Raw genomic sequence first — 48251 nt, forward strand, 5'->3', positions numbered from 1 at the left:
CCGGTGGTGCGCAAAGCCGTGGCGCATCCGCGCACGGTGCTGGCCGGTGCGGTGATGATGGTGGTGGTGGGCATCGGCTCATTCTCGCTGCTGGGCCGCGAGTTCATGCCGACGCTGGACGAAGGCAATGTGGCGATGCAGGCCCTGCGCGTGCCATCGACCTCGCTGGAGCAGTCGCTGGCGATGCAGCTGGCACTGGAAAAGGCGATTGCCAAACAGCCGGAAGTGGAGACCGTGTTCTCGCGCACCGGTACCGCCGAGGCGGCCATCGACCCGATGCCGACCAACATCTCCGACAGCGTGATCGTGCTCAAGCCACGCAAGGACTGGCCGGATCCGAAGCTGGGCAAAGACACGCTGGTGGCACGCTTCGAAAAGCTGGCCGGGCAGCAGCTGGGCAACAGCTTCGAGTTCAGCCAGCCGATCGAGCTGCGCTTCAACGAACTGATTTCCGGCGTGCGTACCGACCTGGCGGTGATGATCTTCGGCGATGACTTCAACCAATTGCAGAAGGTGGCCGACCAGGTGGCACTGAAACTGCGTGCGGTGAACGGCGCGGCCGACGTGCGGGTGGAACAGATCTCTGGCCTGCCCACGCTCAACGTGGCCATCGACCACGTGGCGGCGGCGCAGTACGGGCTGACCGCGGCGGACGTGAGTGATGCGCTGTCCACCGGCATCGGTGGTACCGCGGCCGGCAAGATCTTCGAAGGCGACCGTCGCTTCAACGTGGTGGTACGCCTGGACGATGCCTCGCGCAACGATCCGGACCAGCTGGCCTCGCTGCCGATCGCCACGCCCTCGGGGTTGGTGATTCCGCTGTCGTCGGTGGCGCGCATCACGGTCAGCGAAGGACCGAACCAGATCAGCCGCAACAACGGCAGCCGCCGCGTGGTGGTGCAGGCCAACGTGCGTGGCCGCGATCTGGGCGGCTTCGTCGGCGAGGCACAGGCAGCGGTGGCTGACGTGGCACTGCCGCCGGGCGCCTACCTGACCTGGGGGGGCCAGTTCGAGAACCTGCAGCGCGCCGAGAAGCGGCTGGCAACGGTGGTGCCGGTGGTGTTCCTGCTGATCGGCAGCCTGCTGTTCATGGCCCTGCGCAGCGGCAAGGAAGCCATTCTGGTGTTCAGCTGCGTGCCGTTGGCGCTGGTCGGCGGCATCCTCGCGCTGCTGCTGCGTGGCATGCCGTTCTCGGTGTCGGCGGCGGTCGGCTTCATCGCCGTCTCCGGCGTGGCCACCTTGAACGGTCTGGTGCTGATGCAGGCGATCCGCGAGCGCCTGGATGCCGGCGACCTGCCGCTGCAGGCGGCGATCAACGGTGCATCGAGCCGTATCCGTGCGGTGCTGACCACGGCGCTGGTGGCGATCGTCGGTTTCATTCCGATGGCGATCGCCAGCGGTTCCGGTGCCGAGGTGCAGAAGCCGCTGGCGACGGTGGTGATCGGTGGCCTGATCACCGCCACCGTGCTGACCCTGCTGGTGCTGCCGACTTTCGCTGCGCGGGTGGCCAAGCCGCGGGCGGTGGGGTGAAAGACCACGGGGTCGGATCCTGTGATCCGACCCCGTTTCCCAGTCCGAGGTAGTGCCGGCCGCTGGCCGGCAATGTCGAACGATCGCGGTGCGTGCAGGTTTGCGGCCCGCGGCCCGCCCGACCCCGAACGGTCAGGCCTTCTTGCGTTCGGCGATGTACGCCTGGATCTGCTGTTCCAGCACCGGCAGCGGCACCGAGCCCTGCTTGAGCAGGGTGTCGTGGAAGCCCTTGATGTCGAACTTGTCGCCCAGCTCCTTCTCGGCCTGCGCACGCAGGCGCACGATGGCGATCTCGCCCAGCTTGTAGCTCAGCGCCTGGCCCGGCCAGGAAATGTAGCGGTCCACTTCGGTGGTCACTTCATGCTCGCTCAGCGCGGTGTGGTCGCGCAGGTAGGCCAGCGCCTGCTCACGGGTCCAGCCCTTGCTGTGCACGCCGGTGTCGATCACCAGGCGCGCAGCGCGCCACATTTCGTAGGTCAGGCGGCCGAAATCCTCGTACGGGGTTTCGTAGATGCCCATCTCCACGCCCAGCTTCTCGCAGTACAGCGCCCAGCCTTCACCATAGGCGGAGATGTAGGCGTTGCGGCGGAACTCGGGCAGGTTCTTCTGCTCGGCGGCGATCGCGCCCTGCAGCGCGTGGCCCGGATCGGACTCATGCAGCGTCAGTGCCGGCAGGTTGTACAGCGGGCGCGACGGCAGGTTGTAGGTGTTGAGCCAGTAAGTGCCCATGCCACCGCGGCCGGCGGTCCAGAACGGTGCGATGTCCGGCGGTACCGGCACGATGGTGAAGCGCGCGCGCGGCAGGGTCATGTACTTGCCCAGCTGGCCATCGGCCCGCTTGGAGATCCATGCGGCGCGCGACAGCAGTTCTTCCGGCGTCTTGGCGTAGAACTGCGGATCGGTGCGCAGGAAGGTCAGGAATTCGGCGAAGCTGCCCTTGAACTTCACCTGCTTGATGATGTCGTTCATCTCGCCCTGGATGCGAGCGACTTCGTCCAGGCCGATGCGATGGATCTCGTCCGGCGACAGGTCCAGCGTGGTGTACTCGTGGATCTGCTGCTTGTAGTACGCCTTGCCGCCCGGCATCGCCTCGGCGGCCAGCGTGGTGCGCGCCTGCGGCACGTACTCGTTGACGAAGAAGGTGCGCAGCTGCTGGAACGCCGGCACCACCTTACCGCTGATCGCTTCACGCGCCTGCGCCTGCAGCCTGGCCTGCTCGGCGGCCGGAATGCTGTTGGGCAGCTTCTTGAACGGCGCGTACAGCGGCGACTCGGTGGGATCCATCAGCTCGGCGACGGTGGCGATGGAGACCTCACGGCCATCGAGCACGGCACGCGGCACGCTGAAGCCACGCTTCAGGCCGGCGCGCATGTTCTCGGTCTGCTGGCCGAAGTAGCGCGGCACATCATTCAGGCGGGCGATGTAGTTCTGGTAGTCCTGCACGGTCTTCATCTCGCGCCGGGCCATGAAGGACAGGTTCGACCAGAACGAGGAGTCGGCGTTGAACGGCATCTCGTAGCCGCGCAGGCGCGTCTCTTCGGCCAGGTTGAACACCTGGTCGCGGTAGATCGCGTAGTTGACCTGGTTGTCCGGCGACAGCGTCTTCGGGTCGATCTTCTTCAGCGCGGCGAGGGTCTCGTCCCACACCTTCAGGCGCGCCTGCTGCGCGGCCGGGCCGACGTCGGGCATACGGGTGGCATTGGCCGGGGCGTCCTCGTCCTCACTGGCCTCGCCGCCGCCATCCTGGCGCCACTTCCATTCCTTCTCGTACAGCGCGCGGAAGGCGGCGTCGGCGGGCGATTCGGTGGCCACGCTGGCCGGTGCGGCGGTGGCGGGCGGCGCGGCCAGGGCCACGGCAGGGGCGGACAGGGCGATCAGCAGGGCAACGGCAAGACGGGTTTTCACGAGCACAGGTTCCCGGGAAGGCAGACCCCGATCATGGCACCGCTCACCGTCCGTGGCATGGGACGAAGGTCCTGCCTGCAACGCAGGCAGGACCGGGAACCGGCCGCAGGCCGGGGGCCCAGCGCCGAAGGCGCGTGGTAGAGCCGACTGTTAGTCGGCTGCTCTTCCGCCAGATGTAGCAAACCCACGCTCCGCGCGAAAGTCGACTGACAGTCAACTCTACCCACGGCAGGCAGGGCCGGGAACCGGCCGCCGAACATGCATTAGATCCACGTCATGCATGGATGCGCCGCGGATCCGGACGGGGTGGTCCGGACGGGGTCAGAGCCCTTTCCTGCGGAAAGGGATCCGACCCCGCAGCCTCAGTGGCTGGCCTTGTCCCGCTTCCAGCCCCGGTGCTTGATGTCCAGCTGCAGGCTGTACAGCGCGGTGAACGCCGGGAACAGGTTCTGCAGCACACCCACCGAGTCCTGCTTGGCCGAGAACAGGAAGTAGCTCAGCGTCATCAGGCTGCCGACCACGCTCATGTACCAGAACAAGCGCGGGATGACCGGCTTGCCGGCGCGCTTGGAGGCGATGAACTGGACCAGCCAGCGGCCGCCGAACATCAGCGCGCCGGTGTAGCCGATCAGTTTCCAGCCGGTCACATGCAGGCCGGTCCAGTACAGCCAGGTCAGCGGCTGGTCGAGCCAGTGCAGTTCCAGGCCCATCACCGCTCTTCCACCGCAGTGCGCTTGCTGCGGGTGATCAGCCAGGCCACGCCGCGCAGGTCACGAATGCCGACCAGAGCACGGCCCAGGTTGTTGTACTTGGAGACGCCGGCGGTGCGGTGGCGGTGATTGACCGGCACGCTGGTGGTCTTCCAGCCGGCACGCTGCATCAGCGCCGGCAGGTAGCGGTGCATGTGGTCGAAGTACGGCAGATCGAGGAACGCACTGCGCTCGAACAGCTTGATACCGCAGCCGGTGTCGGGCGTGTCATCGCGCAGCATGCGCGCGCGGATCGCGTTGGCCCAGCGGCTGGCCCAGCGCTTGCTGCCGCTGTCCTGGCGGTTGACGCGCCAGCCAGCAAACAGCTTCACCTGCGCCTCGGCCGCATCGCGCGCGGCGAGCAGCTTGGGGATATCGGCCGGATCGTTCTGGCCATCGCCGTCCAGGGTGGCGATCCACGGCGCCCGCGCATGCTTGACGCCGGTACGCACGGCGGTGCTCTGCCCGCTCTGGTTCACATGGTGCAGCACCCGCAGTTCCGGTGTGGTCGCCTTCAGGCCCTGCAGCACCGCCAGGGTGTCATCGCGCGAGTGATCATCGATGTAGACGATCTCGAACGGCAGCCGGCCGCGCAGCGCAGCGGTGATTTCGGCGACCAGCGGGGCGACATTGTCGCGCTCGTTGAACACCGGGACGACAACGGAAAGCTCGGGTTGGCTCATAAGGCACTCGGCCAAGGGGGGACAAAGACCGCGCATTCTCCGAAACCGAGGTTATCCGAAGATGAATCCGGCCGCGTGAGGATTGCGGCTCAGGCGCGGTCGCCAAAATACTCGCGGCACCACTGCACGACGGGGGGCAATCCCTCTTCGATCGGGGTCACCGCGTCGAAGCCGAATGCGTCATGGGCACGCCGGGTATCGGCCATCGTGCGCACCATGTCGCCTGGCTGCATGGGCTTGTAGACCTTCTGCGCGGGGCGGCCTGCGGCCTGCTCGATCACGCTGATGAAGCGCTCCAGCTCGACCGGCGTATGGTTGCCGAGGTTGAACACCCGGTGCGGCACCGGACCATCGGCCGGATGCGCGAGGGCGCCGAGGATACCGGCCACGATGTCGGAAACATGTGTGAAATCGCGCTGCATGCGGCCTTCGTTGAACACGTCGATCGACCGCCCGGCCAGCACTGCGCGCGAGAACAGCAGCGGTGCCATGTCCGGCCGGCCCCACGGGCCATACACGGTGAAGAAGCGCAGGCCAGTGGCATGCAGGCCGTACAACTGCGCGTAGGTGTAGGCCATCAGCTCGTTGGCGGCCTTGGTCGCCGCGTACAGCGAGCGCGGCTGGTCCACGCGCTGGTCCTCGGAGAACGGCGGTGTGGCCGAATCACCGTAGACCGAGCTGCTCGACGCATACACCAGGTGCTGCACGCCACGGTGGCGACACAGTTCGAGCATGTTGACGAAGCCGACCAGATTGCTGTCGACGTAGGCGTGCGGATTTTCCAGCGAATAGCGCACACCGGCCTGCGCGGCCAGGTGGATCACCGCGGTCGGCTGCACTTCATCGAACAGCGCGGCAAGGCCCTCGCGGTCGGTCAGGTCCAGTGCGCGCAGGTCCAGGGTCGGGCACAGTGCGGCCACGCGGTCGCGCTTGATCTGCGGGTCGTAGTAGTCGTTGAAGTTGTCCAGGCCGACCACGGGCTGGCCGGCCTCCAGCAGCGCGCGCGCGGTGTAGGCACCGATGAAGCCGGCAGCGCCGGTGAGCAGGATGGTCATGGCAGTTGCCTGGAAATCAATGAGTACAGGTGCAGAGGATACGCTGCGGGCTCAGAACAGCCCAAAACGCTTCCTGGCCACATTGGTGCGGCCGGGTTCGATCACATCGTTGATCTGCTTCGCATCGAAGCGGTCGAGCAGGACGTCGTCGCCCTTCTTCAGCTTCAGGTCCATCTCTTCCGGATACAGCGGAACCAGGCTCATGAAGCTGATGATCTTGCCGTCGTCCAGTTCCAGCGTGGCGAAGTCCTCCGGGGTAGTCACCGGGGGCAGCACGATGGCGCCGTCGAAGCCCACGCCGGGCGCATAGGGCTCGCTAGGATGGCCGTTGGGAATGGTGTGGCCGAAGCCCAACCAGGTGTCGTACTCGTGCGGCAGCCGCGCCATGCCCTTCAGCAGGCGCACCGGCCAGTAGTTGCGTTCGTCCTCGAAGGCGTCCTGCGTGATCGGCCAGTCGGCCGGCAGGGTCACCATCAGCTCCATGTAGCGTGGCACGTCCGCATCCGCCTCGGCGGGCACGGTCATCGGCAGGTCGCTCATGCCGGAGGTGACCAGACGCAGGTAGGGGCAGCGGTCATTGGCCGGCACCACGTGCACGTCGATGTGCACCAGGTCGGAAATGAGTTCGTGCAGGACCGTGGCGATCGGTCCGAGATGGCGCGCGATGTGGTCGCTGATCGCCTCGATATGCTGTTCTTCGCCGATGGCGAGCACGAAGTCCTTTTCTCGCCGGTGCCTCAGTATCCGGGTACCGTCCGGGCTGACGTCCTCGTATTCGTTGCTCATGTCCTGCTCCCTGGATGAGGCCACGGACCGGAGAGCAGTGCATCCCCCGGCACGCGCGGCGGTGCGTTCCCTGTCATCGGCAGGACGCGGCGGGAACAGGCCGCGCCCCCTGTCACTGCGCCGGGCTCAGCCCTGGCGCGTGCGCAGCTTTTCCAGCACGCCGTCCAGGGTGTCCAGGTCGGTGTAATGGATGATCAGCTTGCCCTTGCCACCGCGGCCGTGGCTGATCGCCACCTTGGCCCCCAGCGCTTCGGACAGCTCGGTTTCCAGCGAGGCGATATCGGCCTGCTGCACCTTCGGCGTCGCCACCGGGCGGTTGCTCGGCACCTTGCCGGCGGCGAAGGCCTGCGCACGGCGCTCGACCTCGCGCACCGACCAGCCTTCATCGGCCGCTTCCTGCGCCAGCTTGCCGGCCAGCTCGGGAGCCAGGGTCAGCAGCGCGCGGGCGTGGCCCATTTCCAGGCGGCGGGTTTCCAGCAGCAGACGGATCGCCACCGGCAGCTCCAGCAGGCGCAGCAGGTTGGACACCGCCGCGCGCGAGCGGCCGACGGCCTCGGCGGCCTCGGCATGGGTCAGGGTGAACTCGCTGATCAGGCGCTGCAGCGCCTCGGCTTCTTCCAGCGGGTTGAGGTCTTCGCGCTGGATGTTCTCGATCAGCGCCATCGCGATGACGGTGCGGTCTTCCAGCTCGCGCACCACCACCGGCACTTCGTCCAGGCCGGCCAGCTGCGAGGCGCGCCAGCGGCGTTCACCGGCGACGATTTCGTAGTTGCCTGCCGGCAGCTGGCGCACCAGAATCGGCTGGATCACGCCCTGCGACTTGATCGAGTCGGCCAGCTCGGAGAGCTTGCCCTCGTCCATCTCGCGGCGCGGCTGGTACTTGCCCGGCTGCAGCTGGCCCACGGCCAGCTTGCGCAGCACTTCACCCGGCAGCGGCTCGATCACCGCGGTGGTGGCCTGCACCTGGCTGACCGCCCCCTTGGGACCCAGCAGCGCATCCAGGCCACGGCCGAGGCCTCGCTTCTTGGCTGCCGGCTTGCTGCTGGTCATCAGACGGTCTCCACGGCCTTGGCGGCCTTGTTGCGTTCGTTGTTGCGGCGGATGATCTCGCCGGCCAGGCCCAGGTAGGCCACGCCACCGCGCGAGGCGCGGTCGTAGCCGACGATGCTCTGGCCATGGCTGGGCGCCTCGGCCAGGCGCACGTTGCGCGGCACGATGGTGCGGAACACGCGGTCGCCGAAGTGCTCGGTGAGCTCGGCCGAGACCGCATTGGCCAGGTTGTTGCGCACATCGAACATGGTGCGCAGCACGCCTTCGATCTCCAGCGCTGGGTTGAGGTTGGCACGCAGCGCCTCGATGGTTTCCACCAGCGCGCTCAGGCCTTCCAGCGCGTAGTACTCGCACTGCATCGGCACGATCACCGAGTCGGCGGCGGCCAGCGCGTTGAGCGTCAGCAGCGACAGCGCCGGCGGGCAGTCAATCAGGATGTAGTCGTACTCGTCGCGGATCGGCGCCAGCGCGCGCTTCAGCCGCTGCTCGCGCTCGCTCTGCGCCATCAGCTGGATCTCGGCGGCGGTCAGGTCGATGTTGCCGGGCAGCAGGTCGTAGCCTTCGGCAGTCTGCACGCGCACATCGGCGGCGCTGGACTCGCCCAGCAGCAGATCGTAGGTGGAGGAGACCAGCTCGCGCTTGTCCACGCCGCTGCCCATGGTCGCGTTGCCCTGCGAATCCAGGTCGACCAAGAGCACGCGCTTGGGTGCGTTGGCCAGGGAAGCGGCCAGGTTGACGGCGGTCGTGGTCTTGCCGACGCCACCCTTCTGGTTGGCGATGGCGATGATGCGGGCCATGCGGGTGTGCCTCGTCGACGTGTGCTGGGACCGGTCATTATGCGTACAACCGGCCCCTTGCGGAAATCGTGGATCGCCAACCTCTTGTTCCACAAGGGGCTGGCGACGGGAATCAGGGGCCTGTAACAGTGACCAGGTGGCGTTCGCCGGCCAGGCCGGGCACGCTCAGCGGGGTCACCTCGCGCACCTGCCAGCCAGCCGGCAGCTCCGCGATCTCTTCATGCGGGTAGACGCCCTTCATGGCCAGCAGCACGCCGCCGGGGCGCAGCAGGTGGCCACCGACGCGGACGATGCCGGCCAGGGTGTCCATCGCGCGCGCGGTCAGCTGGTCGTAGCGGCCGGCCTCGTCCAGCGCCTCGGCGCGCGATTCGGCCACGCGGGCGTTGCCCAGGCCGAGCTGGCGCACGGCTTCGCGCATGAAGCGCGCCTTCTTGCCGTTGCTTTCCACCAGGGTGACCTGCAGGCCCGGGCAGGCGATCGCCAGCGGGATGCCGGGCAACCCGGGGCCGGTGCCGAGGTCGGCCAAGCTGCCATCGGCCACGAACGGCTGCATCGCCAGCGAGTCGAGCAGGTGGCGGGTGACCATCTCCTGCGGTTCGCGGATGGCGGTGAGGTTGTAGGTGCCGTTCCAGCGGTGCAGCAGGGCCAGGTAGCGCAGCAGCGGCGGCGCCAGCGCGGCGTCCAGGCCCATGCTGGCCAGGCCCTGTTCCAGCGTGGCAGACACGCTGGCGGGAAGTGGGTGTTCGCTCATGCCGCCATTATCGCCGGTTTTGCGCGCTGATTCCCCGATTCAGAGCGGATACCAGGCCAATGCCGCACGGAACTGGCCGGTGGCCTGCCATTCGTGCAGGTGCCAGCGCGCGGCCTCGCCCAGTTCCGGGTCGCACCAGCGCAGGTGCAGGGCGCCATCGGCCCCCGGCGCCAGCTGCAGGCGGTGCAGGCCGAACGAGATGCCCTGCCCGTGCGCCTTCAGCATCGCTTCCTTGGCGCACCACACGCGGAAGAACCAGTGCTCGCGCCCGGCCTCGTCCAGGCTTTCCAGCCAGGCCACTTCCTCGGGGTGGAAGAAACGCTGCACGATCTCCAGCAGACGGGCCCGCGGCCGCAGCAGCTCCAGGTCCACGCCCAGCCGCACGCCTTCGCCCAGCGCCACCAGCAGCACCTCGCCGCTGTGGCTCCAGCCGGTGCCGTAGTGGGCCAGCGCACCGCTCAGCTCCGGCCGGCCCTTGTCATCACGGACCAGTGGCAGCGTCTCCGGGTCGGCGCCCAGCGCCTGCGCCAGCACCTGCCGCGCCTGCGGTTCGCCACGCTGGCCCGGCACGTGCGGGCGCCGCCAGACCGTCACCGGACCGAAGCGCCACGGGCCATCGAGGGTGGCTGGCAGGCTCATCCGCACGCGCCCATCACGTAATTCCACGACGGGTTCACGGCCGTGCGCGTCAACTGGTCACAGTTCCCCACCGGAGGTTCGATCATGGGCATCATCATCTGGCTGATCGTCGGCGGCATCGTAGGCTGGCTGGCCAGCATAATCATGAAGCGCGATGCCCAGCAGGGCATCATCCTCAACATCGTGGTCGGCATCGTCGGCGCGCTGATTTCCGGCTGGCTGTTCGGCGGCGGCATCAACGAAGCGATCACCATCCGCACCTTCCTGTTCTCGCTGATCGGTGCGGTGATCCTGCTGGCGATCGTCAACCTGTTCACCCGCAAGAGCATACGCTGACGCGGCAGTCGTGCCGGCCGCTGGCCGGCAGACGCATCACAACGGGCCCGGCAATCGTCGGGCCCCGTTCGTTCAACCGATCTGCACCCACGCCGGCGCATGGTCGCTCGGGCGTTCCCAGGTGCGCGGCTCGCGGTCGATGCCCGAGGCCACCGCACTGCCCTTCAGCGCATCGGAGACCAGGGTCAGGTCGATGCGCAGGCCCAGGTTGCGGCGGAAGCCGGCCGCACGGTAATCCCACCAGCTGAAGGTGCCCGCCTCGTCGTTGTGCAGGCGGAAGCCATCGTGCAGGCCCAGTTGCAGCAACTTGTTGAGCGCGCCGCGCTCGGCGGTGGAGGTGAGGATATGGTTTTCGTTCCACACCTCCGGGTCGTGCACGTCGCGCGCGTCCGGGGCGATGTTGAAATCGCCCATCACGATCAGCTTCGGGTGCCGCTGCAGTTCTTCGGCGATCCAGGCATGCACCGCCTCCAGCCAGCGCAGCTTGTATTCGTACTTGTCGGTGCCGATGTCCTGGCCGTTGACCACGTACAGGTTGATCACCCGCAGGTCGCCGAAGGTACCGGCGATGACGCGCTTCTGCTCGTCCTCGAAACCGGGAATGCCGATCTGCACGTCCTGCGCCGGCTCACGCGACAGCAGGGCCACGCCGTTGTAGGTCTTCTGGCCGGCGAACACGCTGCGGTAGCCCGCAGCGATCAGCGCAGAATCGGGGAACTTGTGGTCCTCCAGCTTGGTTTCCTGGATACCGACGATGTCCGGGCCGAACTCCTTGAGCCACTGCTCCAGGTGCGGCAGGCGGACATTGAGCGAATTGACGTTCCACGAGGCGATCTTCATGCGGGCATTCTACCCGGGTAGACCTTGCTGGGCGCTCATGTACCCCGGTAGACGCCAACCTTGGTTGGCGCTGGGGCCCCCGCGTGCCAACCAAGGTTGGCACCTACCCGAGCAGATCCCGTCAGTAGAGCCACGCCATGCGTGGCTTCACCGCAGCAGCAGCTTCAACAACCCCGCAATCTTCGAATACGGCGGCCGCAGCCGGTCGCTGGCGGCCCAGCGCGACTGCCACAGCACCGGCAGCCGCTTGCTCATCGCATCGAACCCGGCCCGGCCGTGGTACGCGCCCATGCCGCTGGCGCCCACGCCGCCGAACGGCAGCCCGTCGGCAGCGAAGTGCAGCAGCGTGTCGTTGACCGTCACCCCACCGGCCACCACCTGGCCGAGGATGCGCTCGACCGTGGCCCGGTCATGGCTGAAGGGATACAGCGCCAGCGGCCGGTCGCGGGACAGTACGTCGGCCAGCGCAGCATCCAGATCCGGGTAAGCCCGCACCGGCAGGATCGGCCCGAAGATCTCCTCGCGCATCAGGTCCAGGTCGTCCGGCGGGTCCAGCACCACGGTCGGCACCAGCAGGCGCTCGCGGTCGGCGCGCGCCTCATCCACCTGCGCCAACGGAATCACCGGCACGCCACGTTCGCGCGCCTGCGCCAGATAGCCCTGCAGGCGCCGGTACTGGCCTTCGTTGATGATGCGCGTGTAATCGTCGGCATCGCTGAAGTCGCCGTAGCGCTCGCGTACCTGCTGCTGCAGGGCCTGCACGAACTCACGCTGGCGCGCGGTGTCGATCAGCACGTAATCCGGCGCGATGCAGGTCTGGCCCGCGTTGAACCACTTGCCGGTGGCCAGCCGCGTTGCGGCTTTGTCCAGTGGGAAATCGTGGCAGACGATGGCCGGCGACTTGCCGCCCAGCTCCAGCGTGACCGGCACCAGATGCTCGGCGGCGGCAGCCATCACCTTGCGGCCAACAGCCGTCGAGCCGGTGAACAGCAGATGGTCCAGCGGCAGCGAGGACACCGCCGCCGCCACATCCGCCCCACCCTGCACCACCGCCACCCGATCGGGCGGGAACACGCTGGCCAGGAGATCGGCCAGGAACGCGCTGGTGCACGGCGTGTGTTCGGAGGGCTTGAGCAACACGTGATTGCCGGCGGCAATGGCGGTGGCCAGCGGCACCAATGCCAGCGTGACCGGGTAGTTCCAGGGCGAGATCACCCCGACCACGCCCAACGGCGTCGGCCGCAGCTGCGCGCGCGCCGGCCACAATCGCCAACCGGCGCCCACCCGCTGCGGCTTCGACCAGCGGCGCAGGTGGCGGCGCAGGTGGTCGATGGCCGACAGCACGCTCATGCCATCGGCCAGCTTCGATTCGACGTGGGCGCGATGGCCGAAGTCCTCGGCGATGGCCTGGGCCATTTCGTCCAGACGCGGCTTCAACGCCTCGCGCAGGCGGCGCAGGTCGGCTTCGCGCTGGTCGAGCGAAGGGCGCTGCGACCGCCAGGCACTGCGCAGGGTGTGCAGGATGGCGGGCAGGTCGGTCGGCGTGGTGGTGGTCATGGGCCGATTGTAGAGTCGAGCCGTGCTCGACTCGCATGCCAACCTTCACGCCTTCGCACGGGGTCTCATTCGGGAACCTCGCCACCAACGTGCATGCGCTCACCCTCGCATGCAATCCCGTCCCTCACTACGCCTTCTGCTGCTCGGTACGCTCTGCCGGGCATGACGGCGGTTCTGGCAACTCAAGCGGAATCTTGATCGGATACTCAGGGCTGCCGTAGGCGTAACAGGAGGTGGTGACCTGAATCTCATCGCAGGGCAGGAAATGCACGGTGATGCCGCAGACTTTCTGGTTGGTGTAATCCGGGACGGGGACGACTTTGCTGTGCCTGCGCTTTTGTGCCTCGATTTGTTGCAGCCAAGCGTCGTACTTCGCCTCATCTGCAAACCCAGGGAATCCCGCTGTACTCCCTGTCCCGGTTTCCCAATCGACCCGTACCATCATCCCTGGCCGCCACTGATCTGGAGTCATGTAACAGCATCCTCCTCCGCCACCTTGATATGGACCAATAACGTCAATCGCCGAACGGCCATCGACACTGAATCGGTTGATCGCCCAGTGAGTGTGGTTGACGCCATAGATCGCACTGGCATCCACAGCGTCAGCAGATAAGAGCAGAGGTGGGCCAGCAAGAAATGCCAGTGCCACGCGCTTCAAAACAAACATCACTGAAACTCCAGAATGTATAGCCCTCGTACTTTGTCCGAGGGAACGAATGCGCTACTCAGCTGCAAACTTGCGCCTCCAGTCACGCAGCATCTCGACCTCCCGCGTGATCAGCGCCGATTCTGGTACGGGCGCGTCGGAGAACTGTTCGCCCGACATTGGAATCCTCCTCAGGGCGACATTCCGATCACCTACGAAGAAGTGGGGCATAAAGCAGTAAGGCTCATCGCCCGATTCCGTGGGCTGCTTCACCAACGTCGCAAACACGGCATTCGTCGGCATGCTCGGTTTGGCGCCTGAACACCACGGATGCGACGAGACGATGTCCTGAATCCGCACGCACGCCCGACGGAACTCCGTGGGACTGGAGACCTTTCCGAGAGAGACGCGATGTACCCGATAGGTGTCGTCTTCCGGTTGTGCCTCGACAAGCCATCCTGAGTTGTCATGCGATGTGCAACCGCAATCGCAGGTCACCAATGTTGCGTTTGGTACGGCGTTGTTCCAGGACAGCCAGACCTTCTCTGTCTTGCATAGTTGTTTGATCACGGGCGATCTTTCCTCGACTCGCAGGCTTCCCTGCGGTGCCGCACCGTCGGCAGCTACATGCGTTTCTGCGTCGGGCGATGACGCTGAGACAGTGATGATCGCTGCCAGAAGTACGCTGCGCATGCCCCGATCCGATTCGATGAATCACCCATGCTATGGGACGCACTGGCGTACAAAGGGAATTCGGGCCATTTGCGTCATAAGTTGGCAGTTCTTGCTAGAAGCCCCAGTGTTCCGTGTGGCTGGATACGTCACCTCGCACCGGTACGATTGAGTACTGGGCTGATATGTAGATTCGTACTTGTTTCATTGCTTCACGACGTCAGCGTGCTGAAGGTGGTGTCCCACCTCCAATAGCATGCGTAGATGCGACGCGTATTTGCATTTCTGACCGGATGTCTTCTCATGCCCGGAGTTTCCGATGCCAGCGAGCAGTCCATTGATGTCGCGGCAATCGACCTGAACGCCGAGCACGAACACATCCCATTGCTGGGCGACACCCTGGCCGCCGTCGTCGGCGAGCTCGAGGGCGATGCCACACTCGGTGGCAGTAGTGGCAGGTTGCTCGAGGCGCTTGCAGAGAGGCTCGAGCGTACGACCTGCCGTGTACAGACTCCCGTCAATGACAGCTCACGGTCGTCCGGCGTGATCTGCAGCGGACCCGATGTAGACAGCGTCTTCCCGTACTACACAGCATTGCGGCAGGCGAAGACACCTGCAGAGCACGATAGTCGGGGCCGTCGCTTTCTGGAAGCCTATGCCACCTTGCTCAGGGATGCACCGGATGTCGCTCTCACGCGACCGAGCGAAGACGAGGCTGCAGATGGGTTGTTACATGTGCTCTTTCCGTTCGCGGCCTGGGACGAGAAGCTGAACATTCCACGCCATGACGTGCACTTCCCATTTGTTCCTGTGTGCAACCTCGTTGTCGCCCGCGCTGCGCGTTGCCCGGGAGCCGACCAGTTGCGCAGGCAGATCCGCCAGGCAGGCGATGAGAGCGCGCAGCGTCGGTTCTGCATCGAAGCGTTTTCAAGGCGGCAGTTTGAGCAGAGCGATGGATGCCCGGAGTAGCACGTCCTGCGACCGGGGTCGGAGCCCATTCGCGCGCGAAAGGGATCCGACCCCAGTCGCCACCCCACAAACAAAAAGGCCGCGGTTTGCACCGCGGCCCCTGAAACCCGGTGGGTGCCGACCGTTGGTCGGCACGCCGTTTACTTGGTGATATCCACGTCCTTGGTCTCGCGCAGGAACAGGCCACCGATCACCACCGACATCAGCGCGATGATGATGGGGTACCACAGGCCGTAGTACAGGTTGCCGGTACCGGCCACCAGCGCGAACGAGATCGCCGGCAGGAAGCCACCGAACCAGCCGTTGCCGATGTGGTACGGCAGCGACATCGAGGTGTAGCGGATGCGGGTCGGGAACAATTCGACCAGGTAAGCGGCGATCGGGCCGTAGACCATGGTCACGTACAGCACCAGCAGCCACAACATGAAGATGGTGCCGGCGATGTTGATGCGGGCGCCATCGGCCTTGGCCGGATAACCGGCGGTGGTCAGGGCGGTCTTCAGTTCCGCACCGAACGCATCGGCCTTGGCCTTGCCGTCTTCCTTGGTCAGGCCGGCGGCCTCATACGAGGTGACGCTGGCGCTGCCCACGTTCACCATCGCCAGCGAACCGGCGGCGGCGGGCTGCACGTCGTACGGCACACCGGCCTTGGTCAGCGCGGCGGTGGCCACGTCGCAGGAGCTGGTGAACTTGCGCAGGCCGACCGGATCGAACTGGAACGAGCAGGTGGCCGGATCGGCCACGACCAGGGCCGGCGAGCTGCTGCGGGCTTCTTCGATGGCCGGGTTGGCGAAGTGGGTCAGGCCCTTGAAGATCGGGATGTAGGTGACGGCCGCCAGCAGGCAGCCGGCCAGGATGATCTTCTTGCGGCCGATGCGGTCGGACAGCCAGCCGAAGAAGATGAAGAACGGGACGCCCAGTGCCAGCGCGGCGGCGATCAGCAGGTAGGAGGTGGTGGCATCGACCTTCAGCATGCTGCTGAGGAAGAACAGCGCGTAGAACTGGCCGCCGTACCAGACCACGGCCTGGCCGGCTGCGGCACCCAGCAGAACCAGCAGCATCAGCTTCAGGTTGCCGCCCTTCAGGCTGTCACGGAACGGAGTCTTGGAACCCTTGCCCTCGGACTTCATCTGCTGGAACAGCGGCGATTCGCTCAGCTGCAGACGGATCCACACCGACACGCCCAGCAGCAGGATCGAGACCAGGAACGGAATGCGCCAGCCCCAGGCTTCGAAGGCTTCGTTGCCGAGGAAGTAGCGGCAGGCCAGGATGATCAGCAGCGACATGAACAGGCCGAGCGTGGCGGTGCACTGGATGAAGCTGGTGTACAGACCGCGCTTGTCGTCCGGCGCATGCTCGGCCACGTAGGTGGCGGCACCGCCGTACTCGCCGCCCATCGCCAGGCCCTGGGCCAGGCGCAGGATGATCAGGATCACCGGTGCGGCGAAGCCGATCGAGGCGTAGTTGGGCAGCACGCCGACCAGGAAGGTCGAGATGCCCATGATCAGGATGGTGACCAGGAAGGTGTACTTGCGGCCGATGCGGTCGCCGAGGCTGCCGAAGAAGGCCGCACCGAACGGACGCACGAAGAAGCCGGCGGCAAACGCCAGCAGGGCGAAGATCATGCCCGTGGTCTCATTGACGCCACTGAAGAACTGCTTGGCAATGATGGCGGCGAGCGAGCCGTACAGGAAGAAGTCATACCACTCGAAGACCGTGCCGAGGCTCGAGGCGAAGATGACTTTCTTGTGGCCCTTGGTCAGGGTGCCCGCCGCATTGTGCGGGCTTGATGCAGTGCTGGACATGGGACGTTTTCCCTCTGTAGATGCCGACCTGGATCGGTGGGTGCCGACCGTTGGTCGGCACACAATTCGGTAGGTGCCGACCGTGACCGGCACTCAATCTCGGTAGGTGCCGGCCGCTGGCCGGCACGCTCTTAGAAGCTGTACTTCGTGGTGAACTGCAACCGGGTGATGTCACCCTTGTTGCCGTTCTCCACTTCGCGACGGCCGTACATCAGCTCGGCACCGATATCGACCTTGGGCAGCGGCGAATAGAAGATGTTGCCGCGGATGCTCTGCACGCTCTTGGTCACCAGCGGGCCGAGGATGCTGTCGTTGTCGTAGTCGCTGCGCGCGTAGATCAGGTTGGTGCGCAGCTTCGGCGAGAACGCATGCCGCCAGCCCACGTAGCCGGCAAGCACGCCGGTCGGGTTGAGCTCGTCGCGGGCCACGTCGTAGGCGCTGTCGGCGGTGATGCCCAGGCCGATGTAGCGGGCGATGCCTTCGCCGCCGGTCAGCTGGTAGTGCAGCGAATCGCTGTCACCCATCACCCACTTGCCGCCCAGGGTCAGGCCGCCGGCCACCTTGTCGGCCTTGGCACCGGTGGCCTGGTTGTCGACCTTCAGCTGACGGACGATGCCGCCGACACCGAAGGTGCCCCAGTCGCCCTTCCAGCCATAGCGCATGGTCAGATCAGGCAGGCTGCCACGGTCGGAGTTGGCGCTGGTGTTGGTCCAGGCGCCGGTGACCGGGTTGCGGGTACCGGTGAGGGTGGTGGTTTCCGGGTTTTCCAGCGCGACGCTGAAGCCGCCCTGGGTGTAGCGCACCTGCGCCTGGCGCACGAAGATCACGCCGTCGGTGGGACCGACGAAGTCGACCGCTTCCGGCAGTGCGGCCGCGTCCATGAAGTTGGACCAGGTCTGGCCCGCCATCCAGTTGTTCCAGTACATGTAGGCGTGGCGCAGGGTCACACCGTAGGTATTGGTCGCGGTCTGGTTGCCCAGCGAATTGCCGAAGAAGTCCATCTCGAAGAACGCACCGGCCTTGTTGCCCGATTCGCTCACGTTGTCGATGCCCAGGTTGAAGCGCGAGAACTTGGCGTGGGCGTTGAAGTCGGTGCCCGAACGCTTGCCGCTGCCGCCGGCGCCTTCCACCGGGGTCTGGCCCGGCAGGTACAGCGAGCGGCCGGTGGCGTCGTCGGCCAGCTGGCCATCGCTGGTCTGGGTGGCCAGGAAATCGGCCTTGATGAAGCCGCCGATCTTGACCGTGGTACCCGGCGCCGCGCCCGGGGTGATGGTGGTGACCTGGATCGGCTGCTTGCCAGCCGGCACCTGTGCGACCGGCTTCTGCTCGGCCTGCACCGTGCGGACTTCGGTCACCGCCTGCTGGGTCTGGCTGATCTGGGTCTGTTGTTGTTGCTGCGAAGACAGCAGCAGCTGGACCTGGCGTTCCAGTTCGGCAACGCGTGCTTCCAGTGCCTTCTCTTTGGCGGTCTCTGCGAACGCCATGCCCGGTGCGACCAGGGCGACCAACAGGCAGGCCGCCAAAGGTTTGCGCACGGCTTTCAACGTACGGTGGCTCATGTTGCCCTCTCTCCCAAGTGGCAAGGTGATGCCGCGCGTGGGGCACGGTCGAGCCGAGACTGCGGGGCGTTCACGCACAGCGGCTATTCGCCATTGGTCGAACCCGGCCCTGCTGGGCGCTCACTTTCGACCATGGTCTAACCAGAGTGGTGACGCGGCCGGGGGTGGATGGGGCAAACTGAGGGGGATCGGTCGCCGCAATGCTGCGACCGCACACACAAAGTCAACGTGCAAGTGAGGGTGCCATGGCTGATATCTACCCCGTCGATCCGCAGTTCGCCGCCAAGGCACGCATCGACAAGACGTCGTACGAACAGCAGTACCAGGCTTCGGTGACCGACCCGGATGGTTTCTGGGGCAAGGCCGCCGAGCGCCTGCAATGGATGCGCAAGCCGACGAAGACCAAGAACGTCAGCTACGACCTGTCCGACTTCCACATCAAGTGGTTCGAGGATGGCGAGCTCAATGCCAGCGTGAACTGCCTGGACCGCCAGCTGGACACGCGGGGCGACAAGACCGCCCTGCTGTTCGAACCGGATGGCCCGGATGCACCGGCCCAGCACGTGACCTATCGCGAGCTGTACGAGCGCACCTGCCGCCTCGGCAACGCGCTGCGCAACCTCGGCGTCAAGAAGGGCGACCGCGTCACCATTTACCTGCCGATGATCGTCGACGCCGCCGTGGCCATGCTGGCCTGCGCGCGCATCGGTGCGATCCACTCGGTGGTGTTCGGTGGCTTCGCGCCGAACTCGATCGCCGACCGCGTCAGCGACTGCCAGAGCAAGCTGATCATCACCGCCGACGAAGGCCTGCGCGGCGGCCGGAAAATTCCGCTGAAGGCCAACGTCGATGCCGCGCTGAAGCTGCCGGGCACGAACACGGTTGAAACCGTGCTGGTAGTGCGCCACACCGGTGGCGCGGTGGACATGCAGGCCCCGCGCGACCGCTGGTTCCACGATGTGGTGGACAGCCAGCCAGCCAGCTGCGAACCCGAGCGCATGAACGCGGAAGACCCGCTGTTCATCCTCTACACCTCCGGTTCCACCGGCAAGCCGAAGGGCGTGCTGCACACCACCGGCGGCTACCTGCTGTACGCGGCCTACACCCATGAAGCGGTGTTCGACTTGCGCGAGGATGACATCTACTGGTGCACCGCCGACGTCGGCTGGGTCACCGGCCACAGCTACATCGTGTACGGTCCGCTGGCCAACGGCGCGACCTCGCTGATGTTCGAAGGCGTGCCGAACTACCCGGACACCTCGCGCTTCTGGAACGTCATCGACAAGCACAAGGTGACCATCTTCTACACCGCCCCGACCGCCATCCGTGCACTGATGCGCGAAGGCGAGGAGCCGGTGAAGAAGACTTCGCGTGCCTCGCTGCGCCTGCTTGGCAGCGTCGGCGAGCCGATCAACCCGGAAGCCTGGCGCTGGTACTACGAAGTGGTCGGCGACAGCCGCTGCCCGATCGTCGATACCTGGTGGCAGACCGAAACCGGCGGCATCCTGATCTCGCCGCTGGCCGGTGCGATGGACCTCAAGCCGGGTTCGGCCACCCTGCCCTTCTTCGGCGTGCAGCCGGCGCTGGTCAATGCCGATGGCGAGATCCAGGACGGCCCGACCGAAGGCAACCTGATCATCCGCGATTCCTGGCCGGGCCAGATGCGCACGGTGTACGGCGACCACCAGCGTTTCATCGATACGTATTTCCGCACCTACCCGGGCAGCTATTTCACCGGCGACGGTTGCCGCCGCGACGAAGACGGCTACTACTGGATCACCGGCCGCGTCGACGATGTGATCAACGTGTCCGGCCACCGCATCGGCACCGCCGAAGTGGAAAGCGCGCTGGTCTCGCACCCGAAGGTGGCCGAAGCGGCCGTGGTCGGCTTCCCGCACGACGTGAAGGGCCAGGGCATCTACGCCTACGTCACTCTGGTGGCCGAAGAAGCACCGAGCGACGAACTGCAGAAGGAACTGGTCGCCTGGGTGCGCAAGGAGATCGGCCCGATCGCCACGCCGGACCACCTGCAGTGGGCACCGGGCCTGCCGAAGACCCGCTCGGGCAAGATCATGCGCCGCATCCTGCGTAAGATCGCCGAGAACGCACCGGACCAGCTCGGCGACACCTCGACCCTGGCCGATCCGTCGGTGGTGGCGTCGCTGGTGGACGAGCGCAAGGTGCGCTGATGGCGTGACTGCAGGCGCAGGACGCGCCAGGGACGTGGCCGGGAGGAGGGACCCGGCCGCGTCCGACCCGTCCTGCACCTGCCATCACGTCGCTCTTTTTCCTGATCGATAAGCTCGACCCATGACCACCCTCCTGATTGCCGATGACCACCCGCTGTTCCGCGAAGCCCTGCGTGGGGCGGTGCAGCGGGTCATCCCCGGCGTGCAGCTGTTCGAGGCCGACAGCGTGGAAGCGCTGTATGCGCTGGCCGACCAGCACAACGACGCCGACCTGGTCCTGATGGACCTCAACATGCCCGGTGCGCAGGGTTTCAACGCCCTGGTGCACATGCGCTCACTGCACCCGCACCTGCCGGTGGTGGTGGTATCCGCGCGCGAAGAAGCCACGGTGATGCGCCGCGCGCTCGACCACGGCGCGCTCGGCTTCATTCCGAAGTCTGCGGATTCGGACACCATCGGCCACGCGCTGGGCACCATCCTCGATGGCGAGACCTGGGCGCCGCCGGAAGCGCACAACGTGCCGCCCACCGGCAGCGAAGAACGCGAAGTCGGCCAGCGCCTGCGCGAGCTGACCCCGCAGCAGTTCCGCGTCTTGCAGATGCTCGGTGCTGGGCGCTTGAACAAGCAGATCGCCTACGACCTCAACGTCTCCGAAGCGACGATCAAGGCCCACGTCACCGCGATCCTGCGCAAGCTGGGCGTGACCAACCGCACCCAGGCCGTGCTGATGGCCGGCAAGCTGGCCATCGACGACGACGCCATCGTGCTGCCGCCGGAAGAAGACTGAGGTAGTGCCGGCCGCTGGCCGGCATTGGCCTGAAACGCGCGACATCATCTGAACCCGCATTGGTAGGTGCCAAGCTAGCTTGGCACGCTCTCGGCGTTGCGCATGCCGGCCAGCGGCCGGCACTACCAGGCAACGCTGCGCTCTCGATATAGCCATCGCTATACAAACCAGCCCTGCCTGCGCGTTTCGCTGGAAGTGCGCCACGCGCGGATCGCGATGCTAAGCTTCGCGTCCCCTTGGGGAGTAGCCGGATTCCTTCGCAGGAATCGTCCACGTCAACATACTCGGCCAGTGCGCCGTGGCGTGGACAACCATGATGGTTGGCGAGACCAGCGGCCCGCGCGCGCAACATCAGGTTGGGCGCGAGCGCAGGCCGTGCGTCCGTCCTAGCCCGACCTCAGCCGCCGCCCATGTCCCCCATTTCGATCCTCCTGATCGGCTTTGCCATGTCCACCGATGCCTTCGCCGCTGCAATCGGCAAGGGTGCGGCCATGCGCAAGCCGGTGTTCCGCGATGCACTGCGTGCCGGCATCATCTTCGGCGTCATCGAGGCGATCACGCCCATCATCGGTTGGCTGCTTGGCCGTGCCGCCCTGCAGTACGTCGAAGCCTTCGACCACTGGATCGCCTTCGGCCTGCTCGGCGCGCTGGGCATCCACATGATCTACAACGGCCTGCGCCCGGACAGTGCCGAGGAAGACGAGGATCCCTCGCAGCACCACGGCTTCTGGAAGCTGGCGCTCACCGGTTTCGCCACCAGCATCGACGCAATGGCGGTGGGCATCGGCCTGGCCTTCATGGACGTGCATATCGGCGTGATGGCCGCGGTCATCGGCCTGTGCACGCTGACCATGGTGACCGTCGGCATCATGCTCGGCCGCGTGCTGGGCAGCATGGTCGGCAAGCGCGCCGAGATCATCGGTGGCGTGATCCTGGTGATCATCGGCGCGACGATCCTGTACGAACACCTGCACGGCGTGGGGTAACTTGCCGGAGGCGAGCGATTACGTGGTTGCCGGCCAGCGGCCGGCACTACCAGACGTCACATCCACGCATGGCGTGGATCTACTGCCGGGCGGCCGGCGCTACTGCGCATCGCGCAGCGCGCCCAGGAAGGCGCGCAGCGAGGCCGGTTTGATCGGTTTGGTCAGCACGCGGTAGCCACGTTCGCGTGCCATCCGCTTCAGCTCGTCGCGACCGTCGGCGGTCAGCAGCGCGCCGGGCAGCGGGTAGCCGGCTGCTTCGCGCAACGCCACCAGCGCATCCAGGCCGTCCATGCGATCGTGCAGGTGGTAATCCACCAGCATCACCTGCGGGCGCTCGGCAATCTTCTCCAGCGCCTGGTCGACGGTGGCAGCGGTGATCACCTGCACCTGCCAGCGGCCCAGCAACGCGCGCATGCCATCGAGGATCTCTTCGTCGTTGTCCACGCACAGCACGCGCAGGCCGGCCAGCGAATCGCTGCGCACTGGTGCGGCGGCGGCCTGTGCCGGCGCTGCCAGCTCGGTATAGCCCGGCAGCGGCGCCACCCGCGGCAGGATGATCGAGAACATCGACCCCTTGCCAACCCGGCTGCGCGCGTTGAGGCGATGGTCGAGCAGGCGCGAGATGCGCTGGCAGATCGACAGGCCCAGGCCCAGCCCCTGTTCACCCCAGTCGAACGGCTGCTGGTAGCGATGGAACTCGTCGAAGATCTGCCGCATGTGGTGCTCGGGAATGCCGGGACCGGTATCCCATACCTGCAGCTCCACTTCGTCGCCGCGTTGGCGCACGGCCAGCACGATGCGACCCTGGCGGGTGTAGCGCAGCGCATTGGCCAGGAAGTTCTGCAGCACACGGCGCAGCAGGCGGCGGTCACTGCGCACCCACGCCGGGCGCGCGAACAGGTCCAGGCGCAGGCCACGACCGGCCGCGACCGGGGTGTACTGCGCGGCCAGCTCGCGCATCAACGCGCTCACGTCGAACTCGCCGATCACCGGATGCAGGCCGCCGGCATCCAGCCGCGACACATCCAGCAGGCCATCGAGCAGTTCTTCGGCGGCTCGCAACGAAGCGTCCACTCGCTCGGCCAGATGCTTCTGCTCGTCACTCACGTGATCACTGTCGCGCAGTGCCGAGGCGAACAGGCGCGCAGCGTTCAACGGCTGCAGCACGTCGTGGCTGATCGCCGCCAGGAAACGGGTCTTCGACTGCTGCGCGACCTCAGCCTCATGCGAGCGTTCGGCCACGCGCTGTTCCAGCGTCTCGTTGGCTTCCAGCAGTGCTTTTTCCGCGTGCTTGTAGTCGGTGATGTCGTTGTAGCTGGTCACGTAGCCACCACCGGGCAGCGCCTGGCCACGCATCTCGATCACCTTGCCGTCGCTGCGGGTGCGTTCGAACACGTGCGGTGAACCGGCGCGCATGTAGCCGATGCGGCGATTGATCTGCACCTCGATATCGCCCTCGCCCAGCTCACCGCGCTCGGCGTTGTAGCGGATCAGGTCGGCCACCGGGCGGCCCACGTAGAGCATGCCGTCGGGGTAACCGAACATGTCCTGGTAGCGGCGGTTCCATGCAGTCAGGCGCATGTCCGGATCGACCACGCTGACCCCGGCGCTGATGTTCTCCAGCGTGGTCGACAGGATCTCGCGGTTGAAGCGCAGTTCCTGCCCCGCTTCGTCCAGCACCGCCACCACTTCGCCCAGGTCCATGCCCGAGCCACGCAACAGGCTGGTCAGCAGCAGGCGCGCCGATGCCGCACCAATCGATGCGGCCAGCAGCCGTTCGGTGAACTGCACCCAGGGGCGGTCCGCAGGCGCCGAGGACTGAAGCTCGCGACCCAGCGACTGTGCCTGCTCGAAGAACGAACGCCGCGCGTGGCGCTCGCCGACCACGCGCGAGGCCAGCGCCAGCAGGTCACCCACATGCACGTGACCCGGCCAGCCACCGGCCACCGACGGGCGCTCGGCATACGGGTCGAGGAACGGCGCGGCACGCAGCCGCTCATCGACGCCGGGGCGCCAGCGTGCGGATACCAACATCATCGTCGCCGCATTGACCAGCAGCGACCAGAACGTGCCGTGGGTCAGCGGATCCCAGCCGGTCATCCCGAACAGCTGCTGCGGGCGCAGCCACTCGATGCCGAACGGGCCGTGCTGCACCCAGCCAGCATCGACCCAGCCGGCCATGGTCATCGCCGGCAGCAGCAGGGTGTACAGCCAGGTGGCGAAGCCCAGCAGCATGCCTACCTCGACGCCGCGACGGCTGGCACCGCGCCAGTACAGGCCGCCGATCAGGCCGGGCGCGAACTGCGCCACCGCTGCGAACGCCATCAGGCCGTACGAGGCCAGCGTGCTGTCGTTGCTGCTGGTGCGGTAGTAGCTGTAGGCCATCAGCGCCAGCAGCAGGATCGCCAGGCGGCGGATCCACAGCACGCGCGAGGCGACGTCGGCGGCTTCCTGATGGTCGCCACTGCGGCGCAGCAGCACCGGCATCACCAGGTCGTTGCTGACCATGGTGGCCAGCGCGATGGACGACACGATGACCATGCCGGTGGCCGCCGAGAAGCCACCCACATAGGCGATCAGGGCCAGCGCGTTGCGGCCTTCGGCCAGCGGCAGGGCCAGCACCATCGAGTCGTCGGCGACGCTGCCGCCGGTACCGAACAGGGTCACGCCGGCGGTGGCGATCGGCAGCACCATGCCCGAGATCAGCACCAGATAGCCGCCGAACATCCAGCGCGCGCGGCGCACGTCTCGCACGTCACCGCACTCGACCACGGCCACGTGGAACTGGCGCGGCAGGCAGATGATGGCGAGGAAACTGAGCAGGGTCTGCGAGATGAAGCCCACCGGCGGCAGGCCGGTGAACAGCGTATGCACCGACTCGACCACCGCGTCGGTGCGGTTGCTCAGCCACAGGTAGGCGAACACGCCCACGGCCAGCATCGCCAGCAGCTTGATCACCGATTCGAAGGCAATCGCCAGCATCATGCCGTGATGGTGTTCGGTGGCATCGACCTGGCGGGTACCGAACAGGGTGGCGAACAACGCCATCAGCAGCGCCACGTACAGCGCGGGATCGGTGAAGAAGCCGGTCGGGCCGGTGTTGCCGGTCAGCACCTGCAGGCTCATCGCCACCGCTTTGTACTGCAGGGCCAGGTACGGAATGATGCCGATCAGCGCGATGATCGCCACCAGCGCCGCCAGCCGCCGCGAGCGGCCGAAGCGCGAGGAAATGAAATCGGCGATGGACACCACGTTCTGGCTGCGCGCGATCAGCGCCAGGCGCTCGATGATGCGCCAGCCGAACAACAGCAGCAGCAGCGGGCCGATGTAGATGGGCAGGTAGCCCACGCCGTTGCGCACGGCGGTGCCGACCGCGCCGTAGAAGGTCCACGACGAGCAGTACACGGCCAGCGCCAGGCTGTAGACCACCGGCCGCAGCCACGGCCGGTCGGGGTACATCGGCCGACGGTCACCCCACCACGCCACGCCGAACAGCAGCGCGGCATAGGCAACCGAGACCAGCAGCAGGATCCAGCTGGAGACCACGCGCGCGTTTCCGTCAGGACAGGGGCCAGTAGATCACGACCGTTGGTCGTGAGGGTAGGTCACGGCGGTGGGTCACGACCGTTGGTCGTGACGGAGGCATCCATGCCCACCAACGGTGGGCACCCACCAGGAACCGGCCTTATTCCGCCGGCACGCCCATTTCCTTCAGCAGTTCCGGCGCCGGGTAGACCTTGGCCAGCAGCCAGCGCAGGTAGCGCATGTCCACGTGCACGGCGCGCTTGTAGCGCGGGTCGAACCACCAGCTGGCGCTGACCGATTCCCAGTTGCTGTCGAAGTTCAGGCCGATCAGTTCGCCCTTGGCGTTGAGCACCGGCGAGCCCGAGTTGCCGCCGGTGGTATCCAGGTTGGTCAGGAAGTTGACCGTCTGGGTCTTCAGCGCCGGGTCGGCGGTGCTGCCGAAGTCACCCTTGGCGATCGCTGCAAGCAACGGCTTGGGCGCATCGAACGGATAGGCGTTGGTGTTCTTCTCGACGATGCCGGCCACGGTGGTCACCGGCGAGTAGGTCACGCCATCACGCGGGTGCAGCGCCTCGACCTTGCCGTAGCTGATGCGCAGGGTGCGGTTGGCATCCGGGTAGACCGCGCGGCCTTGCTTGGCACGCCAGGCGAACAAAGCCTGCATGTAGGCCGGGCGCAGGCGCAGCTGCTCGCCTTCGCGGGTCTTGCTTTCGTTCTCGATGCGCAGCTGCGCGGCCACCAGCGGGCCGGCCACGGTGATCAGCGGATCGGCGGCCAGCGCCTTGCCTTCGCGCGCAGCAGCGAAGCGGGACAGGCGCTGTGCCTCCTCACCCAGCTGGGTGCCGGCATACAGAGTATCCAGCGCCGCTGCCAGCTGCTCCGGGGTACGGCCGAAGGCCGCGTCGAACTCGGCCACGCGCTGCGCGTCCGGCAGCTTCTGGTAGCGGGTCAGCAGGGTGGTCAGCAGCGCCTTCTCGACCTCCGGCGCGTAACGGCGCTGGACCTGCTTGAGCACGCCTTCGATCATCGCCTGGTCGCGCTGCTGGTAGCCGCTTTCGCGCTGTGCGTCCGGCTTCGCCGATTCGATGCGCAGGCGTTCCAGCAGCAGCGCCGAGCGCAGCAGCTGGCTCTGCGCGGCCATCTGGTCCAGCAGCAGGTCGCGCTCGCCCACCGCCGCGCCCTGCGACAGGTTGGTCAGCAGCGCCTTGATGTCGCCCTGGTACTTGCGGTCGGTGGCAGCCAGCATCGCCGTCTCGTCGGCGGCACGCTGGGCTTTGGCGTCGCTGCGCAGCAGGCCTTCCAGTTCACCGGCGGCGCGCTTGCGGTTGTTCTTCAGCGACTGCAGCTGCGAGGCGTAGCGGGTGCGCGCCTGCGCATCCTTGGCGCTGGCGGCCTCGATGGTGTCGATCATCTGCTGGAACACCGACACGCGGCGCGGCAGCACGGTATCGATCTGGCCGGCGAATTCGGCCGCGGTACGGTGACGGTAGGTGATGCCCGGGTACCCGGCCAGCATCGCGTAGTCGCCTTCCTTCGGGCCTTCCACCGACATCTGCAGGTGTGCCGGCGCCTGGTAGGGCACGTTGTCCTTGCTGTAGGCGGCCGGCTTGCCGTCCTTGCCCACGTAGGCGCGCAGCAGGGTGAAGTCGCCGGTGTGGCGCGGCCACATGAAGTTGTCGATCTCATCGCCGTAGTTGCCGATCGCACGCGGCGGCGCATACACCAGGCGCACGTCGCTCAGCTCCAGCTGGGCAATGCGGTAGAAATCGGTGCCGTAGTACATATTGGCCACCGAGCAGCGCACGCTGCCGTCCTTCTCGCACTCGGCCACGATCTGCTTACTGGCCGCATCGACGGCATCGAAGTAGGCACGGCCGGTCTTGCCACGGGCCTGTGCCAGCACCTGATCGGTCACCTTGTCGAAGCCGACGGTGACCAGCACGCGGAAGTCCGGGTTGGCCGGGCGCTCGTCGGCACGGTCCCTGGCGATGAAGCCACCATTGATCAGGTCGTGCTCGGGCGAGCTGTTGTACTGGATCACGCCCATCGCCACGTGGTGGTTGGTCAGCAGCAGGCCGTCGGCGGATACGAACGATCCGGTGCCGCCACCGGCACGCACCACGGCGCTCAGCGGCGGCGCAGTGACATTGGCCAGGTCGGCCGGATTGCCCTTGAAGCCTGCGGCCTGCAGCGGCTTGGCCAGTTCCGGCAGCTGGGTCGGCATCCACATGCCTTCATCGGCGTGGGCACCGGCGGCGAGGGTCAGGCCCAGGGCCAGGGCGGTGGGAAGGGCTTTGCGTGGTGACATGAGGCAATCCGGTACGACAGAACAGCCCGGGACCATAGCCGCTGGGGCCGGATGGGGCAACGGCCGATGGTTGGGGGGTAAACGCCGGGCGTGGCCCGGCGTTTACCCCATCCACGCATGGCGTGGATCTACTTTTCCCTGCGCCAGTTGATCGAACCGCGGTTTTCCACCGTGCTCGATTCCACTTCCACGTCGAAGCCGCGGCGCAGCAGGTACTTCAGCGTGATCACCGAACCGGCACCGACCAGCGACACGCCGTAGCCGACGTACAGCTTGGGCGAGATGTACTTGCCGACGCCGATCACCGAACCACCCAGCGCGCGCGACTGGCTCACGCCGGCATCGTCCAGGCCCAGCTTGGCACCCAGCTGCGAGGCCAGCAGGCCGCTACCGGCCGACAATGCCGCCGAGGCCGCGTTGACCTGCTGGGTCTGGTCGCTGCTGGCACCGGTCAGGCTGCGGCCGAGCACCAGGTAGGCCAGCGCTTCGGACTGCGACATCGCCGGATCGGACCACACGTCAGCACGCGGCTGCTGCGCACGCCCGGTCACGTCGATGCCGGCGGTGACATCACCGACCCGGCGCTCGGCACGGATGTTGACGCGCGGGTCGGACACCGCGTTGTAGTTCCAGGTGAGGTTGCCACGGGTGATGGTCAGGTCCTGCCCATACGCCTTGTAGCGACCACTCACTTCCAGCCCGCCATTGGCGGTCATCTCGCGGCCGGGCTTGGCCCAGACCTGCATCTTGCCGGTCAGCGCGCCCTTCAGCCCGAAGCCGGTCATCTTCACCTTGTCGCCGAGGCTGACCACAAGATCCATATCCAGCGGCGAGGTGCGCGACTCTTCCGGATCGGCCGGGTCGAGCACCACCACGTCTTCGGACACCGAGGTACCGCGGTCCAGGCGCTCCAGATCGATGTCGGCCTCGGGCACGTGCACGGTGCCACGCAGCTCCATCGCGGCCTTGGCCAGGGTGAAGTCGAGGTTGGGATTGGCGACGATGCGCAGTTCGCTGGTGTTGGACAGCAGCACGTTCTCGCCGTGGATCTTCAGCTGCAGCGGCTGTGCATCGCCGAACCACGACAGGCCACCATCCACGTACAACGTGCCCTGGCCGGAGTTGGCCTGCGCGGTGATCTTGGCCGAACCGTCGGGCTGGGCCACGAAGCTGCCCTTGCCCTGATCGAAGGTCAGGCCCAGCGCCGGGAATTCACCCTTGAAGTTGCTCAGCTGCGCGTCACCGCCCAGCGACGGCTGGCCACGCGTGCCGCGCAGGCTGACGTGGCCTTCGATCAGGCCGGTCGGTCGCACGATGTCCGGCGAGAACAGCTCCAGCCAGTACAGCCGCGACATGTTGAGGTAGAGCTCGCCGTTCAGCGGCGCACTGGCTTCCCAGCCGGTCTGCATCTTGGCGTCGACGAAGCCGTTGCCCTGGAAGCCCATGCCCAGGTAGCCCTTGATGCTGGCCGGGGTCATGTCCAGCTTCAGCGAGAACTGGTCGTAGCGCACCAGCTCGCCACGGGTGGTGTCCCCCACGGCATTGCGGTTCTCACCCAGGCGCACGCCGCCTTCCTTCGAGCGCACTTCCACATGGCCTTCCCAGGCGTTGCCGCGCGGGCGGATCTGCGCGTCCAGGCTGACATCGCCGCGCAGGTAGATGCGGCGGCCGGACTGCGGCGGCAACCACGGCTGCACCAGCGCCAGCGGCAACGCATCACTGCGCACCACCAGGCCCTCGCGCGGCCAGTTCGCCTGTGCACACAGTGCACCGCTGCTGGCGGCGGCCAGGCAGGCTTCGGACAGCGTATAGGTGCTGCCGTTGATTGCGAACGCCGCCGGTGCACGCAGCGACCAGGCATCGCCCTTCACCGGTGCGATGCGCAGCGATGCCAGCTCGCCACGCCACTGCGCCCCCTGCTGGCGCACGCTGCCCTGCAGCTCGATCGCGCCCATCTCGTTGCGGGTCTGCGCCGCCAGGCGCAGGTTGGAGACACTGCCCTGCGCATCCACATTCAAGCGTTCCAGCAGCATGCCGGCGTTGACCTGCTGGCCCTGCACCGCCAGCGTGCCGCTGTCGCCGCGCCAGGGCAGGTGGCCCTTGATGCTCACGCTCTCGGCGCCGTAGCCGTCCCAGTTGAGGTTGTTGCCGACCAGGTCGGCGGTGATGTCCGGCGCATCGCGCGGGCCCTTCACCTGCACCTGGCCACGCAGGCCACCGTCGGCGCCCGGCAGCAGGTCACTCAGCTGCAGCGGCTCGAAACGCGCATCAATGTCGAGGCGGTCACCGACCTTGCCCGACGCGGTCACCCGGCTGCTGCCCAGCGACAGTTTCAGATCGCCCTGGCCCTGCGCGCCCTGCAGCGCGAACTTGCCCTGTGCGTCGAGGTTGCGCTGGCGCAGCATGCCCTTCAGCGACGGCAGGTCCACCGTGGCTTCCAGCGTTCCGGCGGTGCCCGGTGCGGCATTGGCCGGCGGTGGCAGCTGGCGGCCCTTGGAGGCCAGGTTGCCGGACAGGCGGCCGTTCCAGCCCGGCACGAAATAGCCGGGGTCGAAGTCCTTCAGCGTGGCCTTGGCGTCCCAGTCCAGCTGCGGCGCCCAGGCCACCTGGCCTTCCACCTGCAGCTGCCCACCCGGTGTCTGCGCCTGCAGCTGGTGGATCGACGCGGCCTGGTCGTTGCCGCGCACGTCGAAGCGCAGCTGCGCCTTCTGTGCATCACGCTCCACCTCGGCGCGGCCGATCGCGGCCCAGGCCTTCAACGTGCCGGCCAGGCCGAAGCGAGCTTCCTTCAGGGTCACCGGCACCGGTGCGCTGCCGGCGGTGTTCGGATCGGGCGCCGGCACATAGGTCAGGTCCCGCGCGACCACCGAGAAGTTGAGCTTCTGCTGGTCTTCCTGGCTGAAATCAGCCGTGCCCTCCAGGCGGGCTTCGCCACCGAGGCCCTTCACCAGCAGCGGCGAGACCTTCAGGACCTGGTCCTGCAGCGACACCACCGACGGTGCCAGTTCCAGTTCCTGATCGCCCTGCTTCACCTTGCCGCGCAGGTTGGCGTTGCCGCCCTTGCCGGCAGCGGTGAAGTCCAGCGCCAGCGGCGCGATCGCCGAGCTGGCCAATGCTGGCGACAGCAGCGCCAGATCCAGTTCATCACTGCGGATGCTGGCATTCCAGCTCGGATCAGTGCGGCCATCGAACACCAGCATGGCGTGCAGCGGCTTCGGCGCACGCCCGGCCACCGCCACTTCCATGTGCGACAGGTCACCGCGCGCGACCAGACCAAGCGTCGCGGCGGTACGGCCACGCGGGGCCGGCAGCACCGCGGTGACGGTCACGTCGGTGTCGTAGTCCTTGGCCGGGATGTAGCGACCCTGGGCGGTGAAGTTGCCCATGTCGCTGTCCACCACCAGCTTGTGCGCCTGGAACTCGCCATTGGCGATCTCGATGCCACCACGCACGCGGCTGATGTCGATCACCGGCTCGTTGGCCTGGCTGATGCGGAAGCCGTCAATGGCGATGGCATCGGCCTGGATGGCCAGCGGCATTTCGATCTGCGGCAGCGAATCGGGCCACGACGGCAGCTTGAACGGCTCGTCACTCTTGGCCAGGTTCAGCGTCGCGTTGGTCAGCTCCAGCTTGTCCAGCAGCAGCTTGCGGCCCAGCAGCGGGCGCAGGTCCGGTTCCAGGTGCGCGCGCTCGGCGTGGAAATGGATGTCGTCGTAGCGGAAGTCGACGTTGTACAGGGTCAGCGGGCCGGCCACCGGGCCGTCCACCTTGTCCCAGGTGAAGCTGGCGCCCACCGGCAGCCGTGCGACCACCTGTGCCAGCAGCACGTCACGGCCGGCCACGGTCTGCAGCAGCCAGTAGACCGCCAGCAGGGCCAGCAGCACCAGTCCGATCACGCCGGCGCCGGACCAGGCCCAGAAGCGGCGGCGACGGTAGAAGCGCACGCGCGGCGGCGGCGTGTTCGGGTTCGGAGTGGGTGCGGGCGTGCTCACAGGTCCGCTCCGATGTTCAGGTACAGCTGGAACTGCGAATCCGGGTTGTTCAGGCCGTGCGCCACGTCGATGCGCACCGGGCCCACCGGCGATTTCCAGCGCACGCCGAAGCCGACGCCGGTATGCAGATCAATGGTGTTGTCGAAGGCGCTGCCGGTATCGACGAACACCGCCGCACCCCAGGGGCCTCCATTGAAATAGTGCTCGTACTCGGCCGAGCCGATCACCAGGTTCTTGGCACCGAGCGCGTACTTGTCCGGCGCCGGCGTGCGCGGCCCCACCTCGCGGTAGGCATAGCCGCGGATGCTGCGGTCGCCACCGGCGAAGTAGCGCAGGCTGGGTGGCATCGCCACCAGATCGCTGGTCCAGGTTGTGCCACCTTCGCCGCGCAGGATCAGGCGGTTGCTTTCGCCCAGCGGGATGTACCAGCGCAGCACGGCATTGGCCTGCACGAAGCTGGTGTCCGAGCCGGCACCTTCAACGCCGGCACGCATCGTCGCAGTACCGCTGATGCCCTTGCGCGGGAACATCTCGTCATCGACGTTGACGTAGTCGGCAACCATCTGCGGGTAGACCAGCGTCGAGGTGTTGTACACCGCACTGGTGAACTCGGTGCCGGAGGCGTAGCGCCAGCGCTCGCGCAGCGCGTTGATGGAAGCGATCGCGGTCCAGTGCTCGTTGATCTCGCCGCTGCGGCTGGCAATCAGCTTGAAGTTGCGCAGGTCGATGTAGTCGGTCTGCTCGTCATAGGCGCTGGCGGCAAAGGTGTACCAGCCATCGAGCCAGTTGAACGCCGGGATGCGGTAGCTGGTGACCAGACTCTTGCGCTTCTGCGCATAGTCCAGCTGCGTGTTCATCTTGTGGCCGCGGTTGTTCAGGAACCGCCGCTCGATGCCGCCGCGCACACCCGGGCCGCTCTCGCTGCCGTAGCTCAGGCCGGCGGTGTAGATGGTGCGCTTGGCGCGGGTCAGCTTCACGTCCACCGGCACGTCGCCATTCTCGTCGGCCTGGTCCGGGCGCGGCTGGATATCGATCACGCTGAAATAGTCCAGCTTGGTCAACGACTGCCGCAGGCGATCCAGCTTGCCCTCGTGGTAGTAGCTGCCCTGGTCCCAGTACACCAGCGGATCGAACAGCTTGTCGACGAAGTAGTCCTGCTCGAAGCGCACCGGGCCCATGTTGTAGCGGCGGCCACTGTCCCAGGTCAGGTCGATGTCGGCCGCATTGTCGGCGCGGGTGATCTGCACCTGGCGCTGGGTGTAGTCGGCGTCGAAGTAGCCACGCTCGGCCAGGCGGCGGGTGATGGTGATCTTGCTGGCTTCGTACTGGGTATGCACGAAGCGCTGGCCCTTGCGCGGCTTGAACGCGGCCAGGTCGTCCTGCAGGTACTGGTCGTATATCGCCGGGCCGGTAATGTCGATGTGCTCGCGGCGCACGGTGACCGGGGTGCCCTTGTCGACGTGGATCAGCACACGGACGTGCTCGTCCTCGCGCGGCGCCTCGACCTTGATCACCGGGTTGTAGTATCCGAACGGTTCCAGTGCCTGGCGGGTCTGCCGCTCGGCCTGCGACAGCAGGTACTCCAGGCGCGATTCGCCCTGTTCCTTGCCGATCGTGTCGTACAGCGACAGCGATTCCTGGATGTTCTCGATGATTGCGGCGTCGTCGCCCTTGTCCAATCCCTTGATGTCCACCTTGTCGATGGTGCCGCGCGCATGGGCCACGGTGGTGGCGGCCAGCGACAGGACCATCAGCGGCAGGGCGTATTTCTTTGGCTGCATGCGGCACAGCATACCGACCGAAGGTGACGATGCGAAATGCATCACGTCATTGGGGATCGGTTGTTAAGTGGCGGTCAAAATACGCGCCTTTGTGGCGATCGTCGTAATCGCAGCCGAGGAAGCCGGCATCGTGCGCGATGCCGGCAATGACCCCGATGGACATCCGCCGGCACTACCGATACGGGCATCAGCTCGACAGATGCTCGATCGCCGCGACCTTGCCCAGGCGCTCGCCCAGCATCGTCAGCAGCGCCAGGCGGTTGCCACGCAGCGCCGGATCTTCCGCATTGACCATCACGCCATCGAAGAACGCGTCGACCTGCGGGCGCAGGCGGGCCAGGCGGGCCAGCACGGCCACGTAATCCTTCTGGTGCAGGCTGGCGCCGGTGTCGTCGATGGCCGCAGTGACCGCTTCAGCCAGCGCGCGCTCGGCATCTTCCTGCAGCAGCGCCGGATCGATCTGGGCCGGAATGTCGCCCTCGGCCTTGCGCAGGATGTTGCGGATGCGCTTGTTGGCCGCTGCCAGCGCCTCGGCTTCCGGCAGCGCGGCGAAGGTGCCGATCGCATCCAGACGGCGGTCGAAGTCGTACAGCGAAGCCGGCTTCAGCTCGGCCACGGCGTTGAAGTGCGTGGCCGGCACGCCCTTGTCAGCGTAGTAGCCCTTCAGGCGGTCGAGGATGAAGTCGTACAGTTCGCCGATGTCGGCCTGCACGTTGCGCGCGACCAGGCCAGCGTTGGCGCTGGCCAGCAGCGCGCGCAGGTCCAGCTCGAAGCCGCTTTCGATGATCGTGCGGGCCAGGCCCAGCGCGTTGCGGCGCAGGGCGAACGGATCTTTGTTGCCGGTCGGCTTCAGGCCCGCGGCGAAACCGCCGGCCAGCGTGTCGACGCGTTCAGCAATGGCCAGCACCTTGCCCAGCGGCGACAGCGCGATGTCATCACCGCCGAAGCGCGGCTGGTAGGCCTCGTCGATGGCCAGCGCCACATCGGCCGATTCGCCACCGGTCACGGCGTAGTGGCGACCGGCGATGCCCTGCAGTTCCGGGAATTCGTTGACCATGCGCGACTGCAGGTCGTTCTTGGCCAGCTCGGCAGCCCGCCTGGCCTGCGCCGGATCGGCGCCAACCTGGGGTGCGATCACTTCGGCCAGAGCGGCCACGCGCGCCACCTTGTCGGCCACGCTGCCCAGCTTGGCCTGGTAGGTCACCGTCTTCAGGCCGTCGCCCATCGACACCAGGCCCTGCTTCAGGTCTTCGTCGAAGAAGAACTTGGCGTCGGCGAAGCGCGGGCGGATCACGCGCTCGTAGCCCTTGGCCACTTCGGCCACGTCCTTCGATTCGATGTTGGCGATGCCGATGAACTTCTCGGTCAGGGTGCCGGCGGCATCCAGCACCGGGAAGAACTTCTGGTTGATCTCCATCGTCTCGATCAGCGCTTCCTGCGGCACCGCCAGGAACGCGGGCTCGAAGCTGCACAGCACCGCCGACGGCCACTCGACCAGGTTCACCACCTGCTCCAGGTTGTCTTCGGTGATGCGGGCGCTGCCACCGGCCTTGGCCGCAGCGGCTTCGACCTCGGCGACGATGCGCGCGCGGCGCTCGCTCGGGTCGACCAGCACGAACGCGGCGCGCAGGGCTTCAACGTAGTCCTGCGGCTGTGCCAGCGACACGGCCTGGTCGTGGTGGAAACGATGGCCACGGCTGACGCGGTCGGCCTGCAGGCCGAACAGCTCGGCCTCGACCACGTTGGCACCGTGCAGCAGCACCAGCCAGTGCGCCGGGCGCGCGAAGCCCCAGGCGTGGTCGCCCCAGCGCATCGGCTTGGGAATCGGCATCGCCGCGATCGCCTCGCGCAGGATCTCTGGCAGCAGGCTGGCAGTGCTCGCACCCGGGGTCACCGCGCGGTGCACGAAGCGCTCACCCTTGTTGTCGGTGGTCTTCTCCAGCGCGGTCCAGTCGATCCCGGCCTTGGCGGCGAAGCCCTGCAGGGCCTTGGTCGGCTGACCTTCGGCGTCCAGCGCGATGTTCAGGTACGGGCCCAGCACTTCGCTGTGCTGTTCCGGCTGTTCCAGGCCGACACCCGGCAGCAGCACGGCCAGGCGGCGCGGGGTCGACAGTGGACGCGCATCACCCAGTTCCAGCGCGACGCCGCGCTTGCGCAGGCCGTCGACAACGCCATCGAAAAAGGCCTGGGCCAGGCCCGGCAGCGCCTTGACCGGCAGCTCCTCGGTGCCCAGTTCGATCAGCAGGGGGGACAGTTGGCTCATCGTTTCAATCCTGTGGTGGGGGCGCAGCGCGCGACGCGTCCGGCGCCCCGGAGTAAGGGGGAGAGCGGCCGTCAGGCCTTCTTCGCGCCCGGGAAGCCCAGCTTCTCGCGCTGTTCGTAGTACGCCTTGGCCACCGCCTGGGCCAGCGCGCGCACGCGCAGGATGTAGCGCTGGCGCTCGGTCACGCTGATCGCGCGGCGCGCATCCAGCAGGTTGAAGGTGTGGCTGGCCTTCATCACCTGCTCGTAGGCCGGCAGCGGCAGGTTCACTTCCACCAGCTTCTGCGCTTCACGTTCGCAGGCATCGAAACGGTGGAACATCTCTTCCACGTCGGCGTATTCGAAGTTGTAGGTGCTCTGCTCCACCTCGTTCTGGTGGTAGACGTCACCGTAGGTCACCGGCTGGCCGTCCGGGCCGTAGGTCCAGACCAGGTCGTAGACGTTGTCGCAGTTCTGCAGGTACATGCACAGGCGCTCGAGACCGTAGGTGATCTCGCCCAGCACCGGGCGGCACTCCAGGCCACCGGCCTGCTGGAAGTAGGTGAACTGGGTCACTTCCATGCCGTTGAGCCAGACTTCCCAGCCCAGGCCCCAGGCGCCCAGCGTCGGCGATTCCCAGTTGTCCTCGACGAAGCGCAGGTCGTGCACCAGCGGGTCGATGCCCAGTGCCTTCAGCGAATCCAGGTACAGCTGCTGGATGTTGTCCGGCGCCGGCTTCATCGCCACCTGGTACTGGTAGTAGCGCTGCAGGCGGTTCGGGTTCTCGCCGTAGCGGCCGTCGGTCGGGCGGCGCGAGGGCTGCACGTAGGCCGCATTCCAGCTTTCCGGACCGATCGCACGCAGGAAGGTGGCCGGGTGGAAGGTACCGGCGCCCACCTCCAGGTCGAGCGGCTGGATGAGCACGCAGCCCTGCTGGGCCCAGAACTGGTTCAGGGTCTGGATCAGGCCCTGGAAGGTGATCGGAACGGTCGGGGTCGCGGACATGCGTACGAGTCTTGGCCGGCAAGGGGGTGCGTTAGTATAACGGCCGACCTGCGGGGCATTCCGTACCCGGGAGGAGCAGGCAGATGGAACATCGGCTGCCGGTGGGCACGCCCGGCGAGGCTGGCGGCGTACCGCTGCCGTGGGGTCGCCTGCAGTTCGAGCAGATTGCCGCGGCCCTGATCGCCGATGGCCTGGTGGCCGAGCAGGACCGCGAGCGCATGCGCTTTTCCGCACAGGGCGCGCGCAACGCCAGTGAAGTGCACCCGCTGGTGCTGCTGTCCAACCTCAAGCTGGCCGCCAACGGCGGTGGCGAACTGACCCTGGAGCGCCTCACCGAGTGGCTGGCCCAGCGTACCGGCAGCCGTTACCTGCGCATCGACCCGACCCGGGTCGACGTCGCTGCGGTCACCGCGCTGGTGTCGCACGCCTACGCCCGGCGCCACCGCTTCCTGCCACTGGCGGTGGATGCCGAGCGCGTGCTGGTGGCCACCAGCGAGCCGCTGGTACAGGAATGGCGCCGCGACCTGCAGCACCTGACCCGCCGCCGCATCGAACTGGCGGTGGTCAATCCGCTGGACCTGCACCGCTACACCATGGAGTTCTACGGGGTGACCCGCTCGGTGCGCGGCGCCCGGGGTGACGTGCGCGGCGAAGCCAACATCACCCTGCCCAGCTTCGAGCAGCTGGTGGAGCTGGGCCGCACCGGCGACGTCAATGCCGACGACCAGCACATCGTGCATATCGTCGACTGGCTGCTGCAGTACGCCTACGAGCAGCGCGCCTCGGACATCCACCTGGAGCCGCGCCGCGAGATGGGGCGCATGCGCTTCCGCATCGACGGCGTGCTGCACAAGGTGTTCGAGGTGCCACCGGCGGTGATGACCGCCGTGGTCAGCCGCATCAAGGTGCTCGGCCGCATGGACCTGGCCGAACGCCGGCGCCCGCAGGATGGCCGCATCAAGACCCGCTCGCCGGGCGGCCGCGAAGTCGAGATGCGCCTGTCGACCATGCCCACCGCCTTCGGCGAGAAGTGCGTGATGCGCATCTTCGACCCCGATGCCGCCTTCAAGAGCATCGACCAGCTCGGTTTCAGCCCGCAGGAAGCCGCCGGCTGGAATGCGCTGGTCGAGCGCCCGCACGGCATCGTGCTGGTCACCGGCCCGACCGGCTCGGGCAAGACCACCACCCTGTATTCGACGCTGAAGCGGCTGGCCACGCCGGACGTGAACGTCTGCACGGTGGAAGACCCGATCGAGATGATCGCGCCCGAATTCAACCAGATGCAGGTGCAGACCAACATCGACCTGGACTTCGCCAGCGGCGTGCGCACCCTGCTGCGGCAGGACCCGGACATCATCATGATCGGCGAGATCCGCGACCTGGAAACCGCGCAGATGGCGGTGCAGGCCTCGCTGACCGGCCATCTGGTGCTGTCCACCCTGCACACCAACGACGCGCCGTCGGCGGTCACCCGCCTGCTCGACCTGGGCGTGCCGCACTACCTGCTGGCCAGCACCCTCAACGGCATCCTCGCCCAGCGTCTGGTGCGCACACTGTGCCCGCACTGCAAGCAGCCACACAGCCTCGGCGCCGCCGATTGGGCGGTGCTGGCTGATAGCCATGCTGCATATCCAGATGCCGCCACGCCCTGTCGGCCGGTCGGTTGCCTGGAGTGCCGGCGCACCGGATTCCTTGGCCGCATCGGCCTGTATGAGTTGCTGCCATTGGGCTCGCGGCTGCGCGGGCAGATCCGTGCCGACATGGATCTGGCCGGTTTCAGCCGTGCCGCACTGGCTGAAGGGCTGCGAACCCTGCGCCAGGCCGGGCTTGAAAAGGTGGCGCAGGGGCTGACTACAATCGAGGAAGTCCTGTCAGTGCTGCCGCCCCCGGATGAACCCAGCCCCGTTCCTGATCCTTGAAACCGGCCGTCCGGTACCGTCACTGCGTCGCTACGGGCGCTTTCCGCACTGGATCCGCGTCGCCGCCGGGCTGGAAGAGCACGAGACGGTGGTGGTCGATGTCGAACACGGTGGCGCCCTGCCCGACCCACATGCCTTCGCCGGCGTGCTGGTGACCGGCTCGGCCGCCTTCGTCACCGACCACGCCGAGTGGAGCGAGCGCAGCGCCGCATGGCTGCGCCAGACCGCCCACGACGACCTGCCCGTGTTCGGCATCTGCTACGGCCACCAGCTGCTGGCGCACGCGCTGGGTGGCGAGGTGGCCTACAACCCGGCCGGCCGCGAGTCCGGCACGATCGAGCTGGAACTGCAGCCGCAGGCCGCGCAGGACCCGCTGTTCCAGGGCCTGCCGCAGCATTTCGCCGCCCATGCCACCCACCTGCAGACCGTGCTGCGCGCACCCGACGGCGCCGAAGTGCTGGCACGCTCGCCGCTGGACGGCTGCCATGCCTTCCGCTGGGGCCGCCAGGCGTGGGGCGTGCAGTTCCATCCGGAATTCGCCACCCACCACATGCGCGGCTACGTGCGCGCCCGCGCCGACTGCATCGGCCGCCACGGCGGCTGCGCCCGCAGCATCGAGCGCGCGGTCAGCGCCGCACCGCTGGCCCGCCAGCTGTTGCGCCGCTTCGTCCGCCAGGCGCGGCTGTCTTCAGCCCAGCCGGTGGCAAAACAGGGATAATCGGCGGCACGGGCAGCCGCCCGGCCCCCTCCTGTCCTTCCCGGATGTCCATGAAAGAGATTCGCAAGCTGCCGGCCTCGGCGGGCGCCCAGTGGTTGCTGGATACGTTCTCGCTGTACCGGCGCGCGCCGCTGCAGCTGGCCCGGATCGGCCTGACCTGGCTGCTGGTGAGCTGGGTGGTGACCCTGCTGTCGACCTTGATTCCCGGCGCCGCCGGCATGGCCGTGCAGCTGATGACCCTGGCCATTTCGCCGATCATGTTCGGCGGCATGCTGTACGCCGTGGGCGAGATCGACGAAGGCCGCCCTGGCCTGGCCTCGCACCTGCTGCAGCCCATCCGCGACCACCGCGTCAGCCACCTGCTGGTGCCGCTGGCGATCCAGGTGCTGGCGGTCCTGCTGCTGGGCGCGCTGCTGTTCATGATGATCGGTCGCGAGGGCTTCACCGCCTTCAGCGAGGTCATGACCAAGATGGAAGAGATCAGCCGCAGTGGCCAGCAGATCAAGCCGGATGATGCGGCCGCGCTGGTGGCCAACCTGCCGGCCAAGCGCATCGCACTGTGGATGCTGCTGGTGTTCCTGAGCGCGGTTGCGCTGTCGCTGGCGATGTTCACCCAGCCGGCGCTGGTGGTGTTCGACAAGCAGAGCGGCATGCACGCGCTGCGCCTGAGCCTGCAGGGCTGCATCGAGAACATCGGCGCGATGATCGTGTTCGCCGCGCTCGGCCTGATCGCCGCGTTCTGCATGTACATCCTGTTCGTGATCGTGATCCAGATCGCGATGCTGATCGGCGGCCCGCTGGCCGCCGCCTTCATCGCCCAGCTGGTACTGACCACGGTGCTGATGCCGCTGTACGTCGGCGCGGTCTACGCCGCGTGGAAGCAGATGTTCGTGCACCGCGGCAGCCGCGCCGCACCGCCGATTCCGACCACGCCGACCTCGAGCGACGTGTTCCACGCCTGACGCAAAAGGGGACGGAGGGGATTAAGTCGTTAGCCGCACAGTGGCACAAACGACTTAATCCCCTCCGTCCCCTTTTTTCAGGCAGCGGGTTTCTTTACTGCAGACGATGGCACCAGCCAGCGCGCGGCGTGGATGCCCAGCTCGTAGAGCAGGCACATCGGGATCGCCAGCATCAGTTGCGAGACCACGTCCGGCGGGGTGAGCACTGCGGCCAGCACGAAGATGCCGACGATCGCGTAACCGCGGCCTTCCTTGAACTGCTGCGGCGTTACCCAGCCCAGCAGCACCAGGATCACCATCGCCACCGGCAGTTCGAAGCTGCCGCCGAAGGCGAAGAAGATCGCCAGCACGAAATCCAGGTAGGCATTCGCATCCGGGGTGATCGCGATCACGTCCGGGCTGAAGGTGGTCAGGAAGTGGAATACCGCCGGCAGCACCAGGAAGTAGGCAAAGGCACAACCGGTGTAGAACAGCAGCACCGACGACACCAGCAGCGGTACGGCCAGGCGTTTCTCACGCGCGTACAGACCTGGGGCGACAAACGCCCACAACTGGTACAGGAGCCACGGCACCGCCACGAACAGGGCGACGAAGAAGGTCAGCTTCAGCGGGGCGAAGAAGGCACCGGCCGGGTTGGTGGCGATCATCGTCTGCCCGTTCGGCAGCTGCGAGACCAGCGGTTCGGCCAGTGCGTTGTACAGCTTCTGGGTAAACGGCAGCAGGCCCAGCAGCACCACGCCAAGGCCCAGCAATGCGCGCACCAGACGGCCGCGCAATTCCACCAGATGTTCAACCAGCGAGCTTTCGCCGAAATCCTGTTCACTCATGGCTGGCGCTCCGTACTCTGCGTCGGCGGTGTCGCAGCGGCTTCAGGGGTCGTGGCCGGAGCCGTCTCGGAAGCAATGCTCTCCTGTGCCGGCGCATCGGCGTCAGGCGCGGCGCTCATATGCGGCGGCAGATCCGCCGGCGCCGGTGCGCGTACCTCCTGCGCCAGCGTATCGCCCTGCTGCTGCGCCTCCTGCGCTTCGCGACGGATCGCTTCACCGCTGGCGCGCAGCTGATTCTCGGTGTCCTGCATGCCCTGGCGCACGTCCTGCATCTGCCGCTTGATCTCCTCGGCCTGCAGCTCGCGTTCCAGTTCCTGTTTCACCGAATCCCATTGATTGCGGGCACGACGCACCCACAGGCCGGCGAAGCGGGCCGCCTTGGGCAGGCGCTCGGGACCGAGCACCACCAGGGCGACCACTGCGATCACCAGCAGTTCGCTGAAGCCGATATCGAACACCGCAACCGCTCCGGATCAACGCGCGTTGCGGTCGTGCTCGTCCTGCGCGGTGCGCGAGGCGTCCTGGCTGCGCGACTCATCGCCCAGCTGCGCCGACGGCTTGTCGTCGTCGCGCATGCCCTTCTTGAATTCCTTCACCGCCGAGCCGAGATCCTTGGCGCCACTGGTCAGCCGCTTGGTGCCGAACACCAACAGAACCACGGCCAGGACAATCAGCCAATGCCAGATGCTCAAACTGCCCATAAAGACACTCGTTACGTTAGTGATCAGGCTGTCGAGCATAGCGCACCGGCTGTTAGCCGGCGCGCGTGACGAAAGTCAGTTCCCGCCCAGCGTCTCGGTGCGGATTTCGCCGTCGTTGACCGGCTGGAAGCCCTGCTGCTGCGGCGGCGGATTCTGCGGCACGTTCTGCAGCGGCGCAGTGGTGGCTTCGGCCGGGGCCGCCGGCGCTGCCTGAACAGGCGCAGGAGCTGCCGCCGGGGCCGGGGCCGGGGCCGGACGCGGTGCGCTGCCGCCGTTGCCGTTGCGGTTGTTGCGGGCGGCATAGGTGGCTTCTTCCAGACGATCGCGGAAGGCGACCACATCCATCGACGGCGAGCCCGCAGCGCGGCCTTCGAAGATCATGCGCGGCGTGGTGTTGCTGCCGTAGGCGTCCAGATTGGCGGCATCATCGATCTGCAGCACCGCACCATCCAGTGCCACGCCGGCAAACAGGCCGCGCGCACGCGACCAGGACCAGATCTCGGCCTTCAGCTGGCCATCAGTGGCAGCAGCGGCATTGCGGCCGACCGGCCCAGCGGCGACACCGGCATCGGCGCCCAGCGTGAACTTGCCGTTGACCAGGTTGTCCAGGCTGCGGTCGTTGCGGAACACCAGCACCACATCGGAGGACTGCACACCGGCCTGGAAGCCGATGCTGCCGCCGGTGAGCTTCACGAATACCGGATTGGACCAGGCGCCATTGGGCATGCGCACCGACATCAGGCCATGGCCACGACGACCGCCAATGACCAGGCCGGCCTTGATCGTGTCGGGAATGACGATGACCGCGCGGCCTTCGTCGAGCAATTTGTCTGGAATTCCCTGTTCAGGGATTTCCTGGATTTCAGCCAGCACGCGCACGGCATTGCGCGCACGCTGGTCTTCCTGCGGTCCGGCCATGGCCTGGCTGGACAGCAGGCTGGCGGCGATCAGCAGGGCTTGGATCGGGCGACGCATGGCAGGCTCCAGAAGTCAGTCCATCGGAAGATATAGCAAGTGACTGAAATTAGTAGTGTTGTCATGAATCGCCAATGAGCGCTCCCTGCTCACATAGATGCGCGGTATGCCTGCAATCCGAACCCTGCATCCCGACAGGGCACGCGATCGGCGACAATACCGCTCATGCTCGACGCACCCGATACCGCCGTGCTGGCGGTCAACCTAGGCACGCCCGAGACGCCGACGGCCCCCGCCGTACGCCGTTACCTGGCTGAATTCCTGTCCGACCCCCGCGTGGTCTCGATCCCGGCACTGCTGTGGCAGCCGCTGCTGCGCGGGCTGATCCTGCCGCTGCGCAGCAGCCGTTCCGCGACCAAGTACGCCCAGGTCTGGCTGCCGGAGGGCTCTCCGCTGATGGTGCATACGCGCCAGCTGGCGCAGGCCATGCAAGCGCTGTTGCCGACCCTGAAGGTTCGCCATGCAATGCGCTATGGTGAGCCGGCGCTGGCCAGCGAGCTCGACCGCCTGGCGGCCGACGGTGCGCGCCGCATCGTGGTACTGCCGCTGTACCCGCAGTACTCGACCACCACCACCGCCTCGGTCGAAGATCGCGTCGATGCCTGGCAGCGCCGCAATCCGGGCGTGACCGTCAGCCTGGTGCGCGACTATTCGGTCGATCCGGGCTGGGTCGACGCCGTTGCCGGCTCGATCCGCCGCTACTGGGAACAGCACGGTCGCGGCCAGAAACTGATGTTCTCCTTCCATGGCATCCCGCAGCGCCTGGCCGATGCAGGCGATCCGTATCCGCAGCGCTGCGAGGCCAGTGCGCAGGCCATCGCCAAGGCACTGGAACTGGGCAGGGACGAATGGCAGATGGGTTACCAGTCGCGTTTCGGCCGCGAGCGCTGGCTGCAGCCCTATGCCGAACCCAGCCTGTGGGCGCTGGCCGAATCCGGCGTCAAGCAGATCGATGTGGTGTGCCCCGGCTTCGCCACCGATTGCCTGGAGACGCTGGAAGAGGTCGCCATGGGCTTCACCGAAACGCTGGCCGAGCGCGGCGCGACGATGCGCTACATCCCCTGCCTCAACGCCGAACCGGAACATGCTCGCGCCCTGTCGCGGCTGGCCGTGGCCTCGCTGGCATGAGCCTTCAACCGTTTGAACTGGAGGTCGGTGGCGCGCGCGTCGCCGGCCTGCGCAACCACGGCGACGGCCCGCGCGTGCTGGCCCTGCATGGCTGGCTCGACAACGCCGCAAGCTTCGTGCCGCTGGCGCCGCATCTGTCATCGCTGCAATTGGTGGCGATCGATTTGCCCGGCCATGGCCACAGCGCACATCTGCCGGCGGGTGCCAGCTACACCACGGCCGCCGCGATCTGCCACGTACTCGACGTCGCCGATGCACTGGGCTGGGACCGTTTCAGCCTGCTCGGCCATTCGATGGGCGCCGGCATCGCCAGCCTCACCGCCTCGGTCAGCGACCGTGTGGAACGGCTGGTGGCGATCGAAGCACTCGGCGGCCTGCGCGGTCCCGAGGAAGAGACCGCCAACCGCCTGCGCGAGCATGTGAATGCCACGCGTGGGCTGGCACGCAAGCAGTTGCGCGTGTTCCCCGACCTCGCTGCGCCGATCCGTGCGCGGATGATGACCAACCAGCTCAGCGAGCGCTGCGCACGGCTGCTGGTCGAGCGCGGCGTGGAGCCGGTCGAAGGCGGCTACCGCTGGTGCAGTGATCCGCGCCTGATGCTGCCCACTGCGATCCGCCTCAGCGAAGGCCAGATCGACAACCTGCTGCAGGCCATCGCCTGCCCGACGCAGGTGATCTATGCCACGCCGGCGCAGTCGTACTATCCCGAGCCGATGCGCAGTGATCGCCTGCAGCATCTGCGCGATGGCCGTCTGGCGGTGTTTGCCGGCAACCATCACCTGCACATGGAAGAGCCGGAACAGATCGCGGGCGTGATCCTGCACTTCTTCAGCAACGACAACGCCGGCTGAGCGCAGGCACCGACGCGCTTCACTCTGCGCGTATGCGGCCGATACATCAGTTGCGGGCCCCTGCGTCCGCAGCACGCAGGTCCGGTCGGGTCTGCGGCGTGTGTCTGGTTCTGCAAGGAAGTCCGCATGCCCGCTCTGCTGCACCGTCACCCACAGGATGTGGTCACGGTGCCCCGTCTCCGCGTCGCTGATCGCGTCGCATTCCCCGAATTCCCGGCTCGCGCCCTGGTCACGCACTCCTGCGTGCGCCGCGGCGTGGCCGTTGTCGTTTGTTGATCCAGGAGTCGCCGATGTCCGTTGCATCCTCCCGTCCCCCCGATACCGTCCGCCTGCCCCATCTGCAGCAGCTCTCCCGCCGCGCTGACCGCCGTCTGCTGATCGGCAGCGCGGCGTTGGCTGTGGCTGGCCTCGTGCTGGCCCTGCGTGGGCCCCACGTACCGGGCGCTGCGTTGGCCGCGGCCGCCGTGCTGCCCGCCCTCTGGCTGGCCGGTCCACAGGCGGGCCGCAGCATCGCCCGCAACGGCCTGGCGTTGCTGCTGTCGCTGCAGTTGGCATTGCTGTGCACGATCGTCGGCCTGTCGCCAGCATTGCCGATCGCGTTGCTGCTGGGCGTGCTGCTCAGCCACCGCGATCGCCTGCCGGTATGGCTGGCCGGTGGTGTTGGCACCCTTGCCCTGCTGGTACCGCTGCTGCAGGGCGTAGCCGTGGGACCGACGTTGCTGCAGGCCGGTCTGCTCGCCAGCCTGACCGTGTTCCTTGGCCAGGTCGCGCTGCGCCTGCGCCAGCAGACCGAGGCGCTTGGCCATGGCCCACGCCGCCTGGCGGCACTGGCGCGCGATATCGCTACGGGCACCGATCTGAGCGCACATGCGGATACCGCGGCCTTTGCACCCGGTTCACTGGCCCATGCGCTGGCCGATACCGCCCGCCACGTGCAGGCTCAGCGTGGACGCGAGGCCGCGTCGCATGCCGAGAACGCGCAGATCCGCCAGGCGCTGGATGTCTCGCGCACGGCAATGATGATCGCCGACAACGACCATGTGATCCGCTACGTTAACCGCTCGGTGGTGGCACTGCTGCGCAACCAGCAGGCGACGTTGCGGCAAGCGTTCCCCGATTTCGATGCCGAGCGCCTGGTCGGCAGCAGCATCCATCGCTTCCACGCCAACCCGGACCGCATCCGCGCGATCCTCAACGGTCTGCAGGTCACGCACAACGGCAAGGTGCAGATCGGCCCGGTGCACTTCGCGCAGGTGGTCACCCCGGTGTTCGACGCGCAGGGCGTGCGCCTGGGCTTCGCCGTGGAATGGCATGACCGCACCCATGAACTCGCGCTGGAGAACGCCGTGGCCGGCATCGTCGCAGCGGCAGCGGCCGGTGACCTCGACCAGCGCCTGCAGGCCACTGAAGGCGCCAGCTTCCTCGATGGCCTGACCGGTGGCATCAACCAGCTGCTCGATACGCTCGGCAGCACCGTCAACGACGTGCGGCAGATGCTCTCGGCACTGGCCAATGGCGATCTGGATCGGCGCATGCACGGCGAGTATCACGGCGCCTTCGCTGCCATCCAGCGCGATGCCAATGCCACGGCCGGGCAGCTGGCACGCATGGTCGGTCGCATCCAGGAATGTGCGGCGTCGATCAGTACCGCCGCCAGCGAGATTGCCGCCGGCAACGGCGCATTGTCCGAGCGCAGTGAGCGCCAGGCCGCACACCTGCAGGAGACCGCAGCATCGATGGAGGAACTGACCGCCACCGTGCGCCAGAACGCCGCCCATGCGCGTGAGGCCAGTGCGTTGGCGGCCTCCACGCAGAGCGCTGCCAGTGACGGCAACACGGCCATGCAGCGGGTGGTGGATACCATGCAGGCCATCGAAGGCGCCTCGAAGCGGATCGGTGACATCACCGGCGTCATCGACGGCATCGCCTTCCAGACCAATATCCTGGCGTTGAACGCAGCGGTGGAGGCGGCACGCGCCGGCGAGCAGGGCCGGGGCTTTGCTGTGGTGGCCAGCGAAGTGCGGGTACTGGCGCAGCGCTCTGCGGCAGCGGCCCAGGAGATCAAGAAGCTGATCGACGAAGCCGGCCGCCAGGTGGGCGAAGGTGCCCAGCTGGTAGCCGACGCCGGCCAGCGCATGCAGGGCATTGTTGGCGGCGTGGAGGATGTCAGCCACCTGATGCGCGAGATTTCTGCAGCGTCGCAGGAGCAGTCGATCGGTATCGAGCAGATCAACCAGACCGTCGTGCAGATGGATCAGGCCACGCAGCAGAATGCGGCGCTGGTGGAAGAAGCCACCGCGGCCGCACGTGAGCTGCAGTCGCAGGCGGGGACGCTGACTGAAGCGGTCTCGGTGTTCCGCCAGCAGGAATCGCACGAGGTCTCGCAGGCCGCCTGATCCGGACCTTCAGTTCGATCCTGATCAAGACGGCGCCCGCAGGGCGCCGTCTTTTTATGCGTGAGCTGCCTTGGCTAGCGGCCAACCTTGGTTGGCATCGCTTTTCTCAGGTACAGCCCATCCATGCACCTACTGGTAGTGCCGGCCCCTGGCCGCCAACCGATTGCTGTATGCGCCTGCTGTTGGTAGCCGCCAACCTTGGTTGGCGCCGTGGCTCCTCGCGGAGGGCATCCACGCATGGCGTGGAACTACCGCCAGTGCCGGCCGCTGGCCGGCAATCACCGCCTCAGCGTGCACTGTCGGGGCCTGCTGCCGGTATCCGCCATCGGTGGGTGCCAACCTTGGTTGGCACCTCTTTGCGCGGCCAGCGCCCCATCCACACACGGCGTGGATCTATCGGGTTGTTGGTGTGCAGCCACGGGGTTGCCGGCCAGCGGCCGGCACTACCGGTATTTCCTGCGCACAAAGAAAAACCCCGCTGCGCAAGCAGCGGGGTTTTGGGTATAAACCCTGGCGATGACCTACTCTCGCATGGCTTGAGCCACACTACCATCGGCGCAGCTGCGTTTCACTTCCGAGTTCGGGATGGGATCGGGTGGTTCCACAGCGCTAATTTCACCAGGGAGGCTTT

General features: G+C 66.9%; 37 protein-coding genes, 1 rRNA gene and 1 riboswitch (1 of these 39 only partly in view). Of the genes, 12 read left to right on the forward strand and 26 right to left on the reverse strand.

Features of this window, described 5'->3' with window-relative positions:
- On the forward strand, nucleotides 1-1530 hold the end of the coding sequence (locus ACJ7C5_RS11145) for an efflux RND transporter permease subunit (protein ID WP_412703922.1). 1680 nt of this gene lie to the left of the window's left edge; the window shows 1530 of its 3210 coding nt (coding positions 1681-3210); the start codon falls outside the window, past its left edge; it ends in the stop codon at nucleotides 1528-1530.
- Nucleotides 1531-1662: 132 nt separating this feature from the next.
- Here the strand turns inward: ACJ7C5_RS11145 and ACJ7C5_RS11150 are convergent, their stop codons facing one another.
- The 9 genes from ACJ7C5_RS11150 to ACJ7C5_RS11190 all read right to left on the reverse strand — a co-directional run bounded on the left by ACJ7C5_RS11150 (nucleotide 1663) and on the right by ACJ7C5_RS11190 (nucleotide 9945).
- Nucleotides 1663-3435, reverse strand: coding sequence for a DUF885 domain-containing protein (locus ACJ7C5_RS11150; RefSeq protein ID WP_097049756.1), 1773 nt, complete (start codon nucleotides 3433-3435; stop codon nucleotides 1663-1665).
- A 362-nt stretch (nucleotides 3436-3797) separates the two neighbouring features.
- On the reverse strand, nucleotides 3798-4145 hold the full coding sequence (locus ACJ7C5_RS11155) for a lipid-A-disaccharide synthase N-terminal domain-containing protein (RefSeq protein ID WP_043399630.1): 348 nt from the start codon (nucleotides 4143-4145) through the stop codon (nucleotides 3798-3800).
- Nucleotides 4145-4867, reverse strand: a complete 723-nt coding sequence (locus tag ACJ7C5_RS11160; RefSeq protein ID WP_049443806.1) for a glycosyltransferase family 2 protein — start codon at nucleotides 4865-4867, stop codon at nucleotides 4145-4147. The genes ACJ7C5_RS11155 and ACJ7C5_RS11160 overlap by 1 nt, the downstream gene beginning before the upstream one ends.
- An 89-nt stretch (nucleotides 4868-4956) precedes the next feature.
- A complete protein-coding gene (locus tag ACJ7C5_RS11165; protein ID WP_094002251.1) occupies nucleotides 4957-5922 on the reverse strand; it encodes an NAD-dependent epimerase/dehydratase family protein in 966 nt (321 codons plus the stop codon).
- A gap of 51 nt (nucleotides 5923-5973) precedes the next feature.
- Nucleotides 5974-6708, reverse strand: a complete 735-nt coding sequence (locus ACJ7C5_RS11170; protein ID WP_412703923.1) for a suppressor of fused domain protein — start codon at nucleotides 6706-6708, stop codon at nucleotides 5974-5976.
- A 126-nt stretch (nucleotides 6709-6834) separates the two neighbouring features.
- Entirely contained in the window at nucleotides 6835-7758 is a 924-nt protein-coding gene (locus ACJ7C5_RS11175; RefSeq protein ID WP_019338308.1) for a ParB/RepB/Spo0J family partition protein, read from the reverse strand.
- Entirely contained in the window at nucleotides 7758-8555 is a 798-nt protein-coding gene (locus tag ACJ7C5_RS11180) for a ParA family protein (protein WP_032128472.1), read from the reverse strand. Before ACJ7C5_RS11180 ends, ACJ7C5_RS11175 begins: the two co-directional genes overlap by 1 nt.
- 112 nt (nucleotides 8556-8667) lie before the next feature.
- Nucleotides 8668-9306 carry a 16S rRNA (guanine(527)-N(7))-methyltransferase RsmG gene (gene rsmG / locus ACJ7C5_RS11185; RefSeq protein ID WP_412703924.1) on the reverse strand — a complete coding sequence of 213 codons (639 nt, stop codon included), beginning with the start codon at nucleotides 9304-9306 and terminating at the stop codon, nucleotides 8668-8670.
- Nucleotides 9307-9345: 39 nt separating this feature from the next.
- On the reverse strand, nucleotides 9346-9945 hold the full coding sequence (locus ACJ7C5_RS11190; RefSeq protein ID WP_412703925.1) for a 4'-phosphopantetheinyl transferase family protein: 600 nt from the start codon (nucleotides 9943-9945) through the stop codon (nucleotides 9346-9348).
- An 84-nt stretch (nucleotides 9946-10029) separates the two neighbouring features.
- On the opposite strand from ACJ7C5_RS11190, the gene ACJ7C5_RS11195 reads away from it, so the two are divergent.
- Nucleotides 10030-10281, forward strand: coding sequence for a GlsB/YeaQ/YmgE family stress response membrane protein (locus ACJ7C5_RS11195; RefSeq protein WP_005411656.1), 252 nt, complete (start codon nucleotides 10030-10032; stop codon nucleotides 10279-10281).
- A gap of 72 nt (nucleotides 10282-10353) precedes the next feature.
- Here the strand turns inward: ACJ7C5_RS11195 and xth are convergent, their stop codons facing one another.
- The 4 genes from xth to ACJ7C5_RS11215 all read right to left on the reverse strand — a co-directional run bounded on the left by xth (nucleotide 10354) and on the right by ACJ7C5_RS11215 (nucleotide 14017).
- A complete protein-coding gene (xth, locus tag ACJ7C5_RS11200; protein WP_412703926.1) occupies nucleotides 10354-11121 on the reverse strand; it encodes an exodeoxyribonuclease III in 768 nt (255 codons plus the stop codon).
- A 147-nt stretch (nucleotides 11122-11268) separates the two neighbouring features.
- Nucleotides 11269-12678, reverse strand: coding sequence for a coniferyl aldehyde dehydrogenase (locus ACJ7C5_RS11205; RefSeq protein ID WP_412703927.1), 1410 nt, complete (start codon nucleotides 12676-12678; stop codon nucleotides 11269-11271).
- Nucleotides 12679-12805: 127 nt separating this feature from the next.
- Nucleotides 12806-13345 (reverse strand): Tli1a family immunity protein, encoded by a 540-nt coding sequence (tli1a, locus tag ACJ7C5_RS11210; RefSeq protein ID WP_412703928.1) that lies wholly within the window; start codon nucleotides 13343-13345, stop codon nucleotides 12806-12808.
- A 54-nt stretch (nucleotides 13346-13399) separates the two neighbouring features.
- Entirely contained in the window at nucleotides 13400-14017 is a 618-nt protein-coding gene (locus ACJ7C5_RS11215; RefSeq protein ID WP_412703929.1) for a hypothetical protein, read from the reverse strand.
- A 282-nt stretch (nucleotides 14018-14299) separates the two neighbouring features.
- On the opposite strand from ACJ7C5_RS11215, the gene ACJ7C5_RS11220 reads away from it, so the two are divergent.
- On the forward strand, nucleotides 14300-14965 hold the full coding sequence (locus ACJ7C5_RS11220) for a hypothetical protein (protein WP_412703930.1): 666 nt from the start codon (nucleotides 14300-14302) through the stop codon (nucleotides 14963-14965).
- 140 nt (nucleotides 14966-15105) lie between these two features.
- On the opposite strand, the gene ACJ7C5_RS11225 is transcribed toward ACJ7C5_RS11220, so the two are convergent.
- Both ACJ7C5_RS11225 and ACJ7C5_RS11230 read right to left on the reverse strand, forming a co-directional pair.
- A complete protein-coding gene (locus tag ACJ7C5_RS11225; RefSeq protein ID WP_049399160.1) occupies nucleotides 15106-16770 on the reverse strand; it encodes an MFS transporter in 1665 nt (554 codons plus the stop codon).
- A gap of 131 nt (nucleotides 16771-16901) precedes the next feature.
- On the reverse strand, nucleotides 16902-18329 hold the full coding sequence (locus ACJ7C5_RS11230) for a DcaP family trimeric outer membrane transporter (protein WP_094002239.1): 1428 nt from the start codon (nucleotides 18327-18329) through the stop codon (nucleotides 16902-16904).
- Between the two features lie 245 nt (nucleotides 18330-18574).
- Here ACJ7C5_RS11230 and acs point away from each other — a divergent pair, with 245 nt between their 5' ends.
- The 3 genes from acs (at nucleotide 18575) to ACJ7C5_RS11245 (ending at nucleotide 22291) form a co-directional block, all read left to right on the forward strand.
- On the forward strand, nucleotides 18575-20518 hold the full coding sequence (acs, locus tag ACJ7C5_RS11235; RefSeq protein WP_412703931.1) for an acetate--CoA ligase: 1944 nt from the start codon (nucleotides 18575-18577) through the stop codon (nucleotides 20516-20518).
- A gap of 121 nt (nucleotides 20519-20639) precedes the next feature.
- Nucleotides 20640-21305, forward strand: a complete 666-nt coding sequence (locus tag ACJ7C5_RS11240) for a response regulator transcription factor (protein WP_006477308.1) — start codon at nucleotides 20640-20642, stop codon at nucleotides 21303-21305.
- Between the two features lie 232 nt (nucleotides 21306-21537).
- Nucleotides 21538-21627, forward strand: a riboswitch (yybP-ykoY riboswitch).
- Between the two features lie 88 nt (nucleotides 21628-21715).
- On the forward strand, nucleotides 21716-22291 hold the full coding sequence (locus ACJ7C5_RS11245) for a manganese efflux pump MntP (RefSeq protein ID WP_010482394.1): 576 nt from the start codon (nucleotides 21716-21718) through the stop codon (nucleotides 22289-22291).
- 99 nt (nucleotides 22292-22390) lie between these two features.
- On the opposite strand, the gene ACJ7C5_RS11250 is transcribed toward ACJ7C5_RS11245, so the two are convergent.
- From ACJ7C5_RS11250 to glyQ, 6 genes are all read right to left on the reverse strand, one after another.
- A complete protein-coding gene (locus tag ACJ7C5_RS11250; protein WP_412703932.1) occupies nucleotides 22391-25837 on the reverse strand; it encodes a hybrid sensor histidine kinase/response regulator in 3447 nt (1148 codons plus the stop codon).
- 139 nt (nucleotides 25838-25976) lie between these two features.
- The gene (locus tag ACJ7C5_RS11255; RefSeq protein WP_412703933.1) at nucleotides 25977-28124 is read right to left on the reverse strand and encodes a S46 family peptidase; all 2148 of its coding nucleotides are present in this window, start codon (nucleotides 28122-28124) and stop codon (nucleotides 25977-25979) included.
- A 128-nt stretch (nucleotides 28125-28252) separates the two neighbouring features.
- A complete protein-coding gene (locus ACJ7C5_RS11260) occupies nucleotides 28253-32116 on the reverse strand; it encodes a translocation/assembly module TamB domain-containing protein (RefSeq protein WP_412703934.1) in 3864 nt (1287 codons plus the stop codon).
- Nucleotides 32113-33897, reverse strand: a complete 1785-nt coding sequence (locus ACJ7C5_RS11265) for an autotransporter assembly complex protein TamA (RefSeq protein WP_412703935.1) — start codon at nucleotides 33895-33897, stop codon at nucleotides 32113-32115. The genes ACJ7C5_RS11260 and ACJ7C5_RS11265 overlap by 4 nt, the downstream gene beginning before the upstream one ends.
- Before the next feature lie 187 nt (nucleotides 33898-34084).
- Entirely contained in the window at nucleotides 34085-36160 is a 2076-nt protein-coding gene (glyS, locus tag ACJ7C5_RS11270) for a glycine--tRNA ligase subunit beta (RefSeq protein WP_412703936.1), read from the reverse strand.
- A gap of 71 nt (nucleotides 36161-36231) precedes the next feature.
- Nucleotides 36232-37143, reverse strand: a complete 912-nt coding sequence (glyQ, locus tag ACJ7C5_RS11275; protein ID WP_006403404.1) for a glycine--tRNA ligase subunit alpha — start codon at nucleotides 37141-37143, stop codon at nucleotides 36232-36234.
- Nucleotides 37144-37226: 83 nt separating this feature from the next.
- Between glyQ and ACJ7C5_RS11280 the strand changes: the two genes are divergently transcribed.
- From ACJ7C5_RS11280 to ACJ7C5_RS11290, 3 genes are read left to right on the forward strand one after another with little or no spacing between them, the layout of a single operon-like run.
- Nucleotides 37227-39062 carry a GspE/PulE family protein gene (locus tag ACJ7C5_RS11280; RefSeq protein WP_412703937.1) on the forward strand — a complete coding sequence of 612 codons (1836 nt, stop codon included), beginning with the start codon at nucleotides 37227-37229 and terminating at the stop codon, nucleotides 39060-39062.
- Nucleotides 39034-39780 (forward strand): glutamine amidotransferase, encoded by a 747-nt coding sequence (locus ACJ7C5_RS11285; protein ID WP_005411673.1) that lies wholly within the window; start codon nucleotides 39034-39036, stop codon nucleotides 39778-39780. The genes ACJ7C5_RS11280 and ACJ7C5_RS11285 overlap by 29 nt, the downstream gene beginning before the upstream one ends.
- 50 nt (nucleotides 39781-39830) lie before the next feature.
- Entirely contained in the window at nucleotides 39831-40742 is a 912-nt protein-coding gene (locus ACJ7C5_RS11290) for a BPSS1780 family membrane protein (protein ID WP_032973889.1), read from the forward strand.
- A gap of 77 nt (nucleotides 40743-40819) precedes the next feature.
- On the opposite strand, the gene tatC is transcribed toward ACJ7C5_RS11290, so the two are convergent.
- From tatC to ACJ7C5_RS11310, 4 genes are all read right to left on the reverse strand, one after another.
- Nucleotides 40820-41569, reverse strand: a complete 750-nt coding sequence (gene tatC, locus ACJ7C5_RS11295) for a twin-arginine translocase subunit TatC (protein WP_094002231.1) — start codon at nucleotides 41567-41569, stop codon at nucleotides 40820-40822.
- Entirely contained in the window at nucleotides 41566-42027 is a 462-nt protein-coding gene (gene tatB / locus ACJ7C5_RS11300) for a Sec-independent protein translocase protein TatB (RefSeq protein ID WP_094002230.1), read from the reverse strand. The genes tatC and tatB overlap by 4 nt, the downstream gene beginning before the upstream one ends.
- Before the next feature lie 15 nt (nucleotides 42028-42042).
- On the reverse strand, nucleotides 42043-42270 hold the full coding sequence (gene tatA, locus ACJ7C5_RS11305; RefSeq protein WP_108770514.1) for a Sec-independent protein translocase subunit TatA: 228 nt from the start codon (nucleotides 42268-42270) through the stop codon (nucleotides 42043-42045).
- A gap of 75 nt (nucleotides 42271-42345) precedes the next feature.
- The gene (locus ACJ7C5_RS11310) at nucleotides 42346-43245 is read right to left on the reverse strand and encodes a lipid-binding SYLF domain-containing protein (RefSeq protein WP_412703938.1); all 900 of its coding nucleotides are present in this window, start codon (nucleotides 43243-43245) and stop codon (nucleotides 42346-42348) included.
- A gap of 165 nt (nucleotides 43246-43410) precedes the next feature.
- Between ACJ7C5_RS11310 and hemH the strand changes: the two genes are divergently transcribed.
- The 3 genes from hemH (at nucleotide 43411) to ACJ7C5_RS11325 (ending at nucleotide 47620) form a co-directional block, all read left to right on the forward strand.
- Nucleotides 43411-44373: a ferrochelatase gene (hemH, locus tag ACJ7C5_RS11315; protein ID WP_412703939.1), complete on the forward strand. Its 963-nt coding sequence runs from the start codon at nucleotides 43411-43413 to the stop codon at nucleotides 44371-44373.
- On the forward strand, nucleotides 44370-45224 hold the full coding sequence (locus ACJ7C5_RS11320) for an alpha/beta fold hydrolase (RefSeq protein ID WP_097049740.1): 855 nt from the start codon (nucleotides 44370-44372) through the stop codon (nucleotides 45222-45224). Before hemH ends, ACJ7C5_RS11320 begins: the two co-directional genes overlap by 4 nt.
- 290 nt (nucleotides 45225-45514) lie before the next feature.
- Nucleotides 45515-47620, forward strand: a complete 2106-nt coding sequence (locus ACJ7C5_RS11325) for a methyl-accepting chemotaxis protein (RefSeq protein ID WP_412703940.1) — start codon at nucleotides 45515-45517, stop codon at nucleotides 47618-47620.
- A 508-nt stretch (nucleotides 47621-48128) separates the two neighbouring features.
- Here ACJ7C5_RS11325 and rrf read toward each other — a convergent pair.
- Nucleotides 48129-48243, reverse strand: a 5S ribosomal RNA gene (rrf, locus tag ACJ7C5_RS11330).
- Between the last annotated feature and the right edge of the window lie 8 nt (nucleotides 48244-48251).

The organism is Nocardiopsis yanglingensis (genome assembly GCF_045809185.1).
Classification (GTDB): domain Bacteria; phylum Pseudomonadota; class Gammaproteobacteria; order Xanthomonadales; family Xanthomonadaceae; genus Stenotrophomonas; species Stenotrophomonas yanglingensis.

Bases quoted from the DNA above. Each gene is read 5' to 3' on its own strand.
- tli1a (WP_412703928.1), bottom strand. From the start codon at position 13,345: ATGTTTGTTTTGAAGCGCGTGGCACTGGCATTTCTTGCTGGCCCACCT.
- ACJ7C5_RS11265 (WP_412703935.1), bottom strand. From the start codon at position 33,897: ATGCAGCCAAAGAAATACGCCCTGCCGCTGATGGTCCTGTCGCTGGCC.
- ACJ7C5_RS11255 (WP_412703933.1), bottom strand. From the start codon at position 28,124: ATGTCACCACGCAAAGCCCTTCCCACCGCCCTGGCCCTGGGCCTGACC.
- hemH (WP_412703939.1), top strand. From the start codon at position 43,411: ATGCTCGACGCACCCGATACCGCCGTGCTGGCGGTCAACCTAGGCACG.
- ACJ7C5_RS11230 (WP_094002239.1), bottom strand. From the start codon at position 18,329: ATGAGCCACCGTACGTTGAAAGCCGTGCGCAAACCTTTGGCGGCCTGC.
- acs (WP_412703931.1), top strand. From the start codon at position 18,575: ATGGCTGATATCTACCCCGTCGATCCGCAGTTCGCCGCCAAGGCACGC.
- glyS (WP_412703936.1), bottom strand. From the start codon at position 36,160: ATGAGCCAACTGTCCCCCCTGCTGATCGAACTGGGCACCGAGGAGCTG.
- ACJ7C5_RS11190 (WP_412703925.1), bottom strand. From the start codon at position 9,945: ATGAGCCTGCCAGCCACCCTCGATGGCCCGTGGCGCTTCGGTCCGGTG.
- ACJ7C5_RS11180 (WP_032128472.1), bottom strand. From the start codon at position 8,555: ATGGCCCGCATCATCGCCATCGCCAACCAGAAGGGTGGCGTCGGCAAG.
- ACJ7C5_RS11285 (WP_005411673.1), top strand. From the start codon at position 39,034: ATGAACCCAGCCCCGTTCCTGATCCTTGAAACCGGCCGTCCGGTACCG.
- xth (WP_412703926.1), bottom strand. From the start codon at position 11,121: ATGAAGATCGCCTCGTGGAACGTCAATTCGCTCAATGTCCGCCTGCCG.
- rsmG (WP_412703924.1), bottom strand. From the start codon at position 9,306: ATGAGCGAACACCCACTTCCCGCCAGCGTGTCTGCCACGCTGGAACAG.
- ACJ7C5_RS11290 (WP_032973889.1), top strand. From the start codon at position 39,831: ATGAAAGAGATTCGCAAGCTGCCGGCCTCGGCGGGCGCCCAGTGGTTG.
- ACJ7C5_RS11280 (WP_412703937.1), top strand. From the start codon at position 37,227: ATGGAACATCGGCTGCCGGTGGGCACGCCCGGCGAGGCTGGCGGCGTA.
- ACJ7C5_RS11195 (WP_005411656.1), top strand. From the start codon at position 10,030: ATGGGCATCATCATCTGGCTGATCGTCGGCGGCATCGTAGGCTGGCTG.
- ACJ7C5_RS11205 (WP_412703927.1), bottom strand. From the start codon at position 12,678: ATGACCACCACCACGCCGACCGACCTGCCCGCCATCCTGCACACCCTG.
- ACJ7C5_RS11170 (WP_412703923.1), bottom strand. From the start codon at position 6,708: ATGAGCAACGAATACGAGGACGTCAGCCCGGACGGTACCCGGATACTG.
- ACJ7C5_RS11160 (WP_049443806.1), bottom strand. From the start codon at position 4,867: ATGAGCCAACCCGAGCTTTCCGTTGTCGTCCCGGTGTTCAACGAGCGC.
- ACJ7C5_RS11175 (WP_019338308.1), bottom strand. From the start codon at position 7,758: ATGACCAGCAGCAAGCCGGCAGCCAAGAAGCGAGGCCTCGGCCGTGGC.
- ACJ7C5_RS11215 (WP_412703929.1), bottom strand. From the start codon at position 14,017: ATGCGCAGCGTACTTCTGGCAGCGATCATCACTGTCTCAGCGTCATCG.
- ACJ7C5_RS11320 (WP_097049740.1), top strand. From the start codon at position 44,370: ATGAGCCTTCAACCGTTTGAACTGGAGGTCGGTGGCGCGCGCGTCGCC.
- ACJ7C5_RS11155 (WP_043399630.1), bottom strand. From the start codon at position 4,145: ATGGGCCTGGAACTGCACTGGCTCGACCAGCCGCTGACCTGGCTGTAC.
- ACJ7C5_RS11225 (WP_049399160.1), bottom strand. From the start codon at position 16,770: ATGTCCAGCACTGCATCAAGCCCGCACAATGCGGCGGGCACCCTGACC.
- ACJ7C5_RS11245 (WP_010482394.1), top strand. From the start codon at position 21,716: ATGTCCCCCATTTCGATCCTCCTGATCGGCTTTGCCATGTCCACCGAT.
- ACJ7C5_RS11220 (WP_412703930.1), top strand. From the start codon at position 14,300: ATGCCCGGAGTTTCCGATGCCAGCGAGCAGTCCATTGATGTCGCGGCA.
- ACJ7C5_RS11165 (WP_094002251.1), bottom strand. From the start codon at position 5,922: ATGACCATCCTGCTCACCGGCGCTGCCGGCTTCATCGGTGCCTACACC.
- ACJ7C5_RS11310 (WP_412703938.1), bottom strand. From the start codon at position 43,245: ATGCGTCGCCCGATCCAAGCCCTGCTGATCGCCGCCAGCCTGCTGTCC.
- ACJ7C5_RS11325 (WP_412703940.1), top strand. From the start codon at position 45,515: ATGTCCGTTGCATCCTCCCGTCCCCCCGATACCGTCCGCCTGCCCCAT.
- glyQ (WP_006403404.1), bottom strand. From the start codon at position 37,143: ATGTCCGCGACCCCGACCGTTCCGATCACCTTCCAGGGCCTGATCCAG.
- ACJ7C5_RS11240 (WP_006477308.1), top strand. From the start codon at position 20,640: ATGACCACCCTCCTGATTGCCGATGACCACCCGCTGTTCCGCGAAGCC.
- tatC (WP_094002231.1), bottom strand. From the start codon at position 41,569: ATGAGTGAACAGGATTTCGGCGAAAGCTCGCTGGTTGAACATCTGGTG.
- tatA (WP_108770514.1), bottom strand. From the start codon at position 42,270: ATGGGCAGTTTGAGCATCTGGCATTGGCTGATTGTCCTGGCCGTGGTT.